Origin of the sequence: Pseudomonas sp. CFBP13509, assembly GCF_005233485.1 — a bacterium.
GTDB classification, from domain to species: domain Bacteria; phylum Pseudomonadota; class Gammaproteobacteria; order Pseudomonadales; family Pseudomonadaceae; genus Aquipseudomonas; species Aquipseudomonas marginalis.
In genome coordinates, this window is sequence record NZ_QGAA01000002.1 from 344,696 (window position 1) to 401,620 (window position 56,925).

A 56,925-nucleotide genomic window follows, 5' to 3' on the forward strand; every position below is an offset into this window, starting at 1 on the left:
GAAGACCCGCGACCGTATCCTTGAATGTGCCTTGCAGTTGTTCAACCAGAAGGGCGAGCCGAACGTGTCGACCATGGAGGTGGCCAATGAAATGGGGATCAGCCCCGGCAACCTCTACTACCACTTCCATGGCAAGGAGCCACTGGTGCTCGGGCTGTTCGAGCGCTTCCAGGGCGAATTGGCGCCGCTGCTCGACCCGCCGGCGGACGCGCAACTGCAGGCCCAGGATTACTGGCTGTTCCTGCACCTGATCGTCGAACGCATGGCCCAATACCGGTTTTTGTTCCAGGACCTGTCGAACCTGGCGGGGCGCCTGCCGAAACTGGCCAAGGGCATTCGCAACCTGCTGACCGCACTCAAGCGCACCCTCGCGTCCTTGCTGGCGCGCCTGAAGGCGGACGGGCAACTGGTCAGTGACACCCAGGCGCTGGGCCAGTTGGTGGAGCAGATCACCATGACCCTGCTGTTCTCCCTGGACTACCAACGCATTCTCGACCGTGAGGGCGAGGTGCGGGTGGTGGTGTATCAGGTCATGATGCTGGTGGCGCCGCATCTGCTACCTGCGGCGCGGCAGGCCACGGAGCGATTGGCGCTGCGCTATCTGGACGATCATGTTTAAGCATTATCCGAAAACCTGCGGCTGACATTTGAGCCGAATCAATCAAACTCCCCGAATTGCTGGGTAAACTTGAACAACTCACTGTCATTCTTGATTCCCAATTTTCTATAAGCCGATTGTTTCTGCGTACTGATCGTACTCGCACTGCGTGAGAACTTTGCGGCAATCGAATTCACCGACATTCCATCCAGAAAACACCGCAGCACCTCCTGTTCTTTAGGCGTAAGACAGGCGTGCAAGCGCAACGGCGTTGCATAGTCCATTTTCGACTTCATACTCACGACTTCCAGCATTGACTGCATGCCCTGCAAAGCAGGCACCATGCAAGGCTGCAGATAAATTCGACCTTGGGCGACGGTTCGAATAGCCGTGATCAACTCCGTCAGGTTCTGGGTTTTACCCAGGATTCCCCAACAGCCAGCCTTCAGCGACAGTGATACGGTAGCGGGCGTGTAATGCGAACAGACAATCAACGGCCGGCACTGGCTGAAGCGCCGGTTCAGCGCTTGTATAAGACTCAGGCCATCGTTGTCCGAAGGGGCCAGGATGAAGTCCATTACCACCACATCCGCCGGACGCCGCGCAAGGGCTTCCAGTAATTCCTTGGCCGTCCCGAAAGAGCCGACCACATGGAGGTCGGCCTCGTTGCTCAACCCCAACTCGATCCCCTGCCGAAGCATCGCATGGTCATCTAGCAGCATGACGGTATACGTGGTGGATATTGAAGTAGGCATAAATAAACCCGCATAAGTAAATACAACACCGCAACATTATTCGCTGCTGCGAGCACGGTATACCCTGCCCCATCAAGGGATCAACATAGCGGGGCAATAAGCGTTACCCCTTCAGCAACATCCTACAGATAATTCCCAGTACTACAGACAATTCCTAAGTTAACTCGATTATTTTTCGAACTATCACGAGATAAAACTCGCCACTTCGCTATAGATGCCATCTGGCACTGCACGCCAAATTATATAACCGCCATTAGAGACTAGTTCGAAACGAACTACAGGTGCTGCTTTTTACCTGTGGCGGCTCTCGTTTATTAAAATCACGACCGGAATCATCATGAAATTTACCGCTATCTCCACCGCTGCAACACTGCTTGCCCTGACGGCTGCGTTATCACGGCCCGCATTCGCCACCAACGACGGGGTCATCAACTTCACGGGGTTGGTGACCGATGTGACCTGCACCGTCGAGGGTGCCGCACCTGGCACAGGCGCAGTGGTCAAGGACGTCAACCTGGGCGGCGTCTCTGCTTCACGCCTGGCAACCGCTGGCAGTCGCGCCAACCTCACCGGTTTCACCATTCGCATTGGCGGGCCCGGCGAAGGCAGTTGCACCAACGGCCGCACGGCCATGGTGGCTTTCGACCCAACCAGCCCAGCCATTGACGTCGCTACCGGCCGCTTGAACATCGACGGCTACGACGACCCTTCCGACACCACCAACGCCAAGAACGTACAGGTCGAAGTCACAAACCGCGACGGCTCGCCGATCAACGTCTACACCGAAAAATCCGAGGGCGTTGTGATCGCCGATAACCAGGCCATTATCCCGCTGGCAGCCCAAATGTACGCCAGCGGCGCCGCAACCGAAGGCACGGTGAAAACACGCGTCGGCTTCCTGGTCGAATACGCCGAGTAAGGGATAACACGTCTGCACACGCAGACCTCGAACCCAGGACCTGCAACTGCGTTGCGGGTCCGCCCCCAGACTCGAAGAGACTTCAAATGATTAAAAGAATGGCCCGCCGTGCTCTCGCCACCTGTGCCCTCGGGCTGCTGTCGCTGCACGCGCTCAACGCCCATGCCGGCATCATTGTCCATGGCACACGCGTGATCTACCCCGCTGAGCAGCAGGAGGTCGTTGTACGCCTGGAGAATAAAGCCGATCGTCCGGCATTGGTACAGACCTGGCTGGATACGGGCGACCGAAACTCGACACCAGCGACTGCACGGACTCCGTTCACCCTCTCACCGCCGATGTTTCGCATCGAACCGCACCAACAACAGGCATTGCGCCTGCGTTATTCCGGCGCCCCGTTGCCTACTGATCGCGAAAGCCTGTTCTGGTTGAACATATTCGAAGTGCCGCCGACTTCCGCCGACGCCGCGCAAAACAACCAGATCGAATTGTCGTTTCGCACTCGCTTGCGGGTCTTCCTGCGCCCACAAGGATTGCCATACCCCGTCAGCAGCGCGGCAACCAAACTGCAGTGGAAACTGGTCCCCCATAACCATGGGTTCGCCCTGCAAGCGACCAACCCCACGCCCTACCATATTTCGCTGGCATCGGTCGCGTTGCTGAGCGAAGGCAAACGGTTCAACAAGGCGCCGAGCCAGGCGGCCAATGACGGTCTGTTATTGCCGGCCGGAGACATGAAACTGTTTGCATTGCCCCAGTTGCGTATTCGTCCCAACGGCAGCCCCCAGGTCGAGTTCGTTTCCGTCAGCGATTTTGGCGCCCGCGTGCAGCACACGGCGGCTGTCACCCTTTCGTCCGCAGGATAACCCGCAGCATGAACGCGACTTTGATCTCACATTGGCTAACCAGACTCAGCCTGTTGACGCTTGCACTGATCTGTCCCGTCATGGCGCAGGCAAGCGTTGTGATCAGCAGCACACGGATCATCTATCCGCAACAGGACAAGGAAGTCACAGTAAGGCTGGAAAGCAAGAATCAGGTACCCGTCCTGATGCAGGCATGGCTGGACAAGGGTGACGAGCACTCTACCCCGGACGCCGGCGGAATCCCCTTTGTTGTCACGCCGCCGATCTTTCGTATCGAGCCAGGCCGGCAACACGTCGTGCGCCTGGCATACACCGGCGAAACGCTGCCGTCTGCGCAGGAAAGCCTGTACTGGTTCAACTTACTCGAAGTGCCTTCGCAGGCCCAAGATGCCGACCAGGGTAACCAGTTGCAACTTGCCTTCCGCTCCAGGATCAAGGTGTTTCTCCGACCGCCCAGCCTGCCCTTTGCGGCCGAAGCCGCGCCGGCCAAATTGCAGTGGCGCAGCGTAACCACCGAGCACGGCCCGTCACTGGAGGTCTATAACCCGACCCCCTATTACGTGAATTTCGACAAGATCGAAGTGGTCGCGAAGGGGCAGCGCCATGCGCGCAAATCCGCCGCATCGAGCGGAGGCAATATGGTGGCGCCCGATAGCCGCAACCACTTCCAGATTGCAGGGCTTGCGTCGTTGCGTACGGCCGAGATGACCGTGGAGTTCCAGACGCTCGACGACTTCGGGCTCACGATCCAGCACAGCGCCAAGGTGTCGCCATGATCGCCCCACCCTGAGTTCATCAGGGTCCAGTCCCTGCCTCTCGAGGTTGATTGACCCGCCGCAGCACAAATCAAACACGTCCGTTCAGTACTTGTTCGTCAGGACAGGGCCGCGCTTTGTCGCAATTCGGACCACAACTTTCCCCGGGAACGGTATCCATGAGTTCGAAAACACCGGCCAGACCCGAAAACGGGTTTATATCGCCTTTCAGGTTGACGCTTGTAGCTCAAGGTCTATTGCTGTTGGGTGGCGCCCACACTGCAGCGGCCCAAGACGCCACGCATTCTGTATTCAACCCGGCCTTTTTTCCCGGCGGGGCAGCGGGCTTGCAGGTCGACATTTCAAAGTTCAACCAAGGCAACGTCGTGCTACCCGGCAGCTACCGTGCGGAGGTTTATCTCAACGGCCAATGGATAGGCAGAGAGACGCTATCGTTCAAGGCCATGGACGGACAAGACACTGCGCAGATGTGCCTTGAGCGTGACGCGCTCTTCAGGTTCGGCATCGACATGGAGGCGGTCGACAGGCAATCGACCGACGCCGTATTTTCCGCATGCGCCGATATTGCCAGCTACCTGCCAGGCGCCAGCAGCCGGTTCGATTCTGGTGAAAATCGCCTTGACCTGCAGATCCCGCAGATTTACCTCGCACGCAAGGCTCGGGGCTATATCGATCCCAAACACTGGGACAGTGGCATCGACGCAGCCTTCGTGCGTTACAACGCCAACACCTTTGCCACCCAAACCAGGCATCAGTCGCTCAACTCCAACTACCTGGGCCTGAACACCGGGCTCAACCTGGGCGACTGGCATTGGCGCCACAACGGCAGCTACAGCCAATCATCGGTGGGCTCTGGCTACCAGAGCAGCAGCACCTACGTTCAGCGTGAAATGAGCTCGCTGCAGTCTCAATTGATGGTCGGCGAAATCTACACGCCGGGCGAGCTGTTCGACAGCGTCCGCCTGCGGGGTGCGAGCCTGTTCAGTGATGACCGGATGCTGCCTGATTCCCAGACCGGTTTTGCCCCCGTGGTGCGCGGCGTTGCCGAGACCAACGCGCGGGTTACCGTGCGCCAGCGCGGGGTACTGCTGGATGAGGTGTCGGTGGCGCCCGGGCCGTTTGTACTCAATGATTTATTCCCTACCGGATATGGCGGCGACCTGACCGTCACGATCACCGAGGCGGATGGCCGTCAGCGGGAGTTCATCGTCCCCTTTGCGGCCAACGCCAACCTCCTGCGACCCGGCCACCACCGCTATTCGCTGAGCATCGGCCAGCTCGATGAACTTGGCCTTCGGCACCCTCCCACACTGATGCAGGCGACCTACCAGCATGGCCTCAGCAATCTACTGACCGGCTATACCGGCGCGGTGGTGGGCCAAGACTACAATTCACAATTATTGGGAACGGCACTCAACACGCCATTGGGTGCGGTGTCGTTTGACTTGACCCACTCCAATGCCCATGTACCTGGGCACGGTTCGCGGGAGGGACAAAGCCTGCAACTGCGCTACAGCAAGAATTTCGCAGACACCGGCACTCACTTCGCATTGGGGGCCTACCGCTATTCCACTGAAGGGTTCCTGAGCGTAGGCGATGCCGCACGGATTCGCGACCTTGCCATCGACGGACTCAGCCTCGACAGCGTCTCGCGCCTGCGCGACAGAATGGACATAAGCCTCAACCAGAGCCTGGGCAACGGCTCGGTTTACCTGACCGGTTCTTCGCAAAACTATTGGAACCGCACAAGTGGCAACCTGACCTTTACCGCGGGATACAGCGGCACCTGGAAGGGCCTTCACTATACCGTCAGTGCACAGCGCACCCGTGACCTGTTGAGCGACCGAGTCGACAAGCAGGTGGATCTGACCTTGAGCCTGCCCCTGGGCAGCGGCGCGCGTTCGCCGACCCTGACCACCACGGTCTATCACGGCGACCAAAACAGTGGCGAGCGCGTGAACGTCGGCGGCAGCCTTGGCGAACGCAGCGAATTCAGCTATGGCCTTGGTGCCAGTCGAACCCGAGGCAGTGGTAACGCCGCGAGTGCCGATATGAAATACCAGGCCAGTCATGGCGTGCTGTCTGCCGGTTACGGGCAGAGCAGCGACTACCGCTCGGTATCGCTGGGGATGACCGGCGGCATCGTTGCCCACGCCGGCGGCGTGACCTTCGCTCCGGAGCTGGGCGACACCATCGGCATCGTCCAGGCGCCCGACGCCCAGGGTGCGCGGATCAACGGTAACCACAGCGCGCAAGTCGGTAACAGCGGCTACGCCGTGGTACCCCACCTTACCCCGTATCGCCAGAACGTCGTGGAGCTGGACCCGAAGGATCTTTCGGTCGATGTGGAACTCAAGACCGCCGCCCAGAACGTAGCGCCCCGTGCCGGTTCGGTGGTGAAGCTTAAGTTCGAGACGGTCAGCGGCCAGGCCATGTTGATCACGGCACTGCGCGAGGATGGCAGCTCCTTGCCGTTTGGTGCGGATGTGTTTGATGAGGACGGCGCGAGCGTCGGGGTGGTCGGGCAGGGTGGTCAAGCCTTTGTTCGAGTGTCTCGTACACAGGGACCATTGACGATCAAGTGGGGCCCCCATGCCGGCGCCGCATGCCAGTTGCATTACGACTTGGGCGCACAGTCGAACATTGCCGGCACCCAACGGTTGCTTAATCTCGACGCGGGCACCTGCCGGCTCGATACAGCACAGCACATGCCACCGTCGAGCGAGCGCAATGCAAGCAGTTGATCCGGCGCAGGCAAGCACGCCCAGTGCACTGCTTGCCTGCAACCGCCCTATTTCTTTTGCGGGACTGAAGATGAAACGCGCCATACAACTCATGTCAACAGTGCTGGTCCTTGGCTCGCCGATTGCGGCTCAAGCGGCGTGTGACAGGTATCAGAACGACACATTCACACTCACCCTTCCGTCCACAATCGTCGTACCGGACAGCCTCCCAGTGGAGTCTGAAATTGTCATTAAGGAATTCACTGGTACGGCACCCAATTACACCATGAATTGCGGCCACACTTTAGGAACGATCACCGGGCGCTACAGCGCAAGGTCTCACGTAAAGTACTACGAGACCGAAGTTCCTGGTGTGGGTGTACACATGCGCATCCGACATTCCGGCTCGCTTTACCCTTTCTTTGCCATGCAGAGCCTACAACGCACATTCAGCGGCCCCATCACCAGCTTCATGGCCGCGGAGTTGAGGTTCTATAAAGCCGGGCCTGTAACAGACGGGACAGTGCCTGCCGGTAACATTTGGGTGAAGAGACTGGATAACCGTCCGGAGAGTTTTACCCTGAGGCTCGGCAACGCAGTGCGCTTTGTCAGGCCCGCCGCCACCTGCGACCTGGCAACCGGCGACGTCAACCGCACGATCTCGCTCGACCCGGTGCAAGTCGGCGCATTCAATAACGCAACGACCGCGGGCCCACGCAACTTCGAGTTAACCGCAAACTGCACCAACGCTTCCAACGTGACCTTCCGCTTTTCCGGTACCCCCGCACCTGGCAATGATCGGCTCTTCGCCAATACGGGCACTGCCGGTGGCGTCGCCCTGTGGCTGTATTCGCGCATTGGCGGTGGCATCCAGAACATCCTCGCCAACGGCACCGAAAACACCCGCACGGTGCCGGTCTCCGGGGGGCGCGCGGTGCTGCCGCTGGGTGCGGCCTATCACAAGAACGGCACGGTCAGCCAAGGCAGGCTCGAAACGACCGCGACCGTCAACATCACCTATAACTAAAAACCTGAGGAGTATGTAATGAGGATTCGAGCCCTGCCCCTGCTGCTGGCTATCACCGCGAGCCTGGCCGCCACTGCGGTCCAGGCCGCAACCACGGGCACCTTGCGCTTTACCGGCCAGGTCAATGCCGGCACCTGCAACCTGGCCGCCGGTGATGTGACCCGCACCATCACCCTGCCCTCGATCAAAGTATCGGATTTTGATTCATCCGAAGAAGTGGGTACGACAAATTTCGACATTACCGCCGAGTGCGAATCGGACATTCAAAATGTGTTCTTTCTGTTCGCGGGCACTCCGTCCAGCGGCAACGGCGCATTGTTCGCCAACACCGGAACCTCAGCCGGGACGGCGCTCTCGCTTTCCCACCGAAACGTCGCTGACATTCCCGCCAATGGTTCTGTCGCCCAGCGCACCCGCCAGATCGCCACAAGCGGCGCAAGAGCGTTGTTACCGATGAATGCGTCGTACCGGAAAACCGGCTCCGCGATTACCGCAGGTACCCTGGACAGCACTGTCACCGTTTCCATCACTTATAATTGATGGGGTAACCGCGCACAAAAAAAATGCCCAGCTTTTGCAGGCCGGGCATTTTTTGCGCGTCCCGGAAAAATCAGGACTGACTGGTTGGCGTCGGGGTGACCGGCGTTGCAGTCGGGGTGGCGGCAGGCGTGGGTGCCGACACCGAGTTGGCCGCCGAAGCAGCCGGTGCCGTGGTTGCCGGCTTGGCGGCAACAGCAGGCTTAGGCGCTGCCGTTTTTTTCGCTGCAGCTGGCTTTTTCGCCGCAGCAGGTTTGGCGGCTGGCTTGGCCACCGGTTTCGCGGCGGCGGGCTTGGCTGCAGGTTTAGCAGCGGCAGGCTTGGCCGCGGGTTTGGCGGCTGCGGTTTTGGCTGCGGGCTTAGCGGCCGGTTTTGCGGCGGCCTTGGCTGCTGGCTTGGCCGCAGGTTTGGCAGTTGCTTTCGCAGCCACGGGTTTAGCTGTGGTCTTGGCAGCCGGTTTGGCCGCTGCGGTTTTGGCAGCCGGTTTAGCGACTGCTTTTACAGCTGCCTTGGCCGCGGGTTTTGCAGCTGGCTTGGCGGCAGCTTTCACCAGAGGTTTGGCAGCCGTTTTAGCCGCTGGTTTGGCAGCGGCCGTTTTTGCAGCAGGCTTGGCTGCCGGCTTAGCTGCAGCCGCTTTCACAGGAGCCACTTTGGCACCGGTGAGTTTTTCGATCTGCTTGGTCAGGGTATCGACCTTGCCGTGCAATGCCTTCAATTCAGCTTTACTCGGCACGCCCAGGCGCGAAATAGCACTGTTGAGGCGCTTGTCCAGCGCCCCTTCAAGCTCGCCCCAAGTACCCAATACCTGTTTCTTCGCATCGCTGATGCGCGAACCGGCAGTCGTTTTAGCAGCGCCTACTTGTTTACCGACTGCGCTCTTGGTCAACTTCTCGGCTTTCTCGCCGTCTTTAACCAAGGTCTCGAAGAGTTTGCTGCCGTCACTGTCGATCTTCGAGTAAACGCCTAAACCAGCCAGCCAGATCTTGCGGGAGTATTCTTCAACTTTCCCGACCCACGAGCTGCCTTCTTTCTGAGTAGTCTTTTTAACAGCCATCCCGATGTCTCCTTAGTGTTTACGCGCGACACGTTCGAGCAATGCCGTCAGCTCTTCGAGCTTAGCAGAGAGTGTCTCCACGTCATGTTTAGACGCAATGCCAATTCGATTCAAGGCACTGGCAACGCGAGTATCAAAAGCTTTTTCAACTTTATCCAGCTGAACTTCTACCAGACCTTTGACCGCGGAGACATTACTCTTTACTTGATCAATCTGACTGTTGGCCGCATCAAGTTGTTCCACTGCAACTTTTTTTCCTTTACTTTCAACATGTTGACCGGTTTTAACCAGCTCTTTGAAGTAGTCGCCGCCCTCGCTGCCGACCTTCGCGTAGGCACCAAGACCCGCCAACCAGATCTTGCGGGCATAGGTTTTAACGTCACTCAACGCGCCGGTCTGAGCATCGATTTTTTTCTTCAGGATAACTTTGGCCATGGTGCACCTCACGCAGAAAAGGGGGGAGGAACGGCCCGCAGGAGTTGAGGACCTGGGCACAAAGTAGGCTGGAAAATTAGAATCGGCACCCTAAGTACTCGCGCATCAGGCCAAGGCTTTATCCAGGGCTTTCTCGATTTCGGACTTGATGGTGCCACTCATGGCCGACATCAACAGGCCCAGTTCCACATCAATGCGCAGCGAATCATCCGCCACCAACACGGTGCCTTTAACCCCCGAACGCTTGAGGTTCAAGGTATCGCCGGACCACGAGGGCTCCAGGCCATATTGCTCCTGGAGTTTATGCGCCAACTTCTCGGCCTTTGCGCGTGCCCCTTCTTTACCCAGGGAATGCGCACGCTCAACGGTTATACGGGCCATTGCAATGACTCCTCTTTATAGGGATTTGAATACCTTGAATGCGGCAAAAGGTCTCGGTGCCTGCCTATCTTACCTGCAGCCTTGCCAAGACAAAGCAGGCCTTGGGGATTATCATGTCCCGCATTCTCTTTTGGTGACAGCGATATGACTGATCAGCGCAAAGGCAGCGATGCCGAACCCACCACTCACTTCGGCTTCAAGAACGTCCCGGAAAGCCAGAAAGCGGAAAAAGTCGCTGAGGTATTCCACTCCGTGGCGGCCAAGTACGACCTGATGAACGACGTGCTCTCCGGCGGCATGCACCGCCTGTGGAAACGCTTCACCATCGAGCTGTCGGGTGTACGCACCGGCAACCGCGTGCTGGACATCGCCGGCGGCACGGGCGACCTGGCGGCCAAGTTTTCCAAGCTCGTCGGCCCTACCGGCCAGGTGGTGCTGGCGGACATCAACGGCTCGATGCTCAAGGTCGGCCGTGACCGCCTGCTCGACAAAGGCGTGGCCGGCAATATCGAATTCGTCCAGGCCGACGCTGAAAAGCTGCCGTTCCCCGACAACCATTTCGACTGCGTGACTATCGCCTTCGGCCTGCGCAACGTGACCCACAAGGAAGACGCGATCCGCTCGATGCTGCGCGTCCTCAAGCCGGGCGGTCGCCTGTTGGTACTGGAGTTCTCCAAGCCGACCAACGCGCTGATGTCCAAGGTCTACGACACCTACTCCTTCGCCTTCATGCCGTTGATGGGCAAGCTGATCACCAATGACGCCGAAAGCTACCGCTACCTGGCCGAATCGATCCGCATGCACCCCGACCAGGAAACCCTGAAGTCGATGATGGTAGAAGCCGGTTTCGACCGCGTGACCTACCACAACATGACTTCGGGCATTGTCGCCCTGCACCGTGGCATCAAGCCCTGATGCTGCTCAAAGGCCTTCTCGCCAGCGTCGAACACGGTATCAACCGTGTACTGCGCCTGGACAGCACCGCCCTGGCACGGCTCGCGCACTTGAACGGCAAGGTCATCGCCGTGGACTGCACCAGCCCCGCCCTGCAGCTGTTTATCCTGCCCAGCGATGAAGGCCTGCTGCTCGCCACTCAATGGGCTGCCGAAGCCGACTGCACCCTGCGTGCACCGGCCTCCAGCCTGTTGCACCTAACGCTGAGCCGCAACAAGACCGCCATCCTCCACGGCCCCGAAGTGCACCTGGAAGGCGACAGCGCGGTCCTGATGGACCTGGCCGCCGTACTGCAGGACCTGGAACTGGACTGGGAATACGAGCTGTCCCGCTGGATCGGCCCCGTCGCCACCCAGTTGATCAGCGGGCACCTGCGCAGTCGCACGCGCTGGTACCAGCAGGGGTTCGCCAGCCTCAACCAGAACCTTGCCGAATACCTGAGCGAAGAATCGCGCACCCTGGTCGGAGAACGCGAAGCGCAAGCGCGCTTTCGTGAGCTCGACAAGGCCAAAATCGACCTGGAACGCCTCGAGGCCCGCTTCGAGCGCCTGAGCCGTTCCCTTGATCCAAGCGATAACGCATGAAGCTGCTCGCCGTCCGCCGTTTGTTCCGTATCCAGCGCGTCGTAATCCGCTACCGCCTCGATGACCTGCTGTTCGCCCTGCCTTTGCCGTGGTTCCTGCTGGCGGTGCGCTATGTGCTGCCGTGGCGCTGGTTCCCGCGCAAGCAGCTGGAGTTGAGCCGGGGCGCGCGCCTGCGCCTGGCGTTGCAGGACCTGGGGCCGATCTTTATCAAGTTCGGGCAGATCCTCTCCACGCGCCGCGACCTGCTGCCCGAAGACATCGCCGACGAACTGATGCTGCTGCAGGATCGCGTGCCGCCGTTCGATTCGCAGCAGTCGATGAAGCTGATCGAGGAGCAGCTGGGCAAGAAGATCAGCGAGGTGTTCAGCCGCTTCGACGTCGAACCGCTGGCCTCGGCCTCGGTGGCGCAAGTGCACGCCGCGCAGTTGAAGAGCGGCGAAGAAGTGGTGGTGAAGGTGATTCGCCCGGGCCTCAAGCCGATCATCGGCCAGGACCTGGCGTGGCTGTTTATCCTGGCCCGCGCCGCCGAACGTTTCTCTGCCGATGCGCGCCTGCTGCACCCGGTGGACGTGGTCGCCGACTACGAAAAAACCATCTACGACGAACTCGACCTGCTGCGCGAAGCGGCCAACGCCAGCCAGCTCAAGCGCAACTTCGAAGGCTCGCCGCTGCTGTACGTGCCGCAGGTGTATTGGGACTGGTGCCGCCCGAAAGTGCTGGTGATGGAGCGCATCTACGGCGTGCAGGTCACCGACCTCGCGACCCTGGCCGACCAGCGCACCGACATGAAGATGCTTGCCGAGCGCGGCGTGGAGATCTTCTTCACCCAGGTGTTCCGCGACAGTTTCTTCCACGCCGACATGCACCCCGGCAATATCTTCGTCAGCACCGTCAACCCGTGGAGCCCGCAGTACATTGCGATCGACTGCGGCATCGTCGGCAGCCTGACCCCGGAAGACCAGGACTACCTGGCGCGCAACCTGTTCGCCTTCTTCAAGCGCGACTACCGCCGCGTGGCGCAGTTGCACATCGATTCGGGCTGGGTGCCGGCGGAAACCAAGCTCAATGAATTCGAAGCGGCGATCCGCACCGTGTGCGAGCCGATCTTTGAAAAGCCACTGAAAGATATCTCCTTCGGCCAGGTGCTGATGCGCCTGTTCCAGACCGCGCGGCGCTTCAATATGGAAGTGCAGCCGCAGTTGGTGTTGCTGCAAAAGACCTTGCTCAATATCGAAGGCCTGGGCCGCCAGCTGTACCCGGACCTTGACCTGTGGAACACCGCGCAGCCTTTCCTGGAACGCTGGATGCGCGAGCGCATGAGCCCCAAGACCATGCTGGGCAACTTGCATAGCCAGATGGAACAACTGCCCCACCTGGCCAACATGACCCGCGACCTACTGGAGCGCATGTCCCAGCCCCACGCCAAAGACCCGGAACCGCCATGGCGCAAGCGCAAGGACGATTGGTTCCTGCGCCTGCTGGGCGCCGCGCACCTGGTGGGCGGGGCAATGCTGGCCATTGGCGGACCGCTGAACCAACTGGGCCACTGGCCGGCCGGCATCATGGTCGCCGTGGGTGTTTATCTGATCGTGCGTCGATAGCCCATCCGGTTATACACTGTCGCAAATTGCCGGAGCCGAAGATGAAAGACTGGCTGGACGAGATCAAGTGGGACAGTGACGGCCTGGTGCCGGCCATTGCCCAGGACTACAAGACCGGGCGCGTGCTGATGATGGCCTGGATGAACCGCGAGGCCCTGAGCCTCACCGCCACTGAGCAGCGCGCCATTTACTGGTCACGTTCCCGTGGCAAACTGTGGCGCAAGGGCGAAGAGTCCGGGCACGTGCAGACCCTGCACGAGATGCGCATCGACTGCGACGCCGACGTGGTGATCCTCAAGGTCGAGCAGATCGGCGACATCGCCTGCCACACCGGCCGCCACAGCTGCTTCTATCGCGTGTTCGAGAACGGCGAATGGAAGGTTGTAGAGCCGGTGCTCAAAGACCCGCACGCCATCTACTCGCCAGGACACTGAACATGAGCGATACCCTCAACCGTGTGGCCCAGGTGCTGGAGGACCGCAAAGGTGCGGACGCCGACAGCTCCTACGTCGCCAGCCTGTACCACAAGGGCCTGAACAAGATCCTGGAAAAACTCGGCGAAGAGTCCATCGAGACCATCATCGCGGCCAAGGACGCGCAAATCAGCGGCGATTGCAGCGATGTCATCTATGAGACCGCCGACTTGTGGTTCCATAGCCTGGTCATGCTCGCCCAACTGGGGCAGCATCCACAGGCCGTGCTGGATGAACTGGACCGTCGCTTCGGCTTGTCCGGGCACGCCGAAAAGGCATCGCGCCCGTCCGCCTGAATAACTTTTACTAGAGGATTTGCAGCATGGGCATTTTTGACTGGAAACACTGGATCGTCATTCTGGTAGTGGTGGTACTGGTATTCGGCACCAAGAAACTCAAAAACCTCGGCACCGACGTGGGCGAGTCGATCAAGGGCTTCCGTAAAGCCATGAACGACGATGAGAAGCCTGCCGACCCGGCCGCCAACCCGGTGCCACCGGCCCAGCCTGTACACCCCCAGGCCACCCAGCCGATCACCGAGCGTCGTACCTTCGACGTGCAGGCTGAAAAAGTCGAAGAGCCGACCCGCAAAGACTCGTGAGCACTGACTAATGTTTGGTATCAGCTTCTCTGAACTGCTGCTCGTCGGCCTGGTTGCCTTGCTGGTACTGGGGCCGGAACGCCTGCCCGGTGCCGCGCGCACGGCCGGCCTGTGGATCGGGCGCCTGAAACGCAGTTTCAACGCCATCAAACAGGAAGTTGAACGGGAAATCGGCGCCGACGAGATCCGTCGCCAACTGCACAACGAACATATTCTGTCGCTGGAGCAGGAAGCCCGGAAGATCCTGTCGCCGGTGCAGGAGCCCGCCAAACCGGTGGAGCCTGGGGCCGAGCACAGCATCGCGCCTGCGGTGGATACCCCGCCCGCCGCCCCGACCCCGACCGCTCCAACCGAGCCTGCGCCGACGCCCGCTGCGTCGCCCGCGCCCCATGACCCTACATTGCCGCCGCGAGCCCCATGAGCGCTGATAAACCGGAAAACGACCAGCATATGCCGCTGGTCTCGCACCTGACCGAGCTGCGGACCCGCCTGCTGCGTTGCGTGGCCGCGATCTTCGTGATCTTTGCCGGGCTGTTCGCCTTTACCCAGCAGATCTACACCTTCGTCTCCACGCCGCTGCGCCAGTACCTGCCGGCCGGCGCGACGATGATTGCCACCGATGTGTCATCGCCCTTCCTCACACCGTTGAAGCTGACGATGATGGTCTCGCTGTTCCTGGCGATCCCGGTGATCCTGCACCAGATCTGGGGCTTTATCGCGCCGGGCCTGTACAAGCATGAGAAGCGCATCGCCGTGCCCTTGCTGGTGTCGAGCATCCTGCTGTTCTACACCGGCATGGCCTTCGCCTACTTCCTGGTGTTCCCGTTGATCTTCAAGTTCTTCGCCGCCGCCACCCCGGCCGGCGTGGAGATGATGACGGACATCACCAGCTACCTCGACTTCGTGATGACGCTGTTCTTCGCCTTTGGCGTCGCCTTCGAAATCCCCGTGGCCGTGGTGTTGCTGGTGTGGATCGGCGTGGTCAACGTGCAGTACCTGAAGAAGATCCGCCCGTACGTGATCATCGGCTGCTTCGTGGTCGGCATGATCCTCACGCCGCCGGACATCTTCTCCCAGACCCTGCTGGCCGTGCCGATGTGGATGCTGTTCGAGATCGGCATCCTGTTCAGCGGCCTGATCAGCAAGCGTGGCGATCACCCGGATGACCAACCCGCAGACGACGACCAGCCGCCAGCGACCCAGCCGTGAACCTGCTGCTGCTGTTCGATGCCGACTTTATCGCGGCCGACCGGGTGATCCTGCGTGATCGGCGCCTGGTGCATATGCAGGAAGTCCACCGCGCCGCCGTAGGCGACAGCCTGCGGGTCGGGCGCCTTGGCGGGTTGATGGGCAACGCGCAATTGCTGCGCCTGGAAGCCCGCGAAGCCGAACTGCAAGTGAGCTTCGACCAACCACCGCCGGTCAAACTGCCCCTGACCCTGCTGCTGGCCCTGCCACGTCCGAAGATGCTGCGCCGGGTCCTGCAAACCGTGGCGGCCATGGGCGTGCCGAAAGTGGTGCTGGTCAACAGCTACCGGGTGGAAAAAAGCTTCTGGCAGACCCCCTTCCTGGAGCCCGAGGCCATTCGCGAACAACTGATCCTCGGCCTGGAACAGGCGCGGGACACGGTACTGCCGCAAATCGTTATCGAAAAGCGCTTCAAGCCCTTCGTCGAAGACCGCCTGCCGGCCATGACCGCAGGCACCCTTGGCCTGATTGGCCATCCAGGCGACTACCCAGCCTGCCCCCGTGGGCTGGATGAACCGGTCACCCTGGCCATAGGCCCGGAAGGTGGCTGGATCCCCTATGAGGTGGACCTGCTGGCCAAGGCCGGCTTGCAGCCGGTGCAATTGGGCGCCCGCATCCTGCGCGTCGAAACGGCCGTCACCGCCCTGCTCGCCCGCCTTTTCTAACCACACCGCATAACCCTGTGGGAGGGGGCTTGCTCCCCCCACAGGGGACAGCGTCGCTACAGAATTCCGTATGCAAGCCGATAACCCGTGAATAAGTCCAAGCTTTGTTCCAGGGGAGTTCGCAGCATGTATCGTTGGTTAGCCGAAAAACTGGGGAATGTCAGCGTCAAAACCAAGCTGGCGGTGGGCTTTGGCCTGGTATTGCTGTTGACACTGATGATCACCTTCACCGGCTGGAGCGGCCTGGGCGACGTGATCAGCCGTGGTGACAAGCTGGGTTACATCTCCAGCCTCAACGGCTTGACCAAAGACCTGCGCCTGGCACGCCTCGACTACGAGATGCGCCGTGGCGAACAAGGCCCGACCGCCGTCAGCGAGCTGCTGAACAAGCTGGACACTGGCCTGAAGACCGCACGCAGCCTGATCGAACAACCCACGGATGCCGCCCTGGTCGATGAGCAATTGGCCGCCGTGGACCAGTACAAGCGCGCGTTCAACGATATGGTGCAGGCAGGCACCAACCGCGAAAATGCCCGCAGCAAGCTGGGCGATACCGCCGATAATGCGGTACTCAAGGTCAGCGAAGTGGAGAAATCCCTGCTGCAAGGCGACAGTGTCACGCTGTTCAACAGCGTGGTGGACCTGAGCAAACTGATCCAGCAAGCGCGCTTCCAAGTACGGGGCTACACCTACAGCGGCAAGGTCGAGGCCGAGCAGCCCGCGCTGGATGCCATCGACAACGCGCTGAAAAAAATCACCAGCCTCACCAGCCAAATACCTGATCAGTATTCAGCCAACCTGCAACAGGCCAGCGTCTCACTGCAAGCCTACCGCGCCGCCGTCAGCCAATACCGCGACTCTCAAGTGGCCAGCGCAGCGGCACTCAAGACCATGTCTGCCCAGGGCGATATCCTGCTGGGCCACAGTGACAAACTGACGGTTTCCCAGACCGCGGTACGCGATGCGGATGCCGCGCAAGCCAAATACTTGCTGCTAATGGCCACCGTGCTGGCGCTGATCTTCGGCCTGGTTGCCGCCTGGGCCATCACCCGCCAGATCATCCTCCCCCTGAACCAGACCCTGCAGGTCGCCGAGCGTGTCGCGTCGGGCGACCTGAGCCACAACCTCACCTCCTTGCGCCAGGATGAGCTGGGCCAATTGCAACGCGCCATGCAAAGCATGACCATGGGCCTGCGCGAGTTGATCGGCGGCATCAGTGAAGGGGTCACCCAGATCGCCAGCGCTGCCGAGCAACTGTCGGCCGTGACCGAACAGACCAGCGCCGGGGTCAACAGCCAGAAAGTCGAGACCGACCAGGTGGCCACCGCCATGAATGAAATGGCCGCTACCGTGCAGGAAGTGGCGCGCAATGCCGAGGAAGCCTCGGAAGCCGCGCTGGCCGCCGACCAGCAGGCCCGTGAAGGCGACAAAGTGGTCGGCGAAGCGATCGCCCAGATCGAACGCCTCGCCACTGAAGTCGGCAACTCCACGGTCGCCATGGCCGATCTGAAGCGCGAAAGCGACAAGATCGGCAGCGTGCTCGATGTGATCAAGTCCGTGGCCCAGCAAACCAACCTGCTGGCCCTCAACGCAGCCATTGAAGCGGCACGGGCCGGTGAGGCCGGACGCGGTTTCGCGGTGGTGGCCGATGAAGTACGCAGCCTGGCCCAGCGCACCCAGAAGTCCACCGAAGAGATCGAAGAGCTGATCGTCGGCCTGCAAAGCGGCACCCAGCAGGTGGCGAACATCATGGACAACAGCCGTGGCCTCACCGACAGCAGTGTCGAGTTGACGCGCCGCGCCGGCAGCGCCTTGGAGAACATCACACGCACGGTCTCGACCATCCAGGCGATGAACTCCCAGATCGCCACCGCCGCCGAGCAGCAAAGCGCCGTGGCGGAAGAGATCAATCGCAGTGTGTTGAACGTGCGTGATATCTCCGAGCAGACGGCTTCGGCCAGTGAAGAGACTGCCGCATCGAGTACCGAACTGGCGCGCCTGGGCACCCATCTCCAGGCGCTGGTCGGCCGCTTCCGGGTCTGACCCCTTCCCCGCGTGGCGACCCGCCCTGGGTCGCCGCCTGCAATCTGTGAAATTTCCTACGCGTTTATCAGCCCCACCTCTGCGCCGAGAGAACTAGCGTTCAATTCAGCTCAATGTGCCTGCGCATGTTGAGAACGCCCACTGTTCACTTGTCGGAGGTTGATCATGCTTCGTCGAATGACTTACCTGTTGGGTGACGCCAGTGTCACTCTCAAACTGGCCCTGGGCTTCTCCCTGGTCCTGGCATTGAGCCTTGTGATTGCCGTGACTGGCTGGCAGGCGCTGGCCGCGTCCCTTTACCGCTCGCAAACCCTGACCGTGCTCGCGCAACTGGCCGTGACGGGTGAAGAACTGCGGGCCGACAGAATCGTCTACCGAACCCTGGACGATACCAACAGCCTCAACAAATTGAGCGTGAGCATAGAAAAAATAGACGGGCTCCTGAGCGAGCTTTCCAACCGGCTCAAAGTCCCCAAATCCATTCAATACCTGCAGGAGATGACCCGCCTCTCCGCAACGTTTAAAACCACGCTCAAGGAGGTGCCTGCCCTGGTCGAGAAACGTGAGAGTGCCCGTGAACAACTGAAGCAGAGCTCCGTACGCACCGGTGACGTGCTGGCACAACTGGCCAGCGACTTACCCGACCAGGAGGATGAAAAAGCCCTCGATGCCATCGAAAACCTGCGCCAGGCCATAGAGCAGGCGGAGGATCGCGCCCAAACCCCTGCCTGGGCCGCCAGCTCGCTGGATGCCTACGCCCAGGCCGTCAGCGACGCCGAGCGCAACCTCGAACTCGCCCAGGCTGGCGTAGCAAAATTGCCGGTCGACAGCGGTGCCCTGAAAAATACCGTGCTCAGTATCCGCACCCACCTCACACGCCTCAAGGACACGCAACTCACAACCGAAGGCGCGCAAAATCAATTGGAACAGCAGCTGGACCAACTGCTCGCCCAGAGCGATCTCTTGAGCCAGGACCAGACTCAACGACGCGAACGCGAAGCCGAACAAGCCCGCACCCAAACCCTTGGTACGACCGCTGCCGCCTTGCTCCTCGGAGCCCTGGCGGCCTGGCTGATTGCCGGGCAAATCGTGAAACCGTTGCGCAAAGCGCTGTCCGCCGCCAATCGCATTGCGCAAGGCGACCTGAGCCATGACGTGCAATCCCGACGGCGTGACGAGTTGGGTCAACTGCAACGCAGCATGAGCCAAATGACGCTGAACCTGCGGGGGCTGATTGGCAACATCAGCGACAACGCGCGGCAAATTGCCAGCGCCGCCGAGGAGCTCTCCACCGTGACCGAACAAACTCGCGCAGGGGTGAATAATCAGCGCGATGAAACCGAGCAGGTCGCCGCCGCCATGAACCAGATGCTCGCCACCGCCCAGGAGGTTGCGCGCCACGCCGAGCAGGCGTCCCTCGCCGCCGGACAGGCCAATCAACAGACTGAGCTGGGCGATCAGGTGGTGACGGATGTCGTGGCGCAAATCGAGCACCTTGCCCATGAAATGGCGCGCGCAGGCCAGGCCATGATTGGGCTGCAACGGGAAAGCCAGAAAATCAGCAGCGTGCTGGATGTGATCAAGTCCGTGTCACAGCAGACCAACCTGCTGGCGCTCAACGCTGCGATAGAAGCCGCACGGGCCGGCGAGGCCGGTCAAGGCTTCGCGGTGGTCGCCGATGAGGTGCGCGGTCTCGCCCAACGGACCCAGCAGTCCGCCGAGGAAATCGAAGAGCTGATTGGCGGCCTGCACAGCGGAACCCAACAAGTGGCCGACATCATGGATTACAGCCGCACCCTGACCGACAACAGCGTCGGCCTGGCCCGCAACGCCGGGGACTCCCTGACGGAGATAGCCCGCACGGTGTCGGTCATCCAGGAAATGAACCCGCAGATCGCCGCTGCCGCCGAGGAGCAAAGTGCGGTGGCCGAAGAGATCAATCGCAGCGTATTGAAAGTACGCGACGCCTCGGAGCAAACCGCCGCCGCCAGTGAACAGACGGCAGCGGCCAGTATCGAACTGGCGCGGCTGGGAACGGATTTGCAGCAATGCGTGGGGCGGTTCAAGGTATGAACGCCCCGCGCCCTATAGCACCTGGCGCAGGAACGCCTGGGCACGCGGGTCTTTGGGCGCCGCGAAGAACTCGGCCGGGGCCGCATCTTCCAGCAACTTGCCATGATCGAAGAACAGCACCCGGTCCGCCACTTCACGGGCAAAACCCATTTCGTGAGTGACGCAGACCATGGTCATGCCTTCCAGGGCCAGGGTCTTCATCACGTCCAGCACCTCGCCGACCATTTCCGGGTCGAGGGCCGAGGTGGGCTCGTCGAACAGCATCACCTTGGGCTCCATCGCCAACGCCCGGGCAATCGCCACGCGCTGTTGCTGGCCACCGGAAAGCCGCGACGGGAACTCGTTGGCTTTCTGCGCAATGCCGACCTTTTCCAGCAGCGCCAGGGCCTTGGCTTCGCGCTCTTTCTTACCGCGCTTGCGCACGACTTTTTGCGCCAGGCACAGGTTTTCCAGCACGGTCATGTGGGGGAACAGGTTGAAGTGCTGGAACACCATGCCGACTTCACGGCGATAGGCATTCACATCGGTTTTCGGGTCGGCCAGTTGCAGGCCATCGATGCTCACCGAGCCGGAATCGAACTCTTCCAGGCCATTGAGGCAACGCAGGAACGTGGACTTGCCGGAGCCGGACGGGCCGATCACCACCAACACTTCGCCCTTGGCCACCTGGGTGGTCACATGGTCCACCGCGCGCACCACATGCCCGCGGGTATCGAAGACTTTTACCAGATCGCGGACTTCAATCACTTTGGGCGAGCCTCCGCTCAAGCCGGCTGGCCATTTTCGACAGCGGCAGGTTGATCAGCAGGTACAACCCTGCGACGCAGAACAGGATTTCAAACGGCGAGAACGAGGTGGTGATCACTTCGCGACCGCTTTTGAGCAGCTCGGTAATCGCGATCACCGAGACCAGCGAGGTGTCTTTCACCAGGCTGATAAATTGCCCCGCCAGCGGCGGCAACACGCGCTTGAAGGCCTGCGGCAGCACCACATGACGCATCGACTGGCTGGCGCTCAGGCCCAGGGAGCGAGCCGCCTCGTTCTGGCCACGGGTGATGGACTGCACCCCCGCGCGGACGATTTCCGCCACATAGGCGCCGGTGAACAACGACAGGGCGGCGATCCCGGCGAATTCCCGGGACAGGTTGAGCACCGTGCCGATAAAAAAGTAGAAAATGAAGATCTGCACCAACAGTGGCGTACCACGCACCAGCTCGACGTAGATCGTCGACAGATCGCGCAGGGTCGGGTTATTGGACAGTCGGCACAACCCGGTTGCAAGACCGATCGCCAGGCCGAGAATCCCGGATACCACCGACAGCCACAACGTGGTCCACAGCCCCCACATCAAGGGGCCCAACACCCAATGGCGGTTAACCCCGATGACATCGCCTTCGGCCACATCATCGCCGCGCGCCACTTGCAGGCTGTTGTCGGCCACGCTCACGCGTTGTTCGACGCCGGCATCGTTGCGCAGGGTGACTTCGGCCACATCGCCCTTGCGGACCAGCTCCACGACAGTGGAGATGTCCGCAGCGCGCTGGGACTCTTCGGCCTGGTAGGCGAAGTATTGCGGGACCCGGTTCCAGCGCCATTCGTAGGACATCAGCGAGGTAGCGTAGTACAAGGCGCCAGCCAGGCCGACCAGCACGACGACGGTCAGCAGGTGCCAGGGCCATTGGGCTTTTTTCTGTTTCATCTACTCAGCATCCAAAAAATTCGAGGCCCGCACACTTGAGGTGGCAAGCCCGCTCCCCACATCAAGCCCTCTCGCAACAGAAAACAGTCCCGCTTTATTCCATGTCCTTGAGCCACTCGGAGCTCTTGAACCACTTGTCATGGATGCGATCGTAGGTGCCGTCGTTCTTGATCTGGTGCAGGAAATTGTTGATGAAGTTGATGCTGTCGTAGTCACCCTTCTTCAGGCCGAACGCCAGGGGTTCAAAGGTGAAGGGTTCTTCGAGGAACACCAGCTTGCCGTTACCGACTTTTTTCTCGGCGACCACGTTGTATGGCGCGTCATACACGAAGGCATCGGCCTTGCCGTTGACCACGTCCAGCACACCTTCCTGCTCGTTGTCATAGCCGTGGTACTTGGCCTTGGAGATCAGCTTCTTGGCGACCATCTCACCGGTGGTGCCGAGCTTGGAGGTCAGGCGGTACTTCTCGTCGTTCAGGTCTTTGTAGGACTTGATGGTGCCTTCCAGCTCCTTGCGGATCAGCAGGGTCTGGCCAACCACAATGAAGGGTTCGCTGAAGTTCAGGCGCAGGTTGCGTTCCTGAGTCAGGGTCATGCCGCTGCCGATCATGTCGAACTTGCCGGTGAGGAACGCCGGGATGATGCCGTCATAGCCGGTGGACACCAGCTCCAGCTTGACACCCATGGACTTGGCCATGGCCTTGAGGATATCGACCTCGAACCCAATGATTTCGCCGCGTTTGTCGGTCATTTCGAACGGCATGTAGGTCGGGTCCATGCCGACTTTCAGCGTGCCGCGCTTGACCGCATCATCGATGGCACCGGCCTGGGCGGCATTGGCCGCAACCAGCGCGGCGACGCCGAGCAGCAGCATCGAAAGATACTTTTTCATCATCAAGTCCCCTGAACGATTCTTATACGGTCGGCGCGCAAAAGGGCTGCACCAATTCGGGGTGCGATCCTAACCCACTCATTGCCTGTCACAAAGGTTTCACGGGTATTTGTTATCTGCGTATGTCGGAAAAGTCCCACAACAACGCAGCCAGCTGCTGGGATAGACGCTTGCGTTGGTAGCGCTGGCAACGGATTGATGTGTAAGAAGTTATGACTTCCAGTCGACCTCTACCAGCCAGTCCATGTCCTTGAACCACTTGTCGTGCAAGCGATCGTAGGTCCCGTCCTGGGCGACTTGATTGAGGAAATGGTTGATCCAGTTGAGGCTGTCAAAATCGCCTTTCTTCACGCCAAACGCCAAGGGTTCAAAGGTGAACGGCTGTTCAAGCGCCAGCAGCTCGCGGTTTTCCGGCAAGCTCAGGGCGATCAGGTTGTAGGGCGCATCGTAAATAAAGGCATCGGCGGCACCGTTCACCACTTGGCGCACAGCTTCCCGGGGCGTTGCAAAACTGCTCAAGCGCGCCGCCCCCAGGAAGCGTTGCGCCGCCGCCTCGCCAGTGGTGCCCTGGACGGTGGTGACACGGTAAGTGGCGTCGTCCAGGTCTTCGACACTGGCGACCTTGTCCTTCAGGCTGGGGTGCAGCAACACGGTTTGCCCCACCACGATAAAGGAGTCGCTGAAATTCAGCTTCAGGTTGCGCTTCTGGGTGACGGTCATGCCGCTGCCGATCAGGTCGAACTTTTTCGCCTGTAGCCCAGGCAGCAACTCGGTATAGGGCACGCTGACCAATTCAAGCTCAACGCCCAGGGCCTGGCTCATCACCTTGAGCAGGTCGATTTCAAAGCCAACGATACGGCCCTCTTTATCGGTCATTTCAAAGGGGACATAGGTGGGCGTAGTACCCACTTTCAACACACCACGCCGAACCGCATCGTCGATGGCACCGGCCTGCACCAGACCAGCGTGAATCAATGCAATAACGCCGATCAGCAATGCCGAACAATACCTTTTGATCATGAATCCCCCTGTGACCGAGTCAAATTTGGGGGGCGATCCTACCCCACTCGCGGGCACGCAAATACGCCTCGGACAAGGGACTTTTGTTTCGAAATAACAAGGAGTTAGAGCGATAGAGAAACGCTGTAGGACCAGCGCTTCGAACGCCCCCGAAGTGAACCCTCGGGGGCGCCTGAATCAGGCCGGTTGGGCCTGGGACGACAGCGGTTGCAGCGGCAGTAACGGCGCGTGCGGGTCGGCCTTGATCGAATTACGCCAGGCAGCGAGCCACTCGGCATGCCCTTCGCTCCAGATCTGCTCATGCAAGCGGGCCAGGGCTACCGGGTCGCTGAGCAACGCCAGGCGTTCGCCGTTGTTGAGGCCGGCAGGGCCGACTTTCAACGCGTGGCGCACACGCTCGGCACGCAGGTACTCGATCGGCTCGGCCTGACCGTGACGCGAGGTCGCCAGGGCACAGGCCAGGGCGTTCTGCTGCGGGTCGACCACCGAGCGCACAAAGCCGTCTTTCAGCGCGTGCCAACGGTTTTCGTGGGTGTACTTGTCGGTGGACAGCAACGCTTGCGGCGGATTGTATTCCTCAGGGATCAGGAACAGGCTCTCATCGCGGGACTTCAGGCCAAGGTTGACCCGGCTGGAGATCACCGACACCGGGATCGACAGCATCAACGAACCGACGATCGGTACCAGCCACCACAGGAAGCTCGGGTTCAACCACACCACCAGCAGGGCCCAGAAGAAGCCCAGCAGGGTCTGCGTGCCGTGACGCTTGATCGCTTCGCCCCACGGGGTGGAGTCGTCGTCACGCTGCGGCGAGTTCCAGGTCGCGGCCCAGCCGAGGAACGCGGCGAGCACGAAACGGGTGTGGAAAATCATCCGCACCGGCGCCAGCAGCATGGAGAACAGCATCTCCAGCAGCATGGACATCGTCACCTTGAACTTGCCACCGAACTCCTTCGCACCCTTGGCCCAGATCAGGATGATGCTCAGCAACTTCGGCAGGAACAGCAGCACGATGGTGGTGGAGAACAGCGCCACCGCCTTGTCCGGATGCCATTGCGGCCACAGTGGGTACAACTGGCGTGGCGCCATGAAGTACTGCGGCTCCATCAAGGTGTTGACCGCCAGCAAGGCCGTCGACAGCACCAGGAACAGGAACCACAACGGCGCCGACAGGTAGGACATCACACCGGTCAGGAACACCGCGCGGTGCACCGGGTGCATGCCCTTGACCAGGAACAGGCGGAAGTTCATCAGGTTGCCGTGGCACCAGCGACGGTCACGCTTGAGTTCATCCAGCAGGTTCGGCGGCAGTTCTTCGTAGCTGCCCGGCAGGTCGTAGGCAATCCACACGCCCCAGCCGGCACGGCGCATCAGCGCCGCTTCAACGAAGTCGTGGGACAGGATGGAACCTGCGAACGCACCTTTACCCGGCAATGGCGCCAGGGCGCAGTGCTCGATAAACGGTTTCATGCGGATGATCGCGTTGTGACCCCAGTAGTGGGATTCACCCAACTGCCAGAAGTGCAGGCCGGCGGTGAACAGCGGGCCGTACACCCGGGTGGCGAATTGCTGCATGCGCGCATACAGGGTGTCCATGCCCGACGCACGCGGCGCGGTCTGGATAATCCCGGCATCCGGCGTGGCTTCCATCAGGCGCACCAGGCTGGTCAGGCATTCGCCGCTCATCACGCTGTCGGCGTCGAGAACCACCATGTACTTGTAGTCGCCGCCCCAACGACGGCAGAAGTCGTCGAGGTTGCCGCTTTTACGCTTCACGCGACGGCGACGGCGGCGATAGAAGATCTTGCCGAAGCCACCCGCCTCACGGCAGACGTCGAGCCAGGCTTGCTGCTCGGCGATGCAGATGTCGGCCTCGTTACTGTCGCTGAGCACGAAGAAGTCGAAACGATCGAGGTCACCGGTGGCGGCCACCGATTCGAACGTCGCGCGCAAACCGGCGAATACCCGCGGCACGTCTTCGTTGCAGATCGGCATGACCAGCGCGGTGCGCGCCTCTTTCGGGATCGGCTCGTCGCCGGCACTTTTACCGGAAATCCGGTATTTATCGTGGCCGGTGAGCAGTTCGAGGAAGCCCATCAATGCAGTCCAGAAACCGGCCGAGACCCAGCAGAACAAGATTCCGAACATGATCAGGATGCTGGTCTGCAGGGCGTAAGGCAGCACCTGGGTGGCGGTTTGCAGCAGGGTCTGGTTGCGGATCTCGTCGAAGTCGACCAGCGACCAGCCCTGGTACGGCATGATGCCTTTCATGTACCAGCCGGCCACGATGGTCTGGCCGAGCATCAGCACCAGCAGGATATAACGACGAATCGAACCCACGGTACGCCAGCGGGCCGCCGGCAATACGCGCTCATCCTTCGGCGGGGTCGGCGGGTTGCTGCGGCCGGTGATCCGTCGCCAGCCGCGCACCAGGATATTGGTGCGCCACGGTTCAGGCACCACGCGGGTACGGCGGATGGGCGGCGTGGCCTTGAGGCACACGCGCCCACTGGCGTCGAGCCCGAGCATTTCGGCGTCTTGCAGCTCTTCGGCCGTGCTGAGGGTCAAGCGGCGACCCACCGACGCCTGGGCGGCGTCGACGGGTGCATCGAACGCCTTGGACGACAAGCGCTCGTGCAACTCGGTGAAGGATGTGCAGCCCGCCAACTCGGCGCGCTGCTCAGCGGTCATCGGAAGATGCGCCAGGTACTCGGAGAGAGTCTCTGGCTGGACTTGAGAATTACTCATCGGCAGGCAACTGATAGCTCCAGGTTTCGGTCAGGACTTGCTCGGTCTTGATCGGCTCCGGTGTGGCTGGGGCAGCTTCTGGCTGCTTGGCTTCCTTGTCTTTCGCGTCTTTCTTGGCCTGTTTATCATGCTGCTTGGCCAGGACCTTGTCGGCCTTCAGCACCTGGGTGGAAACATGCTCAGGCTCAGGCGGCGTGATGTCCTGGACCAGGGCTGCACGCATCTCGGTCGGCTTGCCTGCGTCCTTGATCTTCATACGCAGGGTCAGGCGCCAGCCTTTGGTGTGTTCGTTGTAGCGCACGCTGTTTTCTACCAGCTCCGCGTTGTCACTCACGCTCACCTGGCTGCGCACCGGGGCGTCCGGCAGCAGTTTCTTCAAGGACGGGCCCTCGAAGTCCACCAGGTAAGCCACGCTGCCATCCGGCTGACGGATCAGGTTGGATTGCTTCACGTCACCGGTGGAGCGCAGGGTCTGCTTGACCCAGGCGCTGTCCGGCGAATGGAACGCGGCATCATCGAGGGTCCAGTGCAGGCGGTAGGCCACTTCCAGCGGCTTGCCGACTTCCGGCAACTCGGCCGGGCTCCAGAACGCAACGATGTTGTCGTTGGTTTCATCGGCAGTCGGGATCTCGACCAGGTCGACGGAGCCCTTGCCCCAGTCGCCTTCAGGCTCGATCCACGCGCTTGGACGCTTGTCGTAGTTGTCGTCGAGGTCTTCGTAGTGGCTGAAGTTGCGACCGCGTTGCAGCAGGCCGAACCCACGCGGGTTCTCCACGGTGAAGTTGCTGACCGACAGGTGTTTAGGGTTGTTCAGGGGGCGCCAGATCCACTCGCCGTTGCCGGCATGGATCGACAGGCCGCTGGAGTCATGCAACTCGCGACGGTAGTTGAGCACCTTGGACGGCTGGTTGGCGCCGAACAGGAACATGGAGGTCAACGGGGCAACGCCCAGCTTGCTGACCTTGTCACGCAGGAACATCTGGGATTTCACATCGACAACCGTGTCGGTGCCCGGACGCAGGATCAGGCGATAGGCGCCGGTCGCACGTGGGGAATCCAGCAGGGCAAAGATCACCAGGTGCTTGTCACCCGGTTTTGGACGTTCGATCCAGAACTCGGTGAAACGCGGGAATTCTTCACCCGACGGCAGCGCGGTATCGATCGCCATGCCACGGGCGGACAGGCCATAGACCTGGTCCTTGCCGACGACGCGGAAATAGCTGGCGCCGAGCATGGTCATGATTTCGTCTTGCTTGTCGCCCTTGTTGATCGGGTACAGCACACGGAAACCGGCGTAACCCAGCTGTTCGGTGGCTTTAGGATCAAACTTCACGTCGCCGAAATCGAAGCGAGTCGGGTCGTATTTGATTTCCTGGACGCTGTCGGCGGTCACTTCGTTGATTTTCACCGGTGTATCGAAATGCATACCCTGGTGATAGAAGGACAACTTGAACGGGGTGTTCTGATCGGCCCATTCGGCTTTTTCATTGCGGAAACGAATCTTCTGGTAGTCCGCGAACTTCATTTCGCGGAACTCGTTCGGCAGATTGCTGCGCGGAGCTTCGTATTTCTGCCCGGCCAGCTCTTTTGCCTTGGCCGACACATCATCCAGACTGAATGCCCACAGTTGACCCGCGCCGAACAGGCAAAACAGGGCGGAGCCCGTCACCAGTGCGTTTCGTAACCGTTTGGCAGACAATTTTGGTGCATTACAGGGACTAACAATCACGAGCAACCCTCGCCGAAAACAGATCAAAAAACCAACGGCCAGCTATCTATATGCCAGGTTGGCGAGCATTGTTCCGACTCCCCAGGGTCCAAATGATTCCCCTGAGGCCGTCGGACAAGTCTCTACCTAAGTCAAAAATGGACCAAACAACGCTGATCCCCGTAGCGCGCGATTATCTAGTAGCCCGCGAGACAACGCATCAGGGACAACGAAGTATTTGTAGCGAAACCCTACGTTTTTGGGCATTAAAGTCGTTTTTAATACATTCATGTCTGTAAGAGAAAGGTCACAGGGCCATCATTGACCAAATGCACCTGCATATCCGCACCAAAACGCCCCGAGGCCACCTTGCCATGCAATTGTTGCGCTTGTAACAGCAAGTGATCAAAAAGCGCCGCTCCCAGGGCCGGCGGCGCAGCGGTTGAGAAGCTTGGCCGCAGGCCGCTCTTGGTATCCGCCGCCAGGGTGAACTGCGACACCAGCAGCAATCCGCCATCGATATCCTTCAACGACAGGTTCATCTTGCCCTCGTCGTCGCTGAACACCCGGTAGTTAAGCAGCTTGTGCAGCAGTTTGTCGGCGCTCTCGGGCGTATCTGCAGGTTCGACGGCCACCAGCACCAGCAAACCTTGGTCAATCGCTCCGACGATTTCGTCCGCCACTTCGACCCGGGCGCTACGCACCCGTTGCAGCAAGGCCTTCATGCTTCTTCTGGCGGCAGATCAAGCAGGCGCCGTGCCATTTCGCCGGTCGCGCGCACCAGTGCATCGGTAATCCCGGGCTCGGACGCCGCATGACCCGCTTCACGAATGACCTGCAGTTCGCTGTTCGGCCATGCCTGATGCAGCTCCCAGGCGTTATCCAGCGGGCAGATCATATCGTAGCGGCCATGGATGATGACGCCAGGCAGATGGGCGATCTTGTGCATATCGCGAATCAGCTGGTTGGGCTCCAGGAAGGAGTTGTTGGTGAAGTAGTGGCACTCGATACGGGCGATGGACAGCGCGCGCTGAGGCTCGGAAAAACGCTCCACGTGCTGCGGGCTCGGGCACAGGCCGAGCATGCGCCCTTCCCAGCCGGACCAGGCCTTGGCGGCGTGCATCTGGGCGATCTGGTCGTTGCCGGTCAGGCGCTTGTGGTAGGCCGCGATCATGTCGTGACGCTCATCGGCGGGAATCGGCGCGATGTAGTCCTGCCAGTAGTCCGGGAACAGGCGGCTGGCACCAGCCTGGTAGAACCATTCGATGTCCTGGGGGCGGGCGAGGAAAATACCGCGCACGATCAGGCCATGCACACGTTCGGGGTGGGTTTGCGCGTAGGCCAGGGCCAGGGTCGAGCCCCAGGAGCCGCCGAACAGCACCCATTTGTCGATGCCAAGATGTTCGCGGATGCGCTCGAGGTCGGCGACCAGGTCCCAGGTGGTGTTGTTTTCCAGGCTCGCGCGCGGGGTGGAACGGCCGCAGCCACGCTGGTCGAAGGTGACGATGCGGTACAGGCTGGGATCGAAATAGCAGCGGCTCTGGGCATCGCAACCGGCGCCAGGGCCACCGTGGATGAATACGACAGGCAAGCCTTCGGGGGAGCCACTTTCATCGACGTACAGCGTGTGGGTGTCATCGACGGCCAGATCGTGCCGGGCGTAGGGTTTGATCTGCGGGTACCAAGTCTGCATTGCGCGCTCCGTAGGGGGTCGGGTTCATCCCTGGGGGGACGTCTTTTATTTTGCCGTCTGGCACTATAAACCCGAATTGTGCAATGAGCATGTCCTTGAGCGCTTAGAGCTGCGTCAGTAGTTCGCTCCTCAGGTAATCCAACAGGTAGCCGTACAGCCGATCCACCTCCGGGGCCTGGCCCTTTGCGCGTAGACAGCCGTGGACCAGGCCTTTGCCCGGATACAACCGCGCAGGCACACCGGCCTGTTGCAGGCGCTCGGCGTACAGCATGCCGTCGTCGCGCAGCGGGTCGAATTGGGCTACTGCGATCAAGGCCTTGGGCAAACCACTGAAATCCTCGGCCAGCAGCGGCATAGCATAGGGCGATGGTTTAGCCAAACCACGCAGGTAGAGCGCCAGGTAGTAGTCGGTGTCGGCAGTGCTGAGCAGCGGCGCGTCCATGCAGTCACGGCGCGAGGGCAAATCAGCCGGGCCGCCCAGTCCGGGGTAAATAAGGACCTGGGCCCGCGGCATAGGCTGGCCATCATCGCGCAACCCCAGGCACAACGCCGCCGCCAGGTTGCCGCCCGCACTGTCACCGACCACTGCCAGGCGTTGCCGATCGATGGCGTGTGGCGCCTGCCCTTTCTGGATCGCCTGCCACACTGCGCGGCAATCGTCGTAGGCGGCCGGGAATGGGTGCTCGGGCGCCAGGCGGTAGTCGATGGCGATCACCAGCACCCGGAGGGCATTGGCCAGCTCGAAGCAGATGAAGTCGTGGGAATCCAGGCCGCCGACCACCCAGCCACCGCCGTGTATATAGAGGAGACATGGCCAGCCGTCGGCGGGTGGCGGTGTGGGGGGCAGATAACTGCGCACGTCCACGCCGGCCAGGGTGAAGTCCGTGAGCTGCAAGCCTTCCGGTTTCGGCGGGGTGAATGCCTGGCACATGCGTTCGTAACTTTGGCGCAGGCTCGCCAGGGAAGAGTCGGCGCTGGTGAAAGACTCGGTTTTTTCAACGAACGCGACAAGTTGCGGGGATATCGGGTACATACGCAATGATCTCTGGCGCGGCAGGTTCAAGGTCGGAGGTTTCCGATTGCGATGGATCAGTCACTTGATAGGTGGCCCGGCATGGCGCTATCGGGGCAGTCGTATCTACACATCTTCGGTGAAAGCATAACCTGAGGTAATGAAGCCCTTGTGGTGAGCGGGGGCTGCACTTGGCTTAGGGTTTGAGGTAGGCCTGGAGCGACGTCAAGCCATCGCTGCCATCAAATGCTGTAACCCCGGCCAACCAGCGCTGCAAATCCTCGGGGTGGTCGCGCAGCCATTGCCTGGCCACGTCCTGCGGTGACTGGCGCTCCATGATCGGCACCATGAGCTGGCTTTCCTGGGCCGCGGTGAAGGTCAGGTTCTCGAGCAATCGGTTAGCGTTGGGGCAGCGTTCGGCGAAGTCCGGCGCGGTCACGGTGGAGACCGTGGCGCGCCCTTCGTCAGGACCGAACACGTCTTCGCTGCCAGTGAGATAGGCCATTTTCATATTGATGTTCATGGGGTGCGGGGTCCACCCGACGAATACCACGAACTCCTTGCGGTTCACCGCGCGCTGCACCGCCGCCAACATGCCAGCCTCACCGGAAGCCACCAGCTTGAAGCCGCCCAGGCCGAAGTGGTTGGTGTCGATCATTTTCTGGATATCGGTATTGGCGCCGCTGCCGGGCTCGATGCCGTAGATCTTGCCGCCCAGCTTGTCCTTGAAGCGGGCGATGTCGGCAAAGGTCTTCAGCCCGGCGTCAGCCACGTATTGCGGCACGGCCAGGGTGGCCTGGGCGTCGGCGAGGCTGGGTTTATCAAAGACTTTGACCTGCCTGGCGGCCAGAAACGGCGCGATGTTGTTGTCCATCGCCGGCTTCCAATAGCCGAGGAACACGTCCAGGCGTTTATCGCGGATACCGGCAAAGATGATCTGCTGCACGGCGCTGGTCTGCTTGCTGTCATAGCCCAGGCCGCTGAGCAGCACGTCGGCCATGCCCGAGGTGGCGACCACATCGGTCCAACTGACCACGCCCATGCGAATGGATTTGCAGGAGGCCGGTTCGGCGGCCATGGCTTGGGCACTGAGGAGTGCGGCGCCGGTGAGGGTCAACAGGTAACGGTTGAACAGTCTTTTCATGAAAGAGGTCTCACTCGGCAGCTTTTATTATGGGAAGTGGCGTCTGGTGCGCCATAACCACAACCTTACCGAGCGAGACCTCTCCCAACACGACCTGTGGCGACTGTGAGTTGCACAGGGGCGACCGTTCGTCACTCGTAGCGCTTGCGCCCCCACGCCAGCAAGCCTTCCAGCAGCTGCTTCAACACCACCTGCGTCGGCTCGGCCAGATCCGGGCGATAGCGGAACGGCTCGAACTCTTCCATATACGTGCTCTGGCACAATTCCAGCTGCACCGCATGGATATCCTGCGACGGATTGCCGTAATGGCGGGTGATATGGCCGCCCTTGAAGCGCCCGTTCAATACATGGGTGTACTGAGGATGGGTGGCACAAATGGCCTCGAGCTGGCTGGCCAGTTCCGGATCACAGGCGGCGCCGTTGAAGGTGCCCAGGTTGAAATCCGGCAGTTTGCCGTCGAACAGGTGCGGGATCACCGAGCGGATCGAGTGCGCATCGAACAGCAACGCATAACCGAACTCGGCCTTGAGCCGCGCCAGTTCCTCTTGCAGCGCGCGGTGATACGGGCCCCAGATCTTTTGCAGGTAACTGGCGCGCTCTGTCTCGCTCGGCTCCAGACCTTCGCGGAACAACGGCACGCCATCGAACAGGGTCGCCGGGTACAGGCCCGTGGTGGCACCGGCGTACAGCGGCTTGTCGTCCGAGGGCCGGTTCAGGTCAATGACAAACCGCGAGTACTCCGCCGACAGGGTGCTGGCACCCAGCGCTTCGGCGAAGTCATACAGCGTGGGGATGTGCCAATCGGTGTCCGGCAGGCTTTGCGCTTCGGGGATCAACCCGGCTTCCACCGCAGGCGTCAGGCGCAGGCCGGCGTGGGGCATGCTGATCAGCAGCGGCACACGGCCTTGTTTGAAGTTCAGAACCTTATCCACAGCAGTGCTCCTTATAGGGTGACGTCGACGCCGTGGCGCACGACGCGTTTATCCAGCTCACCGCCCAGCCAATAGGCGAGGTCGGCGGGGCGATCAATCTGCCAGGCGACAAAGTCGGCGACCTTGCCCACTTCCAGGGACCCATGGGTGTCGCCCATGCCCAGGGCGGTGGCCGCATGTTGTGTGACACCGGCCAGGGCTTCTTCCGGGGTCATACGGAACAGGGTGCAGGCCATGTTCAGCATCAGGCGCACCGACAACGCCGGCGAGGTGCCGGGGTTGAGGTCACTGGCGATGGCGATCTTCACGCCGTGCCTGCGCAGGGCGTCCATCGGCGGCAGCCGGGTTTCGCGCAGGAAGTAGAACGCCCCCGGCAGCAACACGGCGACGGTGCCGGCAGCGGCCATGGCGATGGCGTCTTCTTCGGTCATGAATTCCAGGTGATCCGCCGACAGCGCGTGGTAACGCGCCGCCAGGCTGGAGCCGTGCAGCGACGACAGCTGCTCGGCATGCAGTTTCACCGGCAGGCCGAGTTGCTGGGCGACCTTGAACACCCGCTCCACCTGCTCGGTGGAAAACGCCAGGTATTCGCAGAACGCATCCACCGCGTCCACCAACCCCTGCGCCGCCAAGGCCGGCAGCATTTCATTGCAGATGTGCTCGATGTAATCGTCGGCGCGGTCCTTGTACTCCGGCGGCAATGCATGGGCCGCCAGGCACGTGGCACGCACGCTGACCGGCAGCGCTTCGCCCAGGCGCCGAGCCACACGCAACATCTTGCGCTCGTTGGCCAGGTCCAGGCCGTAGCCGGACTTGATCTCCACCGTGGTCACGCCATCGCGCAGCAGGCTGCGCAGGCGCTTATGGGCGCTGGCGAAGAGTTCATCCTCCGTGGCGGCGCGGGTGGCGCGCACGGTGCTGGCAATACCGCCGCCCTTGGCCGCGATGTCGGCATAGCTCACGCCCTCGAGGCGCTGCTCGAATTCGCCGCTGCGATTGCCGCCAAACACCGCGTGGGTGTGGCAGTCGATCAGCCCGGGGGTGACCCACGCGCCTTGCAGATCATGCACCTGGGCGTAATCCGCCGTCGGTACTTCGCTGCGCGGACCGATCCACTCGATGAGCGAACCGGCGGTGACCAGGGCGGCATCCTCGATGATCGAGTATTTGCCCTGGGCCATGGTTGCGACGTGGCAGTGTTGCCAAAGGGTTTTCATCAACGCCTCCCTAAGTTATCGATGAGACAAGGCCGGGTCGTAATGGACCTTGGCCGCTTGCCCGGCGGCGGGCTTGACCCACAGCAGATAGGCAACGACCAGCAACACGATCCACACCGCACCGACCAGCAAGGCCGCCTGGGTGTCCGGGAAGTAACCGAGCACGCCAAACACAAACAGCATGAACACGATGGCCGCAGCCGGCGCGTAGGGCCAGAACGGCACCGGGAATTTCAATTCGGCGACCTGCTCTTTCGTCATCGAGCGGCGCATGGCGACCTGGGTGAACAGGATCATCAGCCACACCCATACGGTGGCGAAGGTGGCAATCGACGCGATCAGCAGGAACACGTTTTCCGGGATCAGGTAGTTGAGCAGCACACCGCCGAGCAAGGCGGCGCCCATCACCACCACCGTCATCCACGGTACGCCTTGCCTGGACAACCGGGCAAAGCCCTTGGGCGCCTGCCCTTGCTGCGCCAGGCCGTACATCATGCGGCCGGCACCGAAGATGTCGCTGTTGATAGCCGACACGGCCGCCGAAATCACCACGATATTGAGGAGGGTCGCCGCCGAGCCTATCCCGAGGTTGCTGAAGATCTGCACGAACGGACTGCCTTGGCTGCCGATCTGCGGCCATGGGTAGATGGCCATCAAGACAAACAACGTCAGCACGTAGAACAACAGGATGCGCAGCGGCACGGCGTTGATCGCCTTGGGGATCACGCGCTGCGGATCCTTGGCTTCACCGGCGGTGATGCCGATGATCTCGATGCCGCCAAACGCGAACATCACCACTGCAAACGAGGCGATCAGCCCACCAATGCCGTTGGGCATGAAGCCGCCGTGGGCCCACAGGTTGCTCAGGCCGCTGGCCTGGGTTTCGCCGGCCGAGTGGATGCCGAACAGCATGATGCCGAAACCGCCGAGGATCATCGCCACGATGGCGCCGACCTTGAGCAGCGACAGCCAGAACTCCATCTCGCCAAAGACCTTGACGTTGCACAGGTTCAGGCCGCCGATCAAAAACACGATGCCGAGCACCCAGACCCAGCGTGCGACCTCGGGAAACCAGAAGCCCATGTAGATGCCGAAGGCGGTGACGTCGGCGAGACAGACGATGATCATTTCAAAGGCGTAGGTCCAGCCCAGGATAAAACCGGCCAACGGGCCCAGGTAGGTGCTGGCGTATTGGCCGAAGGAGCCGGAGACCGGGTTGTGCACGGCCATTTCACCGAGGGCGCGCATCACCATGAACACTGCGGCGCCGCCGATCAGGTAGGCCAGCAGCACGGCGGGGCCAGCCATCTGGATGGCCGAGGCGGCCCCGTAGAACAGCCCGGTGCCGATCGCGGAACCGAGGGCCATGAAGCGAATATGTCGGGCGCTCAGCCCGCGTTTCAAACCCTTTTCTTGCTGGTGCATTTCTCGTCCCTAATTATTTTTATCCTGAGAAAGTTGTTTGTGGTGAGCGAGCTTGCTCGCGCTCGAGTGCGAAGCGCTCGCGGCCTTTTTTGGGGCTGCTGCGCAGCCCGGCGCGAGCAAGCTCGCTCACCACAGAGAGCCATGCCGTTCTCTGAACCGCTTACAGGCTCGGCAGCAACGTGGCCGGCACCAGCTCATTCAGGCAGCGGCTGGCGAGCAGTTCGCTGGCGGCGATGATGTCCGGGGCGAAGAAGCGGTCCTTGTCGTAGAACGTCACTTTGTCGCGCAGGATGCCACGGGCTTTTTCCAGCTTCGGCGAGGTTTTCAGGCCTTCGCGCAGGTCCAGGCCCTGGCACGCGGCCAGCCATTCCACGGCGAGGATGCCGCGGGTGTTCTCGGCCATTTCCCACAGGCGCTTGCCGGCAGCCGGGGCCATCGACACGTGGTCTTCCTGGTTGGCGGACGTCGGGATGCTGTCGACGCTATGGGGATGAGCCAATGCCTTGTTCTCACTGGCGAGGGCGGCGGCGGTCACCTGGGCGATCATGAAACCGGAGTTCACCCCACCATTGCCCACCAGGAACGGCGGCAGTTGCGACATGTGCTTGTCCATCATCAGCGAGATGCGACGCTCGCTCAGGGAGCCGATTTCGGCGATGGCCAGGGCCATGTTGTCAGCGGCCATGGCCACCGGTTCGGCGTGGAAGTTGCCACCGGAGATCACGTCACCCTCAGCGGCAAATACCAACGGGTTATCGGACACGGCGTTGGCTTCGACCACCAGTACCTCGGCCGCCTGGCGCAACTGGGTCAGGCAGGCGCCCATGACTTGTGGCTGGCAGCGCAGGGAGTACGGGTCCTGCACCTTGTCGCAGTTCTGGTGCGACTGCGACACCTGGCTGCTCTCACCGAGCAGGTCACGGTAGGCCGCCGCCGAATCGATCTGCCCACGTTGACCGCGAGCCGCATGAATACGGGCGTCGAACGGCGAGCGCGAACCCAGCACCGCTTCCACGGTAAGGCCGCCGCACGCCAGGGCGCCGGCGAACAGGTCTTCGCCCTCGAACAGGCCACGCAAGGCGTAGGCGGTGGACACCTGGGTGCCGTTGAGCAGCGCCAGGCCTTCCTTGGCGGCGAGGGTCAGCGGCGTCAGGCCGGCGACTTTCAGCGCGTCGGTGGCTTCCAGCCATTCGCCCTTGTAGCGCGCCTTGCCTTCGCCCAGCAGCACCAGGGACATGTGCGCCAACGGCGCCAGGTCACCGGAAGCACCAACGGAGCCTTTCAGAGGAATATGCGGGTACACCTCGGCATTGATCAGCGCAATCAGCGCGTCGATCACCTGCCGGCGAATCCCGGAGAATCCACGGCTGAGGCTGTTGACCTTGAGCACCATGACCAGCCGCACCAGCGCATCGCTGATCGGCTCACCGACGCCGGCGGCGTGGGACAACACCAGGGAACGCTGGAGGTTTTCCAGGTCTTCGCTGGCGATGCGGGTCGAGGCCAGCAGGCCGAAACCAGTGTTGATGCCATAGGCGGTGCGGTTCTCGGCGAGAATCTGTTCCACGCAGGCCACACTGGCTTCGATCTGGGCCGAGGCACTGTCATCCAGACTGAGGGTTACCGGCTGCTGGTAGATGGCCCGCAGTTGGGCGAGGCTCAGTTGGCCTGGAATCAGGTTTAGCGCAGTCACATTCATACTCCTTGTGAATTATTCTTTTGAAATAAGTATTCAGTACAGATTCGGTAATGCGGTGTCCTTGAGCACCTTGGCGGCGGCCGCAATATCCGGCGCCAGCCAACGGTCCTGCTCATAGGCCGGCACCACTTCACGCAACAGGCGCCAGGCGCGATCGGTGCCCGCGCCGAAGCGCTGGTCTTTCAGGAATTCGAAGGCCTGGGCCGCCAGCAGGTACTCGATGGCGAGGATCTGGGTGACGTTGGCCACTACCTGGTGCAGCTTGAGCGCGGCGTTGGTGCCCATGCTCAGGTGGTCTTCCTGCAGCCCCGAGGTGACGAAGTTGTCCAGCACCGCCGGTTGCGCCAATTGGCGGTTCTGTCCGCACAGCGAGGCGGCGACGTACTGCACGATCATCATCCCGGAGTTGACCCCTGGGTTGCTCACCAGGAACGCCGGCAGGCCGCTGACGTGGGGGTTGATCAGGCGGTCGAGGCGGCGCTCGGCCACCGAGCCGATTTCGGCCAGGGCAATCGCCAGCAGGTCGGCCGCCAGGGCGACGGACTGGCCGTGGGGGTTGGCCTGGGACACCACGCGGTAGTGGTCCGGCGTGCCGAGCACCAGCGGGTTGTCGGTGGCGCTGTTGAGTTCGGTCTCGATCTGACGAGTGGCGTGTTCCACCTGGTCGCGCGCCGCGCCGTGGATCTGCGGGATCGAGCGCAGGCTCAGGGCGTCCTGGGTGCGGATGCCTTTGCTGCTCGCAATCACTTCACTGCCATCGAGCAACGCACGCAGGTTGCGGCCGACATGCTGCATGCCCGGGTGCGGCTTGAGGGCGATGATTTCTTCGTCAAAGGCGTCGATCTGGCCGCGTTGTGCCTCGAAGCTCATGGCGCCGATCACGTCGGCCCATTGCAGCAAGTGATGGGCGTCGGCCAGGGCCAGGCAGCTCAGGCCGGTCATGCACGGCGTGCCGTTGACCAGGCACAGGCCGTCCTTGGCGCCGAGGACCACCGGCTGCAAACCTTCTTCGTCCAGGGCCTGTTGCGCCGGGACGATCCGGCCGCGATAGCTCACATTTCCGACACCCAGCAGCGCCACGCCGACATGGGCCATATGGGTCAGGTAACCCACCGAGCCCTGGGACGGTACTTGTGGCGTGATGCCGTGGTTGAGCAGCGCCAGCAGCGAATGCACCACCTGCGGATGCAGGCCGGATTTGCCGTGGCTGTAGTTGATGACCGCCGCGCAGATGATCGCGCGGGTCTGCTCGTCGCTGAGGACCGGGCCGACGCCACAGGCGTGACTCAACAGGGTATTGCGCGACAGCTGGCTCAGTTGCTCGCCTTTAAGCGACACGTTGCACAATGCGCCCAACCCGGTGTTCACGCCGTAGGCGCGTTCGCCGCTGGTAACGATGCGCTGCACGATGGCCTGGGCATTGTCGATACGCGCCCAGGCCTGGCCCGAGAGTTCGAGCACCGCACCGTGACGGGCCACGGCGACCACGTCCTGCCAGCGCAGGGGGGTGTCGGCGATGATGATTTTTGCTGCCTGGGACATTGTTGACCTCTTCATATTCTCTACAGCTTTGCCGGCCTCACCACAGAACCTGGGTCAGACCACCGCCGCACGCCGCTGGACAAACCGATCCACATACTCATCCGCCGGCGAATGCAGGATCTCCCGCGGCGTGCCGACCTGGATCAGCCGGCCGTCTTTGAGAATCGCGATGCGGTTGCCGATACGCACGGCCTCGTCGAGGTCGTGGGTGATGAACACGATGGTCTTGTGCAGGGTCTTTTGCAGCTCGAGCAACTGGTCCTGCATCTCGGCGCGGATCAGCGGGTCGAGGGCGCTGAAGGCTTCGTCCATCAGGATGATGTCGGTGTCAGCGGCCAGGGCGCGGGCCAGGCCGACACGCTGGCGCATGCCGCCGGAGAGCTGGTGCGGGTACTTGTTTTCGTAGCCCTTGAGGCCCACGGTTTCGATCCAGTGCAGCGCGCGTTCAGCGCAGACCTGCTTGGTTTCGCCACGCACCTTGAGGCCGTAGGCGACGTTGTCGAGCACGCTCTTGTGGGGCAGCAGGCCGAAGCTCTGGAACACCATGCTGATCTTGTGCCGACGGAATTGGCGCAGGGCGTCCATGTCCAGTTGCAGGATGTCTTCGCCGTCCACCAGGATCGCGCCGCTGGTGGGGTCGATCAGGCGGTTGAAGTGGCGCACCAGCGTGGATTTGCCCGAGCCCGACAGGCCCATGATCACGAAGATCTCACCGGTGCCGATGCTCAGGGACAAATCGTTCACGCCGACCACGCAGCCGGTCTCGGCCAGCACCTGGTCCTTGGTCTTGCCCTGGCCAACCATCGCCAGCGCCTCCTTGGAGCGGGCGCCGAAGATCTTGAAGACGTTTTTAACTTCGATTTTGCTGACAGTAGTCATTTGCTCGCCTCATGCCGTGGACGACCATAGGCCTGGGTAATGCGGTCGATGACCACGGCGAGAATCACGATCGCCAGCCCGGCTTCGAGGCCACGGCCGACGTTGAGGGTCTGGATGCCGACCAGGACGTCTTCACCCAAGCCACGGGCGCCGATCATCGAGGCGATCACTACCATCGACAACGCCATCATGGTGGTCTGGTTGATACCGGCCATGATGCTCGGCAGCGCCAGCGGCAATTGCACGCCGAACAGCTGTTGCCAGCGGTTGGCACCAAAGGCGTTGATGGCTTCCATGACTTCGCCGTCGACCTGGCGAATCCCCAGGTCGGTCAAGCGAATCAGCGGCGGTGCGGCATAGATCACCGTGGCGAAAATCGCCGGCACCTTGCCCAGGCCGAACAGCATCAGCACCGGGATCAGGTACACGAAGCTGGGCATGGTCTGCATGATGTCGAGCAGCGGCATCAGCACCGAACGCAGGCGATTGCTGCGCGCCGACAGGATGCCCAGCGGGATGCCGATCAACACCGAGATCACCGTGGCAACCATCATCAGCGCCAGGGTCTGCATCAGCTTGTCCCACAGGCCGACCGCGCCCACCAGGAACAGCAAACCAACGATCACCGCCGTGGTCAGCACCTTGCGGGTGGCATGCCAGGCAACGGCGCCGACGATGGCCAGCATCAGCCACCAGGGGGCGGCGCGCAGCAGCCCTTCCAGGTTGACGATGGCCCACAGCAGGGTGTCGGAGATGTGCCGGAACACATCGCCGTAGTTGGTGACCAGTGAATCCACCCAACCATTGACCCAGTCGGCGATGGAAAACGTAAAACTCTCAGGAAACATAGCGTGCTCTCGATCCAGTGGGTTGTGGCCAGGCGCCCGGCTACCCATGAGGGTAGCCGTGCACACTTGACCTACAAGGCCGCGTCGATTTTCTTGGCTGCCTCGTCGCTCACCCAGGCGTGCCAGACTTCAGGATGTTCCTTGAGGAAAATTTTCGCCAGTTTCGGCGACTCAATGCGCTCCTTGGCCATGCGCCCCAGGTTCTGGTTCAGCAGGTCGATGGGCAAGTTGACTTTTTCCAGCACGGCCACCAGTTCCGGGGCTTGTTCGTGGAAGGTCTTGGACAGGCCGACCTTGATGCTCACGGTCTTATCCACACCGGGTTTTTCTTCCAGCTTGACCAGGTCGACCTGGCCCATCAGCGGGGTTGGCGACCAGTAGTAGAACAGGATCGGCTCGCCACGCTTGTAGCTCGACAGCACCGCCGCATCCAGCGCCGGGCCGGTGCCTGGGCGGAAGTTGGTGTAGGTGCTTTCCAGGCCGTAGCTCTTGAGCATTTCGCTGTTGTCCAGCTCGCAGGTCCAGCCGGCCGGGCAGTTGTAGAAACGGCCCTTGGACGGTTCTTCCTGGTCCTTGAACACCGCGGCGTACTTGGCCAGGTCGGCGATGTTTTTCAGGTCCGGCGCCTTGGCTTCCAGCTTGCGCTTGGCGTCGCCTTCGATCACGTAGCGCGGTACGTACCAGCCTTCGACGGCGCCCACCACCGGGGCACCGACACCGACGACTTTGCCGGCCTTCTCGGCCTTGTTCCAGACTTCGCTGCGGCCGACCCATTCTTCGGCAAACACTTGGATGTCGTTGCTGCTCAGGGCGTTTTCCATGGTGATGGAGTTGCCTGGCAAGCTGTCGGTTTTGCAGTCGTAGCCTTTTTCCAGCACGGTTTGCAGGATGTCGGTGAGCAACATGCCGCTTTCCCAGTTCAGGCCGGCGAATTTCACCGGTTTGCCGGATTCACACCAACCGGCCGCCTGGGCGCCAGCAGTGGCCAGCAAGCCCGCGGAAAACACGGTGGCCAACAGGGTCTTATGCATTTTCATTGTTGTGACGCTCCCAAATCTTGAAATGGATTACGGCAGTCAGTAGGCATCCTGCCCTGTCCACGTCCCATCAGGCCTGTGCAACCAGCCCGTTTGTCGTCGTCGGTGCAACGCCCTGCTCTAGCGGCAGGATCAGGTGTTCAGGGTGTGCGGCGGGCCACTTTTTCGCCGCCCAGTAGTAAAGTGCGGCGGGTAGCACCAGGCCGATGATCCAGGAAATATCCACATCCCCCAGGGCCGCCACCAGGGGACCGGTGTAGAACTTGGTGGAGATGAACGGCAATTGCACCAGCACACCGAAGACATACACGCTGATACCGAGCAGGTTCCAACGGCCATAGCGCCCGTTCGGATCGGCCAGCGCCGGCACGTCGTAGCGATCGCGGGTGATGCAGTAGTAGTCGACCAGATTGATCGCGCTCCATGGGGTAAAAAACGCCAGCAGGAACAGGATGAAGGACTTGAACGCCCCCAGGAACGAGTGCTGCCCGAGCAAGGCGATCAGGGTCGCCGTACCGACGATGGCCAGTACGAAAAACAGGCGCTGCAAGCGCGTGACCTCGAGGCGACCGCGAAAGCCGCTGATGATCGTGGCAATACACATGAAGCTGCCGTAGGAGTTCAGCGTGGAGATGGTGACCTTGCCGAACGCGATGCTGAAATACAGCAGCGCCGCAGTGGCTCCGGTACCGCCCAGGCCGACGATGTAGGCCACTTCGTGACCGGCAAATTGCCCGTTGGACATGGCCGCGGCAAACACGCCGAGGATCATCGCCACCTGCGCGCCAACCACCGAACCCGCGCCTGCGGCAAGAAAGGTTTTCAGCGAGGACGTGTTGCTCGGCAGGTAGCGTGAATAGTCCGCCACGTACGGGCCGAAGGCGATTTGCCAGGAGGCCGCGAGCGACACCGCCAACAGGAAGCTGCTCCAGCTGAAGTGGCGGATTTGCAGGAGTGCGCCTACGTCGGCCTGGCTCATCAGACGGCTGAACAGGTAGACAAAGGCAATCACGCCAATGACGCTGGCAACGCGGCCGATGAAGTGGATCACCCGGTAACCGAGCACCGTGACCAGCACGATGACACTGGCGAAGATCAGGATCCCGACGCTGTCGCTGACACCAAACAACTGGCCCAGGGCCTGGCCGGAAAGCACGGTGCCGGTTGCGGTGAAACCAAGGTACATCAGGCAGACCAGCACGATCGGAATCGCCGCGCCGTACACACCGAACTGCACCCGGCTGGAGATCATCTGCGGCAGGCCCAGCCTGGGCCCTTGCGCCGCATGCAACGCCATGACGCCGCCGCCCAGCAGTTGACCGATCAACAGACCGATCAACGACCAGAACACATCACCGCCCAGCACCACGGCCAGGGCCCCGGTGACGATCGCCGTGATCTGCAGGTTGGCACCCAGCCACAGGGTGAACTGGCTCAAGAGACGACCGTGTCTTTCCGCTTCCGGGATGTAGTCGATCGAACGCCTTTCGATCAACGGGGTGGTGCTTGCACGCGCGTCACTTGCAGCCATGGGTGTTCAACCTCTGATGGATTGTCTTGGGGGTCGCCGCCGCTCAACTGTGGGAGGGGGCTTGCTCCCGATAGCAGTGGGTCAGTCACCAGACCTATTGGCTGATACACCGCCATCGGGAGCAAGCCCCCTCCCACATTGGTTACTTGATCATTGGAAGATTGAGGCCCTGCTCTTTGGCGCAGTCGATGGCGATCTGGTAACCGGCGTCCGCATGACGCATCACACCGGTGGCCGGGTCGTTGTGCAGCACGCGGGCGATGCGCTCGGCCGCTTCGTCGGTCCCGTCACAGACGATCACCATGCCGGAGTGCTGGGAGAAGCCCATGCCCACGCCGCCACCGTGGTGCAGCGAAACCCAGGTCGCGCCGCTGGCGGTGTTGAGCAAGGCGTTGAGCAGCGGCCAGTCGGACACGGCGTCGGAACCGTCCTGCATGGATTCGGTTTCGCGGTTGGGGCTGGCGACCGAACCGGAGTCCAAGTGGTCACGACCGATCACCACCGGTGCCGACAGCTCGCCGCTACGCACCATCTCGTTGAACGCCAGGCCGAGCTTGGCGCGTTGGCCCAGGCCAACCCAGCAGATACGCGCTGGCAGGCCCTGGAAGCTGATGCGCTCGCGCGCCATGTCCAACCAGTTGTGCAGGTGTGCGTCATCGGGGATCAGCTCTTTGACCTTGGCGTCGGTCTTGTAGATGTCCTGCGGGTCGCCCGACAGCGCAGCCCAGCGGAACGGGCCGATGCCACGGCAGAACAGCGGACGGATGTACGCCGGTACGAAGCCTGGGAAGTCGAAGGCATTTTCCACGCCCTCTTCCTGGGCCATCTGGCGGATGTTGTTGCCGTAGTCGAAGGTCGGGATGCCTTGCTTCTGGAAGTCCAGCATGGCTTTGACGTGCACTGCCATCGACTGCTTGGCGGCCTTGATCACGGCAGCCGGTTCGGTCTTGGCGCGGGCGCGGTATTCGTCCCAGGTCCAGCCGGCCGGCAGGTAACCGTTGAGCGGGTCGTGGGCGCTGGTCTGGTCGGTAACCATGTCCGGGCGCACGCCACGCTTGACCAGTTCCGGCAGGATTTCAGCGGCGTTACCCAGCAACGCGATGGAGATGGCCTTGCCTTCCTTTGTGTACTTGGCGATGCGGGCCAGGGCGTCATCGAGGTCGGTGGCCTGCTCGTCGACATAGCGGCTGTTGAGGCGGAAATCGATGCTGACCTGCTGGCATTCAATGTTCAGCGAGCACGCGCCAGCGAGGGTTGCGGCCAGAGGCTGGGCACCGCCCATGCCGCCGAGGCCGGCGGTGAGGACCCAACGACCCTTCAAGTTGCTGTCGTAATGCTGGCGACCGGCTTCGACGAAGGTTTCGTAGGTGCCCTGGACGATGCCCTGGCTGCCGATGTAGATCCAGCTGCCGGCGGTCATCTGGCCGTACATGGCCAGGCCCTTGGCATCCAGTTCATTGAAGTGCTCCCAGCTGGCCCAGTGCGGTACCAGGTTGGAGTTGGCGATCAGCACACGCGGGGCATTGCTGTGGGTCTTGAACACGCCGACCGGCTTGCCGGATTGCACCAGCAGGGTTTCGTCGTCATTCAGGTGGGTGAGGCTCTCGACGATCTGGTCGTAGCACTCCCAGTTGCGCGCTGCACGGCCAATACCGCCGTACACCACCAGTTCCTTGGGGTTCTCGGCCACTTGCGGGTCGAGGTTGTTCATGAGCATGCGCAGCGGCGCTTCAGTCAGCCAGCTTTTGGCGGTGAGCTTGTTACCGCGGGCGGCGCGGATTTCGACGTCACGGTATTTTGTAGGCTTGGTCACAACAAGAACTCCTCGGCGATCGATGCGCGAACATGGATGGTGCGAAGGAGAGTCTTACGCACACATCTTTACTTGTACATACAAGCATATGCAATCAAGCGGCCAACTTTCCGAGAGAGGTGTTAGGATTTTTCCGAAAAGCGTGTGCGAGCCTTGTAAATTAAGGCTTCGAGGCGTGATGAAATTTCTTGCGAAGGGGTTTTATAGCGAGGGAGGTGTGTCACGACAGCGCGGTTTTGCGCCGAACTGGGGCGTTCGGTAACAAATTGGTGCAGGGACTGGAAACAGATTCTATAAGCGACACAAAAACAAATGTGGGAGGGGGCTTGCTCCCGATTGCGGTGTGTCAGCCCAGGATATACCCACTGATCCACCGCTATCGGGAGCAAGCCCCCTCCCACATTTTTTAACCCCGCGGGGTCAGTTCGATGATGCAGCAGCGACCCGTGACGGAAATATCCAGCAGACCGCTGTTACCGTCCACTTGCAGGCAATCGTGATGGCCCAGTACCTCGTCCAGCACCTTCACTTCATCCGCCACACTGAACACCAGCACCGTCTGCGCCGTGCTGAAAAACCGTTGCACACCATCCACCCACTGCAACCGCGCATGGTAACGCTGGGGCGAGTAGATCAGGTTGAAGTCGCGGATCGGCCCGGTAATCAAGCGGCATGAAACCTGGCTGTCGCCTTTGAAGGCGAACGGTTGCAGCGGTAACAACCCGCGCTGCTCCTCGCCATCCACGGTCAGCACCATGCCTGCGCCTTTGATCACGGTGATCACGCGCTGGTAGCCGGCAAAGGTGGAAAAACCGCCAGACTCGCCGATATCGGCAATCGACAGGCGCCAGCCGAAGCCTTCCAGGCCCTCGCCGGCATCGCGGGTGATTTCTTCGGTACTGCCGCCGCCGTTTTTCCACGGCATGCGCGCGTAATCGGCGGCGCGCCAGACTTTTACTGCACTCATTTACTGAACCGTCCTTCCAGGCTGTGGCGGGAGCCGGGGTGGATCAAACGCGCGGCAGTCACCGGCTGACGACCGGACCAGGTACGCCGGCGAATCAACAGGCACGGCTCGCTCGGCTCGATCTGCAGCAACTTGCACTCGGCAACGTCGGCGAGAATCGCTTCGACCACATGCTCGCCTTCGGTCAACGGCGCCACCTGGTTGAGATAGGCATAGGGGGTTTGCAGGGTGAAGTCCTGTTGCAGGTACTCCGGCGCGACCAGGGCGTTGACGAAACGGTCCTCGATTTGCACGGGAATATCGTTTTCGTAATGCACGATCAACGAGTGGAACACCCGCCCGCCTTCGCGCATTTCCAGGGCGACGGCGCGCTCGGAACCGGCAGCCTCTTCGCCCAGGGTGATGACCTGGCAGGTATGCCGATGACCGCGGGAGGCGATCTCATCGGCAATGTTGTGCACCTCGAACAGCGCCGACTGGCTCTTGGGCTCGGCGACGAACGTACCGACACCTTGCATGCGCACCAGCAAACCTTCGGCGGTAAGCTCGCGCAGGGCACGGTTGATGGTCATGCGGCTGAAGCCCAACTGGCTGACCAGTTCGCTCTCCGACGGTACGCGGTAATGGGGCGGCCAGTTGCCGTTGAGGATCTGCTGGCTGATCATCTGTTTGACGCGGGCATACAAGGGCGCCGGACTTTCGTCCATGTGGGCAGCCAGTGAAGACTTGGCGGGCGGAGTCGGCACAGGGAATCCTTGCAAGGGGAAAAGATGCATAGATTGCCGGAGTTTACCGAGCAGGCAAACGTCTGTATATGTATATACAAATAAACACACGACCGGGGTGCTCTAATCATGTCCGCTTTCTTTGCCGAACGCGCGCTGCTGCCTAGTGGATGGGCCAACGATGTACGTCTTGAAGTCAGCGCCGATGGCCTGCTGACACAGGTTGAGGCCAACGCCAGCGCAGACGGTGCCGAACGGCTCAGGGGCCCGGTATTGGCGGGCATGCCGAACCTGCACTCCCACGCCTTTCAGCGCGCCATGGCCGGGTTGGCCGAAGTGGCCGGCAACCCGAATGACAGTTTCTGGACCTGGCGCGACCTGATGTACCGCATGGTCGGCAAGATCAGCCCGGAGCAACTGCAGGTGATTGCCCGCCAGCTGTACATCGAGATGCTCAAGGCCGGCTACACTTCGGTGGCCGAATTCCACTACGTGCATCATGACGTCAGCGGTCAGCCGTACGCCGACCGCACGGAACTGTCGCGGCAGATCAGCCAAGCCGCAGCGAGCAGCGGTATCGGGCTGACGCTGGTACCGGTGCTCTATACCCACTCCGGGTTCGGCGGCCAGGCGCCCAATGAGGGCCAGCGACGGTTTATCAACAGCACCCAAAACTACCTGGACCTGCAGGCGCGCCTCAAACCGATCCTCGCGGCGCAACCGGCGCAGCAACTGGGCTTGTGCTTCCACTCCCTGCGCGCGGTTACACCACAGCAGATCAATGAAGTATTGGCCGCCAGCGACAAGACGTGCCCTGTGCATATCCATATCGCCGAACAGCAAAAGGAAGTCGACGACTGCCTGGCCTGGAGCGGCAAACGCCCGTTGCAATGGCTGTACGACAACGTCGAGGTCGATGAACGCTGGTGCCTGGTGCACGCGACCCATGCCAACCCGGAAGAAGTGACGCGCATGGCCAAGAGCCGCGCGATTGCCGGCTTGTGCCTGACCACCGAAGCCAACCTGGGCGACGGGATTTTCCCGGCCGTGGATTTCCTCGCCCAGGGCGGACGCCTGGGCATCGGTTCCGACAGCCATGTATCACTGAGCGTGGTGGAAGAACTGCGCTGGCTGGAATACGGCCAACGCCTGCGCGATCAACGGCGCAATCGCTTGTATCGCAGCGACCAGCCGATGGTCGGCCGTACGTTGTTCGATGCGGCGCTGGACGGCGGCGCACAAGCGCTGGGGCAGCCGATAGGTCGACTGGAAGTGGGCAAGCGTGCGGATTGGATCGTGCTGGACGGTAACGACCCTTACCTGGCGACAGCGACACAAGACGGCATCCTCAATCGCTGGCTGTTCGCCGGTGGTGATCGGCAAGTGCGCGATGTGCTGGTGAACGGCAAGTGGGTGGTGCGCGATGGGCGGCATGCCGGCGAGGAAGAAAGCAACCGGGCGTTCACTGAAGTCTTGAGAGATTTGCTGAGCTGACAGGCAACACATAACAAATATGGGAGGGGGCTTGCTCCCGATTGCGGTGTGTCAGCTAGAAATAATCTGCTGATACACCGCTATCGGGAGCAAGCCCCCTCCCACAATTGGATCTGTAGTGATCCCGGGTTATTGCGAAGTCTTGGCCATCTGCTTATCCGACGTGCGCCAGATCAACCGCGTGGTGTCATACCCTTGCTGCCGCGCCCTGCTCAACAGGTCTTCACGGGTGTCCGCACTGACCGTCGGCGTGCGCGAAAGGATCCACATATAGCGCCGGCTCGGGCTGCCGACGATGGCGGTCTTGTAGTCATCGCTGACATACAGCACCCAGTAATCGCCCTTGGCGACGCCTGGCAGCAGTGACGTAAACCAGTTGTTGAATTCCACCCAGAGCTTGTCGGTCTTGCCAGGCACCTGCGGCGTGGCCGTGCCCTTGGCTTCTTCCCACTTCCACTCGGTGGTGAGGCAGCGGTTGAATACCGACATATCGCCATCAGGCAGCAATGTGTAGCGGGCTTCGGACTGCGCGCAGTTGCGCTGGAAGTACATCGGCAATCGAGCCAACTCATACCAGGTGCCCTGGTAACGCTTGAGGTTGACGTTGCTCGCTGTCTTGGGTTGCAGATCATCGCCAGAATGGCTGGCGCAGCCCGCCAAAAACAGGCTGGCGCAAAGGAACAAAACAAAACGCATCATTCTTCTTCTCCCGCAGGCTTTCGCCCCGGTTTACTTCAGGCCTTGCCCGGAAAACATCAGAACTTTGTCACCGGCATATTGAACGCTGATAAAGCTGTTTTTATCGCCCCATGTGCAGCTGGACATGCCCAGTGCGCCGGAACAATCGGTCGGCTTGCCCAGCAGCGACTCCACCTCGGCCTTAGGCATGCCGGCCGACAACTTTGCGTAGTTTTCTTGATTGACCTTGCTGCAAGCGGCCAACAGCACGCAAAAGGCCAGCAAAGCGAGACGGCGTAACGACATGGAATAACTCCTGGAGGGACGAAGCAGCTTGGGTATCTGCCAGAAGCTTAGAAGGGAAAAGAGGTGTCTGGTTCCCGACGAACGAAAACAAAAAAGCCCCGAAAACGCTGAAACGTTTCGGGGCTTCTTTAAGGGTGAACCGGCTCACAACAACGCCGTTCACTTATCGCCGCAGCTTACTTCTTGTGGTAGGCGGTCACACGCTCAACTTCTTCCTTGGAACCCAGGAACACCGCCACACGCTGGTGCAAGCCGTCGGGCTGGATATCGAGGATGCGCTGGTGGCCGTCGGTGGACGCACCGCCCGCCTGTTCTACCAGGAAGGACATCGGGTTGGCTTCGTACATCAGGCGCAGTTTGCCCGGTTTGGACGGCTCGCGGCTGTCGCGTGGGTACATGAACAGGCCGCCACGGGTCAGGATACGGTGTACGTCGGCCACCATCGCCGCGACCCAACGCATGTTGAAGTTCTTCTTCAACGGGCCTTCTTCGCCTTCCATCAACTCGTTCACATAGCGCTTGACCGGCTCTTCCCAGTGGCGCTGGTTGGACATGTTGATCGCGAATTCCTGGGTGGAAGCCGGAATGGTGATGTCTTCATGGGTGAGGACGAAGCTGCCCATTTCACGGTCCAGGGTGAAGCCTTTGACGCCATCGCCCAGGGTCAGCACCAGCATGGTCTGTGGGCCGTAGATCGCGTAGCCGGCAGCGACCTGCTCAGTGCCCGGCTGCAGGAAGGCCTTTTCGTTCAGGGCTTCGTTCTGGCTCAGGTATTCGTTCGGGCAACGCAGTACCGAGAAGATGGTGCCGACCGGGGCGTTGATGTCGATGTTGGACGAACCGTCCAGTGGGTCGAACACCAGCAGGTAGGCGCCCTTCGGGTATTTGCCCGGGATCTGGTAGGCATTGTCCATTTCTTCGGACGCCATGCCGGCCAGGTGACCGCCCCATTCGTTGGCTTCGAGCAGGATTTCGTTGGAAATCACGTCGAGCTTCTTCTGCACTTCGCCCTGCACGTTTTCAGTGCCCATGCTGCCCAGGACACCACCCAATGCGCCTTTGGACACGGCGTGGCTGATTTCCTTGCAAGCACGCGCCACCACTTCGATAAGGAAGCGCAGATCGGCAGGCGTGTTGTTGCTGCGGGTCTGCTCAATCAAATAGCGACTCAAGGTAACGCGGGACATGGAAGGCTCCGATGAAGGGGGGGCTAAAAACCCGCGCAGTTTAACGCGAGTCGGGGGTGTATTTCCTCCTATCAGAGGATTTAAACCCAATAGAGTTCATGGACTTTATTTAACGTGCCTCCGGCGGCTTGCGCAGCAAACTGTAGGCCATGCCTCCCAGCGCCGCCACGCCGAGCAGTAATACGGCCCAGAGTCCGAGTTTTTTCCAGTTCGGCCCGCTGTCGACAGCCGCAGGGACCGCTGGCGAAGTGACCGCGACGGCCCCGGCCACCTTGGCCTGTCCCAAGGTGTTGAGGCGCTCGGCGGTGTAATCCGGGATCAGCGTCGACAACGGCAGGTTCGCCGCCTTCACCGAAGCATTCCCCAGCGCCAGCGTGAACGGCGGCTCGCCCCGCGCCAGGAACACCAACTGCGTGGCGCGCACCGCGAAGTGCAGGGCCGGCGCTTCGACGCCCAGGCCACCGCCGCGCTCGTCGACCTGCAACTTGAGTTCGGCGACCGTCTGGCCGGGCAGTTGCAACTCGTCCTGCACCACGTCCTGGCCATTCTGGGTCAGGCGGTAGAGCAGACCATTGCTCAGCGGCTGCCAGGCTTGATTGCTGTCACGTCGCCCCGCCAGGGTCACCGGCGCCAGCGTATTGGGCTGCTTCAACTCGATACGCAAACGTTCGACGCTCAGCCCTGCAGGTAACTTCCAGCTGTACTCACCCGCCTTGAGCCGCGTGCCCGAGAGCGGCTGCGACCATACCAGCGGCAGCGGCAGGCTGCTGCTGGTGGCACTGGCCAACCTGGCCGAGGTCAGCAACGGTGCCGCCTGCCCCTTCCACACCAGGCGCAGGTAACGCGCGGACTGGCCCGGCAAACTGACGTCATGCTGCTCGACCCGCTCGTCGGCAAACGACAAACGCGCCACTTGCCCATCCCCCCAGGATTGCCAGTGCTGCAAGTCATCACTGGCTTCAATGCTGAAGCGCTGGAAGCCCTCCTGCTCGCGGCTCCAGTCCAGGCTCAACTGCTGCAACGGCGCCTTGATTTTACTGGCATCGAGCACCCAGCCACGCAGCACCTGCTTGCCGGGCTTGGGTGCGGTGGACGGTTTGATTTCCACCAGGGTGCCTTCGGCCGTGGTTTTCATCACCACACCGGGCAAGGTTGCCTGGGTGTCGGCGGCGTACAGCGGGAACCACTTCACGTCGGTGACTTCACGACTTTCGGTGCGTTGCGACGCTTGACGCGACAGCGCGTAGGCCTGGGGTTCACCGGCAGCGTTAAACACCCGCACATCGCTGAGGTCAGCCTGGCGCGCATTCAGTTGCACGGCCAAGGGCAACTCAAGGCGATACCAGGGGCCGTTGCCGCTGACGCTCAGCGGCACCTGGCTGCTGAAGTCGGCCGGCGTTTCCAGCGCCCACGCCGACAATGTCGTACACATGCCCAGCACGACCACGCTCAACTTACCGATCAAGGGGATGCTCCTTCAGTGTCCAACACAGGTTCGGCACGCTTGGGCGGCAGCGGCGCAAAGTAGCCCACCACCAGCAACAACCCGCCCACGCCGATAAACGACACGATCCGCGCCAGGCCGCCACGGTTGCTCAGCTCGACAAAGAACAGCTTGGCCACCACCACCGCGATCAGCGCCGCGCCGATCAGCCACACTTCGCGACGATGGCGCAGGTGACCGCCGATCATCAGGCCGAGGGCGATCAGGGTCCAGACAATCGACAGGCCGGCTTGCACCAACATCGATTCCAGCAACCCATCCAGATGGAACGGCACGCCGCCCCAGTGGTGTGCGGTGCGCATCACCAGGGCCGTAAAGAACGCGAACAGCGAAATACCGGCAATGCCTTGGGCGATCAATTCAGCACGCGGCCCGCGTTGCGGCGCCACGCTGCGCGACCACAGGTACACGCCCAGCAGCGCAAACAGCAAGCCGAGGTCCAGCGGGTTGAGCAACGGCACATAGGGCAGCGGCCTGGCCGTGCCGTCGCTGAAGGTATTCGCCAGCCAGAACCAGCCCAGCATCAGCACCGCCAATGGGAGTGCCGCCAGCACTCGATATTCCCGTGGATACGCCGACACCGGCCACGGCCAGCGACGCGGTGCAGCAGCCAGCACCAGGTACAGACTTGGCAGGATTGCCCAGCCCAGCCAGCGCCAGGCGTTGTATTCGCTCGACAGCAACAACAGGCCGTAGCGCAGCTCCAGCGCCAATACGCCGATCAGCATCCAGCAACCCAACACGTGAGCAACGCTCAGGACGGTGGCCGGCACCAGCGTCGCCAAACGCCGCAGCGCGATGAAATGCGCCCCGAACACAGCCAGCCAGGCCAGCCAGCCGTAGTGCGCTGCCGGGTGGTAATAATTATGCGCAGACACCAGCAATACCATCCCCGCCGCCGGCATCAACAGGGTGCAGAGCATGCCCAGGGAGGCCCAGCGCAGGCGCGTCGCGAGCAACGCCCAGATCGCCACGCTGACCGCCGCACTACCCAGCAGGAGCGCACCCCGCAGCTCATCGGGTATAAACCGCAGCACTTCAGCGATCAGCGCCAACGCCCACCACGCCGCGCCCCACACCAGCAGCAGGTCCGACAGGCGTTGCAGCTTGAGTACGGCAAACACCGGCGCATGGGGTTCACGCTGCAGGCGCCAGGCACCGATCAAGGCGGCCAGGCCCAACACCATCGGTGTCCAGAACCCGCTATGCCCCAGGGGACGCAGGCCCTCGCTGGTCAAAGGCCCGAGCAGCTCCGGCACCGCCAGCAGGAACGACGCGCCGCCGATCACTTGCAGCAGTAACCCGAACACGAAACTGACGCGCTGTTGCAGGTACAGGCTCAACCAGATGATCAACAACCCACTGGCCGCCCACACACCGCTGGCGCTTTCCCATGGCAGTACAAACAGCACGGCAAGGTTGATCAGCACCAACCCGGCCAGCAGCACCACGGACAGCCCGCGCAACAGCCGTACATCGCTGCGCACCATGTCATCGCGCGCCGCCAGCAGCATGCCGCCGATCAACGCCAGGCCGATCAACGACGCGCTGAGCAGGCCGCTCCAGCCGGCGTTGAATACCGCTGCCGAGTCGCCGCCTTGCAAGCGCAGCAGGAACAACGCCCCGCCCAGCAGTTGCACGGCAAACGCCGTGAACAGGAAGGTGCGCGAGCCAATCCGCAAGCCGATGAACAGGGTCGCCAGGCCGGCGAGCGCCCAACTGATGGCAGTGCCTTGAGTCAGCAACAACAGCGGCGCGAGCAGGTACACAAAGGCCAGGCCGAGGCTGGCCAGAACCGGCAGGCCCTTGCGCTCCCACTCCGCCGCCTGCTCCGTCGCGGCCCTGCGCAGTTGGTCGAAGCTGAACAGCAACGCCGCGCCCAGCAGCAACGCCCCCAGGGGCGCCCCCTCCAGCAGCGTGTGTTCGCCGATGCGCAGCTCACTGAGAAACGCCAGCGCCGAGCCCAATTGCAGCAACAGGCCAAATGCCCGCGCCAACGGCCGCTGCTGGCGCAAGCCGAGCCAGAAGACCCCGGCACCTTCCACCGCCCAGGCGGCTGCGGTCCATCGGGCATCGAGGCCCAGGGGAATCGCCAGGCTGGCAAAGATCACCCCCAGGGCCAGGCAGGTTTCCGCCAGCAGCAAGGCGCGCCCGCCACTGAGCACGCGGGCCAGGCCCATGTAGAGGATGCCCAGGCCCAGCGCGCTGAACGCCGCGGCGAACTCAAGGTGCTGCACCAGCGCGAACTGCAGGCCAAACCCCACCAGCGGCGGGCCGAACAGCATGCTGCCATCGACGTAGTCGCCTTTGGATGCCGACCAGCGCAACAACGCATCACGGCCTTCGGGCGCGTCGCCCATCTCCCGCAACTTGCGCCGGGCGAACAACAGGCCGATAGCCAGGTACATCAGGAAAAACAGGATCAGGAACGGCTCGGTACTCCACAGCAACTCAGGCGTATAGGAACGCATGCCCCAGGCAAAGCCGATACCGAAGGTGCCGACAAAGCCGATCAGGTTGAGCAGGCGCCAGGCCTTGAACCAGGCGATGGCGAGGATACCGGCATTGAGCAGGGCAAAATAACTGAACAGCGCGACATGATTACCGGCGCCGGTGGACGTGAGGATCGGCGCCGCGAAGCCGCCGAGCGCTGCCGCACAGGCCAGTCCCAGCGCATCCTGGGTAATCGCCAGGATCGCCGAGAACACCGTGACCGCCACCAGCAGGCCCAGCGCCGCGCTCGGGTCGATCAACGGGTGCAGGCGCATCGCGGCAAACACCGTCAGGTACAGCACCGCGATCCCGGTGCCTTGCAGCATCAAGCCGTAGTTGCTGTTGCGCAGCCGCAGCCACCAGCCCAGGCCCAACAGGCCAAGGGCCGCCGCCGCAACGCCGGCGTAACGCAGTTCGATCGGCACCACCATACCTTCGGTGGCGTAGCGCAGCAGGAACGCCAGGCCGAGAAACAGCAGCACCACGCCGACACGCAGCACGGTGTTGCCACCAAACAGCCAATTGCGTGCGCCGCTGATGGCGCGTTCGATCAGGTTGGGGCCACGGGGAGCGGCAGGTTCTTGAGGCGGGCGTGGCGTCGGGGCAGGCGTCCAGACGTCATCCGGCAAGGGCTGGCTCGGTTCGGCGACCATGGCGACAGGCGTCAATTCAGCCGGCAGCTCCCACACCAGTTCAGGCGCCTTGGCGACAGGTGCCACCTCAGGGACAGGCGGCTCGACGATGACAGTGCGTGTCGGCGTGGGTACTTCCAGTTGCCGCAGGCGCTCACCCAGGGCGATCAACGCCTTCTGCGTGGCTTCCAACTGAGCAGCCTGTTGCTGCGCCTGGGCCGCCAGCTTCGACAGGCGAATCGCCTGGCCAATGCCCAACCCCAACAGCGCACCAATGCCCGCATCATAGAACGACTCATCGAGCGTCCAGCCGAGCACCAGGCCAATCAGCATGAAAATCCATTGCATGGTCGATATTCCCTAAACAAACCGTGCTGTAGGAGCGAGCTTGCTCGCGAAGAACGCAAAGATACCGCGTTAAATCAGAAAGCACGCGTTATCGTTGGCGTTTTTCGCGAGCAAGCTCGCTCCTACAGTAGATCTAGTCGAGGGCTTTCCAGATTTCCGTAGCGTACTCGCGGATCGTCCGGTCCGACGAGAACCAGCCCATCCGTGCGGTATTGAGCACCGCCGAACGCCACCACGCCTTGGAATCATGCCAATGCGCTTCGACCCGCGCCTGGGCGTCCCAGTAGGAATCGAAGTCGGCGCAGACCAGGAAGCGGTCGTAGTCGATCAACCCGTCGATCAAGCCCACATAGCGGCCCGGATCGTCCGGCGAGAACACCCCGCCCCGAATCGCTTGCAGCACATCGTTCAGACGATGGGACGCCGCAATATCGGGCCCGGCGTTGAATTCCCCGGCGTGTTTACGTGCCTCGACCTGCTGTGCGCTGAGACCGAAGATAAACATGTGATCGGCGCCCACGCGCTCGTGCATCTCCACGTTGGCGCCGTCCATGGTGCCGATGGTCAGCGCGCCGTTGAGGCCGAACTTCATGTTGCTGGTGCCCGAGGCTTCAAAGCCGGCGGTGGAGATCTGCTCCGACAAGTCCGCCGCCGGGATGATGCTTTCCGCCAGGCTGACGTTGTAGTTGGGCAGGAACACCACCTTGAGCAGCCCACGTACGGTCGGGTCGTTGTTGACGGTGCGCGCGATGTCGTTGGTCAGCTTGATGATCAACTTGGCCTGGTGATAGCTGGCCGCCGCCTTGCCCGCGAAGATCTTCACCCGTGGCACCCAGTCGGTGCCCGGCTCGGCACGGATCGCCTGGTACAGCGCCACGGTGTGCAGCAGGTTGAGCAACTGGCGCTTGTATTCGTGGATACGCTTGACCTGCACGTCGAACATCGCCGCCGGGTTCACCGAAATGCCCAGGCGCTCATGGATGATCTCGGCCAGCGCACGCTTGCTATGCAGGCGCTGGTCGGCAAAGGCTTTGCGGAAGGTCTGTTTCTCGGCGAAGGTTTCCAGCTCGCCCAGGCGGGTTTCGATGTTGTCGAGAATGTCCGGGCCCAAGGCTTCCACCAGCATATCGGTGAGCTTGGGGTTGGCCTGGTACAGCCAGCGGCGGAAGGTAATGCCGTTGGTCTTGTTGTTGATGCGCTCCGGGTAGAGCTTGTGCAGTTCGGAGAACACCGTGCTGCGCATCAGTTGGGTGTGCAGGCCGGACACGCCGTTGACGCTGTGGGAGCCGAGGAACGCCAGATTGCCCATGCGCACACGGCGGCCGTTGTCTTCTTCGATCAGGGACACAGCGCGCAGCACGTCGAAGTCATGGATGCCCTTGGCGCGCAGCGCATCGATGTGCTGGGCGTTGATCAGGTAGATGATCTGCATGTGCCGG

At 61.6% G+C, this 56,925-nt stretch carries 51 protein-coding genes and 1 pseudogene (2 of these 52 only partly in view); 20 read left to right on the top strand and 32 right to left on the bottom strand.

Annotated elements, in window-relative coordinates:
• Positions 1 to 619, top strand: the 3' portion of a protein-coding gene (locus PspCFBP13509_RS04945; protein ID WP_065925719.1) for a TetR/AcrR family transcriptional regulator. It extends 2 nt beyond the left edge of the window; 619 of the gene's 621 nt are visible here — the last part of the coding sequence; its start codon straddles the left edge of the window (only 1 of its three bases is visible, at position 1); it ends in the stop codon at positions 617 to 619.
• Positions 620 to 657: 38 nt separating this feature from the next.
• Here PspCFBP13509_RS04945 and PspCFBP13509_RS04950 read toward each other — a convergent pair whose 3' ends face one another.
• On the bottom strand, positions 658 to 1,320 hold the full coding sequence (locus PspCFBP13509_RS04950; RefSeq protein WP_065925846.1) for a response regulator transcription factor: 663 nt from the start codon (positions 1,318 to 1,320) through the stop codon (positions 658 to 660).
• A gap of 370 nt (positions 1,321 to 1,690) precedes the next feature.
• On the opposite strand from PspCFBP13509_RS04950, the gene PspCFBP13509_RS04955 reads away from it, so the two are divergent.
• The 6 genes from PspCFBP13509_RS04955 to PspCFBP13509_RS04980 all read left to right on the top strand — a co-directional run bounded on the left by PspCFBP13509_RS04955 (position 1,691) and on the right by PspCFBP13509_RS04980 (position 8,204).
• Positions 1,691 to 2,272 (top strand): fimbrial protein, encoded by a 582-nt coding sequence (locus PspCFBP13509_RS04955; RefSeq protein WP_065925847.1) that lies wholly within the window; start codon positions 1,691 to 1,693, stop codon positions 2,270 to 2,272.
• A 98-nt stretch (positions 2,273 to 2,370) separates the two neighbouring features.
• Complete coding sequence (locus tag PspCFBP13509_RS04960; RefSeq protein ID WP_242001053.1) at positions 2,371 to 3,138, top strand: fimbrial biogenesis chaperone; 768 nt, start codon at positions 2,371 to 2,373, stop codon at positions 3,136 to 3,138.
• A gap of 8 nt (positions 3,139 to 3,146) precedes the next feature.
• Positions 3,147 to 3,914 (top strand): fimbrial biogenesis chaperone, encoded by a 768-nt coding sequence (locus tag PspCFBP13509_RS04965; RefSeq protein WP_137211643.1) that lies wholly within the window; start codon positions 3,147 to 3,149, stop codon positions 3,912 to 3,914.
• Positions 3,915 to 4,072: 158 nt separating this feature from the next.
• Positions 4,073 to 6,658 (top strand): fimbria/pilus outer membrane usher protein, encoded by a 2,586-nt coding sequence (locus tag PspCFBP13509_RS04970; RefSeq protein ID WP_083244881.1) that lies wholly within the window; start codon positions 4,073 to 4,075, stop codon positions 6,656 to 6,658.
• Between the two features lie 70 nt (positions 6,659 to 6,728).
• Positions 6,729 to 7,664, top strand: coding sequence for a fimbrial protein (locus tag PspCFBP13509_RS04975; RefSeq protein WP_065925849.1), 936 nt, complete (start codon positions 6,729 to 6,731; stop codon positions 7,662 to 7,664).
• A gap of 18 nt (positions 7,665 to 7,682) precedes the next feature.
• Positions 7,683 to 8,204 (top strand): fimbrial protein, encoded by a 522-nt coding sequence (locus PspCFBP13509_RS04980; protein WP_065925722.1) that lies wholly within the window; start codon positions 7,683 to 7,685, stop codon positions 8,202 to 8,204.
• A 70-nt stretch (positions 8,205 to 8,274) separates the two neighbouring features.
• Here PspCFBP13509_RS04980 and PspCFBP13509_RS04985 read toward each other — a convergent pair whose 3' ends face one another.
• The 3 genes from PspCFBP13509_RS04985 to PspCFBP13509_RS04995 form a co-directional block, all read right to left on the bottom strand.
• On the bottom strand, positions 8,275 to 9,255 hold the full coding sequence (locus PspCFBP13509_RS04985; RefSeq protein WP_137211644.1) for a phasin family protein: 981 nt from the start codon (positions 9,253 to 9,255) through the stop codon (positions 8,275 to 8,277).
• Positions 9,256 to 9,267: 12 nt separating this feature from the next.
• The gene (locus PspCFBP13509_RS04990; protein ID WP_027605028.1) at positions 9,268 to 9,690 is read right to left on the bottom strand and encodes a phasin family protein; all 423 of its coding nucleotides are present in this window, start codon (positions 9,688 to 9,690) and stop codon (positions 9,268 to 9,270) included.
• A 105-nt stretch (positions 9,691 to 9,795) separates the two neighbouring features.
• On the bottom strand, positions 9,796 to 10,071 hold the full coding sequence (locus tag PspCFBP13509_RS04995) for a polyhydroxyalkanoic acid system family protein (RefSeq protein ID WP_027605029.1): 276 nt from the start codon (positions 10,069 to 10,071) through the stop codon (positions 9,796 to 9,798).
• A 144-nt stretch (positions 10,072 to 10,215) separates the two neighbouring features.
• On the opposite strand from PspCFBP13509_RS04995, the gene ubiE reads away from it, so the two are divergent.
• The 12 genes and pseudogenes from ubiE to PspCFBP13509_RS05050 all read left to right on the top strand — a co-directional run bounded on the left by ubiE (position 10,216) and on the right by PspCFBP13509_RS05050 (position 20,313).
• Positions 10,216 to 10,986: a bifunctional demethylmenaquinone methyltransferase/2-methoxy-6-polyprenyl-1,4-benzoquinol methylase UbiE gene (gene ubiE, locus PspCFBP13509_RS05000; protein WP_003171186.1), complete on the top strand. Its 771-nt coding sequence runs from the start codon at positions 10,216 to 10,218 to the stop codon at positions 10,984 to 10,986.
• On the top strand, positions 10,986 to 11,609 hold the full coding sequence (locus PspCFBP13509_RS05005; RefSeq protein ID WP_065925724.1) for a ubiquinone biosynthesis accessory factor UbiJ: 624 nt from the start codon (positions 10,986 to 10,988) through the stop codon (positions 11,607 to 11,609). Before ubiE ends, PspCFBP13509_RS05005 begins: the two co-directional genes overlap by 1 nt.
• Complete coding sequence (gene ubiB, locus PspCFBP13509_RS05010; protein ID WP_065925725.1) at positions 11,606 to 13,210, top strand: ubiquinone biosynthesis regulatory protein kinase UbiB; 1,605 nt, start codon at positions 11,606 to 11,608, stop codon at positions 13,208 to 13,210. Before PspCFBP13509_RS05005 ends, ubiB begins: the two co-directional genes overlap by 4 nt.
• A 41-nt stretch (positions 13,211 to 13,251) precedes the next feature.
• A complete protein-coding gene (gene hisI, locus PspCFBP13509_RS05015; protein WP_065946664.1) occupies positions 13,252 to 13,644 on the top strand; it encodes a phosphoribosyl-AMP cyclohydrolase in 393 nt (130 codons plus the stop codon).
• 2 nt (positions 13,645 to 13,646) lie between these two features.
• The gene (locus tag PspCFBP13509_RS05020; protein ID WP_027605032.1) at positions 13,647 to 13,979 is read left to right on the top strand and encodes a phosphoribosyl-ATP diphosphatase; all 333 of its coding nucleotides are present in this window, start codon (positions 13,647 to 13,649) and stop codon (positions 13,977 to 13,979) included.
• Between the two features lie 26 nt (positions 13,980 to 14,005).
• Positions 14,006 to 14,284 (top strand): twin-arginine translocase TatA/TatE family subunit, encoded by a 279-nt coding sequence (locus PspCFBP13509_RS05025; RefSeq protein WP_003171180.1) that lies wholly within the window; start codon positions 14,006 to 14,008, stop codon positions 14,282 to 14,284.
• A gap of 10 nt (positions 14,285 to 14,294) precedes the next feature.
• The gene (gene tatB, locus PspCFBP13509_RS05030) at positions 14,295 to 14,705 is read left to right on the top strand and encodes a Sec-independent protein translocase protein TatB (protein ID WP_065946665.1); all 411 of its coding nucleotides are present in this window, start codon (positions 14,295 to 14,297) and stop codon (positions 14,703 to 14,705) included.
• Positions 14,702 to 15,493, top strand: coding sequence for a twin-arginine translocase subunit TatC (tatC, locus tag PspCFBP13509_RS05035; RefSeq protein ID WP_027605034.1), 792 nt, complete (start codon positions 14,702 to 14,704; stop codon positions 15,491 to 15,493). Before tatB ends, tatC begins: the two co-directional genes overlap by 4 nt.
• Positions 15,490 to 16,197, top strand: coding sequence for a 16S rRNA (uracil(1498)-N(3))-methyltransferase (locus PspCFBP13509_RS05040; protein WP_065946666.1), 708 nt, complete (start codon positions 15,490 to 15,492; stop codon positions 16,195 to 16,197). Before tatC ends, PspCFBP13509_RS05040 begins: the two co-directional genes overlap by 4 nt.
• Before the next feature lie 216 nt (positions 16,198 to 16,413).
• Positions 16,414 to 17,385, top strand: a pseudogene (locus PspCFBP13509_RS32080) (methyl-accepting chemotaxis protein); the annotation flags it as partial.
• Positions 17,386 to 17,526: 141 nt separating this feature from the next.
• Positions 17,527 to 18,240, top strand: coding sequence for a methyl-accepting chemotaxis protein (locus PspCFBP13509_RS32085; RefSeq protein WP_370671261.1), 714 nt, complete (start codon positions 17,527 to 17,529; stop codon positions 18,238 to 18,240).
• 165 nt (positions 18,241 to 18,405) lie between these two features.
• Positions 18,406 to 20,313 (top strand): methyl-accepting chemotaxis protein, encoded by a 1,908-nt coding sequence (locus PspCFBP13509_RS05050; RefSeq protein ID WP_137211645.1) that lies wholly within the window; start codon positions 18,406 to 18,408, stop codon positions 20,311 to 20,313.
• Positions 20,314 to 20,325: 12 nt separating this feature from the next.
• On the opposite strand, the gene PspCFBP13509_RS05055 is transcribed toward PspCFBP13509_RS05050, so the two are convergent.
• The 22 genes from PspCFBP13509_RS05055 to hutC form a co-directional block, all read right to left on the bottom strand.
• Positions 20,326 to 21,060, bottom strand: a complete 735-nt coding sequence (locus PspCFBP13509_RS05055; RefSeq protein WP_027605038.1) for an amino acid ABC transporter ATP-binding protein — start codon at positions 21,058 to 21,060, stop codon at positions 20,326 to 20,328.
• Positions 21,053 to 22,012, bottom strand: coding sequence for an amino acid ABC transporter permease (locus tag PspCFBP13509_RS05060; RefSeq protein WP_137211646.1), 960 nt, complete (start codon positions 22,010 to 22,012; stop codon positions 21,053 to 21,055). The genes PspCFBP13509_RS05055 and PspCFBP13509_RS05060 overlap by 8 nt, the downstream gene beginning before the upstream one ends.
• Positions 22,013 to 22,106: 94 nt before the next feature.
• Entirely contained in the window at positions 22,107 to 22,904 is a 798-nt protein-coding gene (locus PspCFBP13509_RS05065) for a transporter substrate-binding domain-containing protein (protein ID WP_065925731.1), read from the bottom strand.
• A gap of 210 nt (positions 22,905 to 23,114) precedes the next feature.
• On the bottom strand, positions 23,115 to 23,924 hold the full coding sequence (locus tag PspCFBP13509_RS05070) for a transporter substrate-binding domain-containing protein (RefSeq protein WP_065946669.1): 810 nt from the start codon (positions 23,922 to 23,924) through the stop codon (positions 23,115 to 23,117).
• 177 nt (positions 23,925 to 24,101) lie between these two features.
• A complete protein-coding gene (gene mdoH, locus PspCFBP13509_RS05075; RefSeq protein WP_065946670.1) occupies positions 24,102 to 26,672 on the bottom strand; it encodes a glucans biosynthesis glucosyltransferase MdoH in 2,571 nt (856 codons plus the stop codon).
• Positions 26,665 to 28,344, bottom strand: coding sequence for a glucan biosynthesis protein G (locus PspCFBP13509_RS05080; RefSeq protein ID WP_235865643.1), 1,680 nt, complete (start codon positions 28,342 to 28,344; stop codon positions 26,665 to 26,667). The genes mdoH and PspCFBP13509_RS05080 overlap by 8 nt, the downstream gene beginning before the upstream one ends.
• Positions 28,345 to 28,667: 323 nt before the next feature.
• On the bottom strand, positions 28,668 to 29,105 hold the full coding sequence (gene dtd, locus PspCFBP13509_RS05085) for a D-aminoacyl-tRNA deacylase (protein ID WP_065925734.1): 438 nt from the start codon (positions 29,103 to 29,105) through the stop codon (positions 28,668 to 28,670).
• A complete protein-coding gene (gene pip, locus PspCFBP13509_RS05090; RefSeq protein ID WP_137211647.1) occupies positions 29,102 to 30,073 on the bottom strand; it encodes a prolyl aminopeptidase in 972 nt (323 codons plus the stop codon). Before pip ends, dtd begins: the two co-directional genes overlap by 4 nt.
• Positions 30,074 to 30,176: 103 nt before the next feature.
• Positions 30,177 to 31,106 (bottom strand): alpha/beta hydrolase, encoded by a 930-nt coding sequence (locus PspCFBP13509_RS05095; protein ID WP_065946671.1) that lies wholly within the window; start codon positions 31,104 to 31,106, stop codon positions 30,177 to 30,179.
• 175 nt (positions 31,107 to 31,281) lie between these two features.
• Positions 31,282 to 32,229: a choline ABC transporter substrate-binding protein gene (locus PspCFBP13509_RS05100; RefSeq protein ID WP_137211648.1), complete on the bottom strand. Its 948-nt coding sequence runs from the start codon at positions 32,227 to 32,229 to the stop codon at positions 31,282 to 31,284.
• Positions 32,230 to 32,360: 131 nt separating this feature from the next.
• A complete protein-coding gene (hutG, locus tag PspCFBP13509_RS05105) occupies positions 32,361 to 33,161 on the bottom strand; it encodes an N-formylglutamate deformylase (RefSeq protein WP_137211649.1) in 801 nt (266 codons plus the stop codon).
• A gap of 11 nt (positions 33,162 to 33,172) precedes the next feature.
• Complete coding sequence (hutI, locus tag PspCFBP13509_RS05110; RefSeq protein ID WP_065925739.1) at positions 33,173 to 34,378, bottom strand: imidazolonepropionase; 1,206 nt, start codon at positions 34,376 to 34,378, stop codon at positions 33,173 to 33,175.
• A 15-nt stretch (positions 34,379 to 34,393) separates the two neighbouring features.
• Complete coding sequence (locus PspCFBP13509_RS05115) at positions 34,394 to 35,803, bottom strand: amino acid permease (protein WP_137211650.1); 1,410 nt, start codon at positions 35,801 to 35,803, stop codon at positions 34,394 to 34,396.
• Positions 35,804 to 35,963: 160 nt separating this feature from the next.
• On the bottom strand, positions 35,964 to 37,502 hold the full coding sequence (hutH, locus tag PspCFBP13509_RS05120) for a histidine ammonia-lyase (RefSeq protein WP_137211651.1): 1,539 nt from the start codon (positions 37,500 to 37,502) through the stop codon (positions 35,964 to 35,966).
• Between the two features lie 33 nt (positions 37,503 to 37,535).
• A complete protein-coding gene (hutH, locus tag PspCFBP13509_RS05125; protein WP_074848466.1) occupies positions 37,536 to 39,044 on the bottom strand; it encodes a histidine ammonia-lyase in 1,509 nt (502 codons plus the stop codon).
• Between the two features lie 54 nt (positions 39,045 to 39,098).
• The gene (locus PspCFBP13509_RS05130) at positions 39,099 to 39,923 is read right to left on the bottom strand and encodes a quaternary amine ABC transporter ATP-binding protein (protein ID WP_051429333.1); all 825 of its coding nucleotides are present in this window, start codon (positions 39,921 to 39,923) and stop codon (positions 39,099 to 39,101) included.
• The gene (locus PspCFBP13509_RS05135; protein WP_027605053.1) at positions 39,920 to 40,771 is read right to left on the bottom strand and encodes an ABC transporter permease; all 852 of its coding nucleotides are present in this window, start codon (positions 40,769 to 40,771) and stop codon (positions 39,920 to 39,922) included. The genes PspCFBP13509_RS05130 and PspCFBP13509_RS05135 overlap by 4 nt, the downstream gene beginning before the upstream one ends.
• A 71-nt stretch (positions 40,772 to 40,842) precedes the next feature.
• Positions 40,843 to 41,808 (bottom strand): ABC transporter substrate-binding protein, encoded by a 966-nt coding sequence (locus PspCFBP13509_RS05140; RefSeq protein ID WP_027605054.1) that lies wholly within the window; start codon positions 41,806 to 41,808, stop codon positions 40,843 to 40,845.
• A 70-nt stretch (positions 41,809 to 41,878) separates the two neighbouring features.
• Entirely contained in the window at positions 41,879 to 43,339 is a 1,461-nt protein-coding gene (locus PspCFBP13509_RS05145) for a purine-cytosine permease family protein (protein ID WP_137211652.1), read from the bottom strand.
• Between the two features lie 142 nt (positions 43,340 to 43,481).
• The gene (hutU, locus tag PspCFBP13509_RS05150; protein ID WP_027605056.1) at positions 43,482 to 45,152 is read right to left on the bottom strand and encodes a urocanate hydratase; all 1,671 of its coding nucleotides are present in this window, start codon (positions 45,150 to 45,152) and stop codon (positions 43,482 to 43,484) included.
• A gap of 406 nt (positions 45,153 to 45,558) precedes the next feature.
• Positions 45,559 to 46,119 carry a HutD/Ves family protein gene (locus PspCFBP13509_RS05155; protein ID WP_065925743.1) on the bottom strand — a complete coding sequence of 187 codons (561 nt, stop codon included), beginning with the start codon at positions 46,117 to 46,119 and terminating at the stop codon, positions 45,559 to 45,561.
• Positions 46,116 to 46,826, bottom strand: coding sequence for a histidine utilization repressor (hutC, locus tag PspCFBP13509_RS05160; RefSeq protein WP_223841674.1), 711 nt, complete (start codon positions 46,824 to 46,826; stop codon positions 46,116 to 46,118). Before hutC ends, PspCFBP13509_RS05155 begins: the two co-directional genes overlap by 4 nt.
• A 147-nt stretch (positions 46,827 to 46,973) precedes the next feature.
• Here hutC and PspCFBP13509_RS05165 point away from each other — a divergent pair, with 147 nt between their 5' ends.
• A complete protein-coding gene (locus tag PspCFBP13509_RS05165; protein ID WP_137211653.1) occupies positions 46,974 to 48,338 on the top strand; it encodes a formimidoylglutamate deiminase in 1,365 nt (454 codons plus the stop codon).
• 129 nt (positions 48,339 to 48,467) lie between these two features.
• Here the strand turns inward: PspCFBP13509_RS05165 and PspCFBP13509_RS05170 are convergent, their stop codons facing one another.
• The 6 genes from PspCFBP13509_RS05170 to PspCFBP13509_RS05195 form a co-directional block, all read right to left on the bottom strand.
• The gene (locus tag PspCFBP13509_RS05170; protein ID WP_027605060.1) at positions 48,468 to 49,037 is read right to left on the bottom strand and encodes a lipocalin family protein; all 570 of its coding nucleotides are present in this window, start codon (positions 49,035 to 49,037) and stop codon (positions 48,468 to 48,470) included.
• A gap of 30 nt (positions 49,038 to 49,067) precedes the next feature.
• The gene (locus PspCFBP13509_RS05175; RefSeq protein ID WP_027605061.1) at positions 49,068 to 49,322 is read right to left on the bottom strand and encodes a hypothetical protein; all 255 of its coding nucleotides are present in this window, start codon (positions 49,320 to 49,322) and stop codon (positions 49,068 to 49,070) included.
• Between the two features lie 176 nt (positions 49,323 to 49,498).
• Positions 49,499 to 50,509, bottom strand: coding sequence for a class 1 fructose-bisphosphatase (locus PspCFBP13509_RS05180; protein WP_027605062.1), 1,011 nt, complete (start codon positions 50,507 to 50,509; stop codon positions 49,499 to 49,501).
• A gap of 109 nt (positions 50,510 to 50,618) precedes the next feature.
• On the bottom strand, positions 50,619 to 51,971 hold the full coding sequence (locus PspCFBP13509_RS05185) for a DUF3999 domain-containing protein (RefSeq protein ID WP_137211687.1): 1,353 nt from the start codon (positions 51,969 to 51,971) through the stop codon (positions 50,619 to 50,621).
• The gene (locus tag PspCFBP13509_RS05190) at positions 51,971 to 55,486 is read right to left on the bottom strand and encodes a DUF2339 domain-containing protein (protein WP_137211654.1); all 3,516 of its coding nucleotides are present in this window, start codon (positions 55,484 to 55,486) and stop codon (positions 51,971 to 51,973) included. The genes PspCFBP13509_RS05185 and PspCFBP13509_RS05190 overlap by 1 nt, the downstream gene beginning before the upstream one ends.
• A gap of 133 nt (positions 55,487 to 55,619) precedes the next feature.
• Positions 55,620 to 56,925, bottom strand: the 3' portion of a protein-coding gene (locus tag PspCFBP13509_RS05195) for a glycogen/starch/alpha-glucan phosphorylase (RefSeq protein WP_065925746.1). 1,145 nt of this gene lie beyond the right edge of the window; the window shows 1,306 of its 2,451 coding nt (coding positions 1,146-2,451); the start codon falls outside the window, past its right edge; it ends in the stop codon at positions 55,620 to 55,622.

What these genes read in the sequence shown, in the direction of transcription:
- PspCFBP13509_RS04950 (WP_065925846.1), bottom strand. Translation starts at nt 1,320, where the DNA reads ATGCTGCTAGATGACCATGCGATGCTTCGGCAGGGGATCGAGTTGGGG.
- PspCFBP13509_RS04955 (WP_065925847.1), top strand. Translation starts at nt 1,691, where the DNA reads ATGAAATTTACCGCTATCTCCACCGCTGCAACACTGCTTGCCCTGACG.
- PspCFBP13509_RS04960 (WP_242001053.1), top strand. Translation starts at nt 2,371, where the DNA reads ATGGCCCGCCGTGCTCTCGCCACCTGTGCCCTCGGGCTGCTGTCGCTG.
- PspCFBP13509_RS04965 (WP_137211643.1), top strand. Translation starts at nt 3,147, where the DNA reads ATGAACGCGACTTTGATCTCACATTGGCTAACCAGACTCAGCCTGTTG.
- PspCFBP13509_RS04970 (WP_083244881.1), top strand. Translation starts at nt 4,073, where the DNA reads ATGAGTTCGAAAACACCGGCCAGACCCGAAAACGGGTTTATATCGCCT.
- PspCFBP13509_RS04975 (WP_065925849.1), top strand. Translation starts at nt 6,729, where the DNA reads ATGAAACGCGCCATACAACTCATGTCAACAGTGCTGGTCCTTGGCTCG.
- PspCFBP13509_RS04980 (WP_065925722.1), top strand. Translation starts at nt 7,683, where the DNA reads ATGAGGATTCGAGCCCTGCCCCTGCTGCTGGCTATCACCGCGAGCCTG.
- PspCFBP13509_RS04985 (WP_137211644.1), bottom strand. Translation starts at nt 9,255, where the DNA reads ATGGCTGTTAAAAAGACTACTCAGAAAGAAGGCAGCTCGTGGGTCGGG.
- PspCFBP13509_RS04990 (WP_027605028.1), bottom strand. Translation starts at nt 9,690, where the DNA reads ATGGCCAAAGTTATCCTGAAGAAAAAAATCGATGCTCAGACCGGCGCG.
- PspCFBP13509_RS04995 (WP_027605029.1), bottom strand. Translation starts at nt 10,071, where the DNA reads ATGGCCCGTATAACCGTTGAGCGTGCGCATTCCCTGGGTAAAGAAGGG.
- ubiE (WP_003171186.1), top strand. Translation starts at nt 10,216, where the DNA reads ATGACTGATCAGCGCAAAGGCAGCGATGCCGAACCCACCACTCACTTC.
- PspCFBP13509_RS05005 (WP_065925724.1), top strand. Translation starts at nt 10,986, where the DNA reads ATGCTGCTCAAAGGCCTTCTCGCCAGCGTCGAACACGGTATCAACCGT.
- ubiB (WP_065925725.1), top strand. Translation starts at nt 11,606, where the DNA reads ATGAAGCTGCTCGCCGTCCGCCGTTTGTTCCGTATCCAGCGCGTCGTA.
- hisI (WP_065946664.1), top strand. Translation starts at nt 13,252, where the DNA reads ATGAAAGACTGGCTGGACGAGATCAAGTGGGACAGTGACGGCCTGGTG.
- PspCFBP13509_RS05020 (WP_027605032.1), top strand. Translation starts at nt 13,647, where the DNA reads ATGAGCGATACCCTCAACCGTGTGGCCCAGGTGCTGGAGGACCGCAAA.
- PspCFBP13509_RS05025 (WP_003171180.1), top strand. Translation starts at nt 14,006, where the DNA reads ATGGGCATTTTTGACTGGAAACACTGGATCGTCATTCTGGTAGTGGTG.
- tatB (WP_065946665.1), top strand. Translation starts at nt 14,295, where the DNA reads ATGTTTGGTATCAGCTTCTCTGAACTGCTGCTCGTCGGCCTGGTTGCC.
- tatC (WP_027605034.1), top strand. Translation starts at nt 14,702, where the DNA reads ATGAGCGCTGATAAACCGGAAAACGACCAGCATATGCCGCTGGTCTCG.
- PspCFBP13509_RS32085 (WP_370671261.1), top strand. Translation starts at nt 17,527, where the DNA reads ATGAATGAAATGGCCGCTACCGTGCAGGAAGTGGCGCGCAATGCCGAG.
- PspCFBP13509_RS05050 (WP_137211645.1), top strand. Translation starts at nt 18,406, where the DNA reads ATGCTTCGTCGAATGACTTACCTGTTGGGTGACGCCAGTGTCACTCTC.
- PspCFBP13509_RS05060 (WP_137211646.1), bottom strand. Translation starts at nt 22,012, where the DNA reads ATGAAACAGAAAAAAGCCCAATGGCCCTGGCACCTGCTGACCGTCGTC.
- PspCFBP13509_RS05065 (WP_065925731.1), bottom strand. Translation starts at nt 22,904, where the DNA reads ATGAAAAAGTATCTTTCGATGCTGCTGCTCGGCGTCGCCGCGCTGGTT.
- PspCFBP13509_RS05070 (WP_065946669.1), bottom strand. Translation starts at nt 23,924, where the DNA reads ATGATCAAAAGGTATTGTTCGGCATTGCTGATCGGCGTTATTGCATTG.
- mdoH (WP_065946670.1), bottom strand. Translation starts at nt 26,672, where the DNA reads ATGAGTAATTCTCAAGTCCAGCCAGAGACTCTCTCCGAGTACCTGGCG.
- dtd (WP_065925734.1), bottom strand. Translation starts at nt 29,105, where the DNA reads ATGAAGGCCTTGCTGCAACGGGTGCGTAGCGCCCGGGTCGAAGTGGCG.
- pip (WP_137211647.1), bottom strand. Translation starts at nt 30,073, where the DNA reads ATGCAGACTTGGTACCCGCAGATCAAACCCTACGCCCGGCACGATCTG.
- PspCFBP13509_RS05095 (WP_065946671.1), bottom strand. Translation starts at nt 31,106, where the DNA reads ATGTACCCGATATCCCCGCAACTTGTCGCGTTCGTTGAAAAAACCGAG.
- PspCFBP13509_RS05100 (WP_137211648.1), bottom strand. Translation starts at nt 32,229, where the DNA reads ATGAAAAGACTGTTCAACCGTTACCTGTTGACCCTCACCGGCGCCGCA.
- hutI (WP_065925739.1), bottom strand. Translation starts at nt 34,378, where the DNA reads ATGAAAACCCTTTGGCAACACTGCCACGTCGCAACCATGGCCCAGGGC.
- PspCFBP13509_RS05115 (WP_137211650.1), bottom strand. Translation starts at nt 35,803, where the DNA reads ATGCACCAGCAAGAAAAGGGTTTGAAACGCGGGCTGAGCGCCCGACAT.
- hutH (WP_137211651.1), bottom strand. Translation starts at nt 37,502, where the DNA reads ATGAATGTGACTGCGCTAAACCTGATTCCAGGCCAACTGAGCCTCGCC.
- hutH (WP_074848466.1), bottom strand. Translation starts at nt 39,044, where the DNA reads ATGTCCCAGGCAGCAAAAATCATCATCGCCGACACCCCCCTGCGCTGG.
- PspCFBP13509_RS05130 (WP_051429333.1), bottom strand. Translation starts at nt 39,923, where the DNA reads ATGACTACTGTCAGCAAAATCGAAGTTAAAAACGTCTTCAAGATCTTC.
- PspCFBP13509_RS05135 (WP_027605053.1), bottom strand. Translation starts at nt 40,771, where the DNA reads ATGTTTCCTGAGAGTTTTACGTTTTCCATCGCCGACTGGGTCAATGGT.
- PspCFBP13509_RS05140 (WP_027605054.1), bottom strand. Translation starts at nt 41,808, where the DNA reads ATGAAAATGCATAAGACCCTGTTGGCCACCGTGTTTTCCGCGGGCTTG.
- PspCFBP13509_RS05145 (WP_137211652.1), bottom strand. Translation starts at nt 43,339, where the DNA reads ATGGCTGCAAGTGACGCGCGTGCAAGCACCACCCCGTTGATCGAAAGG.
- PspCFBP13509_RS05155 (WP_065925743.1), bottom strand. Translation starts at nt 46,119, where the DNA reads ATGAGTGCAGTAAAAGTCTGGCGCGCCGCCGATTACGCGCGCATGCCG.
- hutC (WP_223841674.1), bottom strand. Translation starts at nt 46,826, where the DNA reads ATGGACGAAAGTCCGGCGCCCTTGTATGCCCGCGTCAAACAGATGATC.
- PspCFBP13509_RS05165 (WP_137211653.1), top strand. Translation starts at nt 46,974, where the DNA reads ATGTCCGCTTTCTTTGCCGAACGCGCGCTGCTGCCTAGTGGATGGGCC.
- PspCFBP13509_RS05170 (WP_027605060.1), bottom strand. Translation starts at nt 49,037, where the DNA reads ATGATGCGTTTTGTTTTGTTCCTTTGCGCCAGCCTGTTTTTGGCGGGC.
- PspCFBP13509_RS05175 (WP_027605061.1), bottom strand. Translation starts at nt 49,322, where the DNA reads ATGTCGTTACGCCGTCTCGCTTTGCTGGCCTTTTGCGTGCTGTTGGCC.
- PspCFBP13509_RS05180 (WP_027605062.1), bottom strand. Translation starts at nt 50,509, where the DNA reads ATGTCCCGCGTTACCTTGAGTCGCTATTTGATTGAGCAGACCCGCAGC.
- PspCFBP13509_RS05190 (WP_137211654.1), bottom strand. Translation starts at nt 55,486, where the DNA reads ATGCAATGGATTTTCATGCTGATTGGCCTGGTGCTCGGCTGGACGCTC.